The sequence below is a fragment of the Candidatus Abyssobacteria bacterium SURF_5 genome, assembly GCA_003598085.1.
GTDB lineage: Bacteria > Abyssobacteria > SURF-5 > SURF-5 > SURF-5 > SURF-5.
Map to the genome: position 1 here is coordinate 1 of QZKU01000038.1, position 45789 is coordinate 45789.

The following is a 45789-nucleotide window of genomic DNA, read 5'->3' on the forward strand; positions in this document are numbered from 1 at the left end:
GGTTCAACCGCGCTATGGTAGGTGCGAATTTATTCGCACATTCAAGACTGGCCGAATGAATTCGGCCCTACCAAAGGGGGGTTCTGCAGCGGAATCCATATTTATAATTTGTGTTGATTACGTATGAATCCTTCATTACAACAACGCCTGGAACAGCTTGAAGAGGTGCATGCCCGGGTGCGCGTGTGCCGGTTGTGTTACCTCTGGAAAACCAGGCAGAATGCGGTTCCCGGAGAAGGCCCGCTTGACCCGAAGGTGATGTTCATCGGGGAAGGTCCGGGAAAAAAAGAAGACGCGACCGGCCGCCCGTTCATCGGCTATTCGGGCCAGTTTTTAAATGAAGCGCTCGAGCGGATCGGCCTGCGGCGAGATGATGTCTTTATCACGTCGAGCGTCAAATGCCTTCCGGTGAATGGGAGGAAGCCGAAGCCGGTCAGCATCGAGGCCTGTAATCCATATCTCCAATCCCAGTTGCAGTTGGTGCGGCCGCGCCTGATTTGCCTGCTTGGCGGAGTCGCCGCTGAAACGGTGCTGGGGGAGAAATCGATTTCGGGAATCAGGGGAAAGATGATCGAGCGCGATCAATACCGCATCCTCGCCACGTTCCACCCGGCGGCCGCCCGTCGATTCAAGAAACGGAGGGACGATTTCCTGAAGGATTTCGAGCTTCTGGCCCGTCAGGTGTGAACCGCGCAGCTCCTTTGAGATTCTACCGCCCGGCTTATTTCCTCGACGCTCTCTTCGCTTTGGAACGATGGGTTTTAGCCGGTTTGGCGCCTTTGGGCCGCGCCGCCCGTCGCTTGGCTGTTTTGCCCTCCAGGTCCGATTCCCTGCGAAAGAGGGCCATCGAGAGAGCTTCCAATTGATACGGGGTAAAACCGGGCGCCTCGAAGGATTTTCCCGGCATCTCCCGGGTATCAAGCACCAATTCCCAATTGATGTCTTCGCGGCACGCGGGAAGGATAAACGAGATTGGCGAGTGGTCCGCGTTCAGAAGCCAGAGAAAGGTGTGGTCGATAATCCGGTTTCCCTGCTCATCCGTTTCCTCGATGGCGTCTCCGGAAAGGCGAATCCCCAAACACCGGCAGTTCGGATTACTCCAATCCTGCTCGTTCATCTCTGTGCCATCGGGCTTGAACCACGTCAGGTCGTTTACTTCGGAGCCCCTGATCTGGCGCCCCTGGAAGAAATGACGACGCCTGAAGACCGGATGCTCGTGGAAAAGACGGGTCAGCAGGCGCGTGAAATCCAGCAGTTCCCGCTGGGCCGCGGTCAATTCCCAGTTGATCCAAGACAACTCATTATCCTGGCAGTATGTGTTATTGTTGCCCATTTGCGTTCGGCTGATTTCATTGCCCGCAAGCAGCATCGGCACCCCTTGTGAGAGCATCAGCGTCGCCATGAAATTGCGCTTTTGGCGCTCTCGCAAAGCGACGATACCCTGATTCTCGGTCAGCCCCTCCTCGCCGCAGTTCCAACTCAGGTTCTCGTTGGTTCCGTCCCGATTGTCTTCCTTGTTCGCCTCGTTGTGCTTTTCGTTGTAACTGACAAGATCGTTCAGCGTGAAGCCGTCATGTGCGGTTATGAAGTTGATGCTCGCATATGGGCGCCGCCCGCCGTGCTCATACAGATCGCTGCTGCCGGTCAGCCGGTAGGCCAATTCCTGCACCTGCCCCGGATCGCTGCGCCAGAACCGCCGGACATTATCCCGATATTTTCCGTTCCATTCAACCCAGAGCACCGGAAAGTTGCCGACCTGATACCCGCCGGGCCCGAGGTCCCACGGCTCGGCTATCAGTTTCACCTGTGAGAGGATCGGGTCCTGATGAATGATGTCGAAGAAGGCGCCCAGTCGATCCACCTCATGCAGTTCGCGCGCCAGGACCGAAGCCAGATCGAACCTGAATCCGTCCACGTGCATCTCGGTCACCCAATAGCGGAGGCTGTCCATGATGAGCCGCAGTACTTCCGAATTCATCATGTTGGGCGAATTGCCGCATCCGCTGAAATCCATGTAGTAGCGCCTGTCATTAGCGACCAGATTGTAATAACTGCTGTTGTCGATTCCCCGAAACGACAGCGTCGGCCCGAGATGGTTCCCCTCGCCCGTGTGGTTGTAGACAACATCGAGGATCACCTCGATCCCGCCGCGATGCAGCATCTTGACCATGTTTTTGAATTCAGTTACTTGCTGGCCGAGGTTCCCCGCGCTCGAATAGCAGGCGTCCGGTGCGAAGAAACCGATCGAATTGTAGCCCCAGTAGTTGGTCAGCCCCTTGTCCACCAGATGCTTGTCGGCAATGAACTGGTGAACCGGCAATAACTCGATCGCCGTTATCCCCAGGCCACGGAGATATTCCACGATCGCCGGATGCGCCAAACCGGCGTATGTCCCACGCATTTCAGCCGGAACGTCCGGATGCCGCATCGTAAAGCCCCTCACGTGCGCTTCATAAATGATCGTCCGGTGCCAAGGTATCCGGGGCTGCACATCTCCCTCCCAGTCGAACTCGGGATCGACCACAACACATTTGGGAAGGAACGGCGCGCTGTCTCCATCGGCTTTCGCAAAATCTTCCGACTCGTGCCCTAAGTGATAGCCGAACAAGGAATCGTCCCAATTTATCCTTCCGGCGATGGCCCGCGCATACGGATCGAGCAGAAGTTTCGCCGGGTTGAATCGGTTTCCCTCTGCCGGATTGTAAGCGCCATGCACGCGGTATCCATAAAGCTGTCCCGGTTTTATGCCGGGAATATAGCCATGCCAAATGCGGTCGGTATAGCCTGTCAGTTGTACGCGCTCTGACTCGCTCGCCTCGAATGCCTTATCAAAGAGGCATAAATCCACCCTCTCGGCATTAGTGGAGAAAAGCGCAAAGTTGGTACCACTCTCGTCAACGGTGGCGCCAAGCGGATATGGTTTTCCGGGCCATAACTCCATTTTCCGGCTCCTCTCTTTTCTACAAATATGACCTATTGGTTTTCAGTTGCCATAAGCTATAACCCGAAGTTTCAAAAGCGAGCGAAAGAAGACTGCAAGTGTCTTAATTTCAATCAGTCGGTGCCGGGCCGGGCCACTGCGTCATCGTCCTCGTTCTCCCATCTATCTCGTATGTCCTTGGAAAACAAGAGAATACAGCAGGTCCTGTATGGACCTGAAAGTTGGCACTCCTTATGCACAACGAGAAGGCAAGGAACGAAAGGAAGGTGGGTTAGATGGCTCTTAACAGATATTCAGGAAGGACCCAAAGATGGAACCCAGTTGCTGATTTGCTGGAGCTTGCCGACCTCTACGGCGGAAGAATGCTGGATGTGCCGGATTTCTTCCAGAACGGCGGAGCGTGGCATCCGGCAGTCGACATGCTCGAAGACAATGATACCGTCTTCGTAAAGATGGATTTGCCCGGCTTGAGCAAAGATGACATAAACATCTCGTTCGACGGCCATATCCTCTCAATCACAGGAGTTCGGAAAGAAGAGGAAATGAAGGAGGGCGCGAGCTACCGGTCGAGGGAACGATTCACCGGCGAATTCCACCGGTACATTCACATTCCGGCGGAAATCTCCTCGGATAAACTGGCTGCCACATTCAAAGACGGCGTCCTGGAGGTTTCACTGCCGAAATCCGAAAAAAATAAACTGAGAAAGATTGCCATTCAATCGGGAGAAGCGACTAAGTAGAGACTGTCTACAGTTGATTCGCGCGCTTCGTTGCGATGGGGACAGTGAATCTGTCCGACGATTGATTGAGTGGTTGTTGCTTCGGGGACAGGCACCAGGGTCGCAGACCCGTATCTACGAATTCAAAAAGGCATGAATTCCGTAAATGGAGCCAGTCCCCTTCGCTTCGGCCAGTCCCCATCGCTATCGGCGGACAGATTGACAGTCCCGCATCTATCCCGCGGGGACGCGGGATCACGCGAGACGTGACTTCCCAAGCGAGGCGCGCGGTCAGCTTGGGCGCTTCGCTCAGCGAGCAGGCGAATTTTATCCTGGGACAGTCCCCATCGCTCAAGAGCCCGATTCAGAGAAAGCGCCGGCGTTTCTCGCGCCGGCGCCTTATTTTCTCAAAACAGGAGGCGCCCACCGATTATAACCCTAAGGCAAACGGGATCTTCTACTAAATATAGGCCTAAAATTGTCTTCAATACTATATATTGTATTTTTTGCTTGACAAAATAAGCAACTGAGGTTATACTATCCCTAAAATTCCATCGGTCCCAAGTCTCTTGCGGCGCTTCCGTCATTCTGGAGACGTAACTTATGTACTTTAAACAGCTTGAACTATTTGGGTTCAAGTCTTTCGCGCAGAAAACCACTCTGCAACTCGAACCTGGAGTCTCGGCGGTGGTTGGCCCGAACGGGTGCGGCAAAAGCAATATCGGCGACGCCGTCCGCTGGGTCCTCGGCGAGCAGAAGATGCGCATCCTCCGCGGGCAGCACATGGAGGATGTCATTTTCAACGGGAGCGACGACCGGCATCCGCTCGGGATGGCCGAGGTGTCGCTCATTATCGATAATTCCGACGGGAAACTGCCGCTGGATTATACGGAAGTCAGCGTCACCCGGCGCTTGTTCCGCTCGGGAGAGAGCGAATATTACATCAACAAGTTGCCCTGCCGGAGAAAAGACGTTGTCGAATTGTTCATGGGAACCGGCATCGGCGCCGATTCCTATTCTCTTATTGAACAGGGTCGGATCGATCTTGTTCTCAGCTCCAAACCCGAGGAACGCCGATACATCTTCGAGGACGCGGCCGGAATTATCAAGTATAAGAGCCGCAAGGACACCGCCCTGCGGAAACTGGAACGGGCGGATGCTAATCTTTTGCGCCTGCAGGACACCATCATCGAGGTGCGCCGCCAGATCAATTCGCTGAAACGACAGGCCAACGCCGCACAGCGATATCGCCAGTCGCGCGACGAACTGCGCGCACTCGAATTGCGACTGGCTCTTGTCAAATACCGACAGCTTGACCATGAACGAAGCGAGCTGTTGAATAAAGCGAATAATCTGAACGAGCAACTCTCGGAAATTGCCAGCAAGCAAGCCGCCGAAGAGGCAAAAATCGAAGCGACCCGGTTGAAATTGCACGAGATCGAGAAAACGTTTTCATCCAAGCAGGGGCAAGCGCGCGAACATCAGAGCGCAATCGATCGCCTGGAAAATCAGGTTGCCCTCTTGCGCGAGAAGATCTCCGCTCTTGCAGATTTGGAAAAACGAAGCGTGCTCGAAATAGAAGAACTCGAGGCCTTGAAAGTTGCTCATGCCGATTCCTCCCGCGTCGCAAGCGAACAAGAATCCGCAGTGCTGCAGGAGGCGGCGAACGCGAAGGATCTTCTTGATGAAAAAGAGACACAGCTCGCCGCGTTGAATGAACAACTTGCCGACTGCGAGCGCCGCCTCGAAAAGATGCGCTCGCTCTCCGTCGAAAAACTCAATCGCAAGGTGAACCTGCAAAACGAACTGCGAGGCGCCGAGAGCAACCTTCAAGAACTCGAAAAGAGAAAGAGCAGGACGAACGAACAGAAAAGCCAGGTCGAACAGAACCTGCACCAGTGTCGCCTTCGACTGAGCGAGACCAGGAACCTTTCCAACTCCCTCCGCGCCGCCCTGGCCTCGCTCAGCTCGAATATAGACTCTCTGACCGGCGAAATCGCCTCGAAGGAACAAGAACTGGAACAATCCATCCTCTCGCACGATCTCGTCCGCGATTCTCTGAGCGCCGCGCGCTCGAAGCTGGCTTCCATCGAGGAATTGCGCGACAGGTTCGAGGGGTACGAAGACGGCGTGCGCGCCGTCATGCGCGCCAAACAGCAGGCGGAACCTCGCGCAGAAGGCGTTCTCGGAACGGTTGCCGAGCTGTTTCACAGCCAGCGCGAACATGAAGCGGCTTTGGAGGCCGCCCTTGGACACAGGCTTCAGCACATCGTGGTGGAAGATGTCCAGGCCGCGCGTCGATGCGCCGAACTCCTCGATGAGACCAAGTCCGGCCGCGCGAGCTTCATCCCGTTGTCGCTCTTCAAAACAAATGGCCACGTGCGGGAACCGCTGGCTGAGGACGATGAAATCATCGATTGGGCGGCGAATCTGGTGACGTGCCAGGAGCGACTGCGCCCGTTGGCCGAGATACTCCTGCGCCGAACACTCGTTCTTACCTCGATCGAGCGCGCGCTCGCGGTAGCCTCATCTCGCGAACCCGCACATAAGCCGGGGAACGGCTCTTCCAAAAACGGCGAATTTCATAATATGAACCTGGTGACGATCGAGGGTGATGCGGTTTCGCGTCTTGGTATCATCAGTTCGGGCGCTCACGGCCAGGGGCGGGGACTCCTGGGAAGAAAAAATGAAATCGATGAATTGAATGAATCGATTGCGCGCCTGACGGCCGAAGCCGAGGCCGGCATCCAAAAGATTTCCCGCCTGAAACAGGAACTGGAAAATCAGCGCAAGCTTCTGCAGGATCTGCATTCGACGACCAACTCACGCGGAATCGAACTTGCCAAAGCCGAGGGCGACGAGCAGCAAGTAACCGAAACACTTACCCGCATGGAGCGGGAGCGCGACGTGCTGGATAAGGAGCACGCGTATGCGGCGGAAGAGTTGGTGGTTATTGAACAGCGGCGCCGGGAGACTCTGCAACAGATCGAGCAAGCTCATCTTGCGGAGGCCCAGCTCAACGAAACACTCAGCAGTACCGGTTCCTTGCTTGCCGAATTGAAAGTACAAAAAGAACAGCTAACCGCCGGAATAACCGATTTCAAGGTGTCCGTCTCGGAGCTGAACCTGAAATGCCAGGCGCTGCGACAGGAACTCGCCCGGCTCAAAAACGAGATCGCGGAGGCCGACCGAAAGATAGAGGAGAAACGGAATCAGCTCGATCGGGCCCGCGAAGCGAGCAGGCGGCACAGCGAAGAGATCGATCTGGTTCGCTCGGAAATCCAGCGCGTATTCGAGCAGAAGCGCCTGCTGGATGCGGAAGTGGTTCAGCTCGAGGAACAGAAGACCCAGGTCCAAAATGAACTGGGTGAACTGGAGAATATGCTCCGCCACACCCGGCACGTATCCCAGGAACTCGGAGATCAGCACCATCAGGCCGAAATCAATCTCGCTCAGATCGGCGAAAAGATTTCGCACGTGAAAGAAAAAACGATCAATGATTACCGCCTCTCGATCTCCGAAGTCGCACAGGAGATACAGGTCGAAGAAGGATTCGACGAGCAGGCCGCCTCGGAGGAGGCCCTGCGGCTGCGGACAAAAATCGAATCGATGGGGCCGGTCAATCTGATAGCGATCGAGGAGTTCGAAGAATTTCAGCACCGGTACGATTTTCTCATTCAACAGGAAACGGACCTGCGCAAGGCCAAGGAGTCGCTCCTCGGTATCATCAAGAAGATCAACGAAACGACACAGGAAATGTTCGTTCAGACCTTCGAGCAGATTCAGGTGCATTTCTATGATATCTTCCGCCACCTCTTCGGCGGAGGCCGCGCCAGCGTCTCGCTCCTCGATCCATCGGCTCCGCTCGAGAGCGGCATCGAGATCAGCGTGCACCCGCCGGGGAAAAAACCGCAAAACATCTCTGTTCTCTCCGGCGGCGAAAAAGCGCTTACCGCGATCGCCCTTCTTTTCGCCATCTTCAGGACCAAGCCGAGCCCGTTCTGCCTTCTTGATGAAGTGGATGCCCCGCTCGATGACAGCAACATCCTGCGCTTCGCGCGCCTGGTGAAGCTGTTCTCCGAAAATGTTCAGTTCATTCTGGTCACCCACAATAAGCGCTCGATGGAACTGGCCGACGTGCTCTACGGAATAACCATGGAAGAGCGCGGCGTCAGCCAGATCGTCTCGGTCAAACTGAAGAAGCCCCAACCCGCAGCCTTCGAGTTCCTTGAGCCGACCGCCGCCACGTGATATAATACGGTTGTTCCCACCAGCGGGATGTTAACGTCCCGCTCTTTTTTTCAAAATCTCTTTGTTGGGGAACAAGTGTGCAGGCGAACACGAGGAGACTGTCCGGCCTTTGAGCGGCTCGTTCTTGCTCTGGGGACAGACACCATTCTACGAATTCAAAAAAGACGTGAATTCCGTAAACGGAGTCAGTCCCCGTCGCAGGGAAACAGTCCCCATCGCGACCGCTGGACAGATTGATGACGCCCCGTTTTCGGCGAAGGATTTCATCATGTTTGGAATTGGCGAAAAAAGTAAAGATAAATCGAACGAAAAAAGCAGCGAAAAAAATAAGATCGGAATCATTGCCCGGCTGCGCGAGCGCCTGACGAAGACGCGCGAAGATTTTGCGGTGCGCGTGCGCACCGTCTTTCGCAGTGGAAAGATCAGCGAAGAACTCTTCGAGGAACTCGAGGCGACTCTCATCCAGGCGGACATGGGAATGAAAACTACGGAACAACTGCTGGAAAAACTGCGGGAGCGCGTGAAAAGGAATAAATTGGCTGATTCGCAGCAACTTTATTCCGTTCTCGAGGAGGAATTGATTGCGCTCATGGTCCGTCCGGAAGAGCCGCCTGCCATCGAACCGGAGACGGCGGGCCCGAGAGCCGTCCTCATGATCGGCGTGAACGGCGTCGGCAAGACCACCACGATCGGGAAACTGGCGTACCAGTATTCCCAACGAAATAAGAAAGTCATGGTTGCCGCGTCCGATACGTTCCGCGCCGCCGCCATCGAGCAACTCGAGATCTGGGCGCAGCGGGCCAACGCCGACATCGTCAAACATAAATCGGGCGCCGATCCGGCCGCCGTCGCATACGATGCTCTCTCCGCCGCGAAAGCGCGGAAGATCGATTATCTGATTATTGATACCGCGGGCCGTCTCCACACGAAGGTCAACCTGATGGAGGAGTTGAAAAAGATCAAGCGGGTGCTGGGGAAGCTCGACCCAACCGCTCCGCATGAGGTACTGATGGTGCTGGATGCCACCACCGGGCAAAACGCCCTGTCGCAGGCTCGCCTGTTCACCCAGGCGCTCGGGGTGACCGGCATTGTATTGACAAAGCTGGACGGCACCGCGAAGGGAGGCATTGTCGTCGCGATCCACCAGGAGTTCGGAATCCCCGTCAAATATATTGGCGTCGGCGAGTCGCTTGACGATCTCAAGCCCTTCCACCCTGATGAGTTTGTGCGGGCACTATTCGAGGATTGAGCGGCGTGCGCCTTCTTGCGCCGTGTCTTTCAATGCCGGCGCCGCCTTCTGCCCGGATGAGTTGGCCTCTCTGGAGCTGATTCCGTGAAAATCATCATCATGGGCTCGGGCACTTCTCTTGGGGTGCCGGTGATCGGATGCACGTGCAAAGTGTGCACCTCGTCCGATCCCCGCAATCAACGCACGCGAGCCTCGATCTGCGTTCAGTCGGCTTCCGGAAGAAATATTCTGGTTGACACCGCAACCGAATTGCGCCTTCAGGCAGTGCGCAATAAAATCAAATCGGTGGAAATGATCCTGTTCACCCATTATCATGCCGATCACATCCACGGACTGGACGATGTGAGAGTGTTCAATTGGGTGGCGCAGGGTTCGATAACATGTTATGCGAACGATCCAACCATCGAGCGTCTCAAGCGCGTCTTCTTTTATGCGTTCGAGCACGAGTACGGCTGGGGCTCGATCCCGCACGTCACCCTCAAGCGCATGCCGGAAACGCTCCAGATGGACGAAATCCGGGTGACGCCGATCCCGCTCATGCATGGCCGCTCGCCGGTGCTCGGATTCAGATTCAATGACGCCGCTTATCTGACCGACTGCAACTTCATTCCCCCGGAATCGCTGGAGCGCCTGCATGGATTGCGCCTGCTCATTATGGATGCGCTCCGCAGGGCTCCGCACCCAACCCACTTCAGCCTCGAGGAAGCCGTCGGCGCGATTGAGAAGCTGGCCCCCGAGCGCGCGCTCCTGACTCACCTCAGCCACGATCTCGATCATGGGGAGATCGAGGCCGCGCTGCCTGCTCACATCAGGCTCTCCTACGATGGACAGGTCGTGGAGCTCGACCAGACATGATGAAGCTCTACCATATGTGGTTGTGCCCCTATTGCTTTAAAGTGAGAAGGAAGTTGAAGCAACTGGATATCCCGTGCGAAAAGGTCTGGGTCGGCTTTCATCCATCGCGCTGGGCCGAGGTCGAGCGGCTCACCGGCAAAGCCGTTGTCCCGGTCATTGTAGATGGGGACAGAGTAATAGCGGAATCCGCCGTTATCTGCGACTACCTCGGTTCCATCAGCCGCCATTGAATTTCTCATTTACGGTCCCGCTTGATCGAAAACATTTCATTCAAGTAGCATGCAGACCCAGGTGATGCTATAGTTTTTTCGATTTATCCGGGCAATTCTCATCGTATTTTCCCTCGCATCGAGTGAGGGGCGGGGTGAGAGGGCATCAGGCCGGTGACTCGGCGACCTGCCTTACCCTCGGATTATCTCATCATCGGCGCTCGGCAACACTCATTTCCCGAGAGAACATTCGGGTCACGGTAGACACAGTTAAACAAATACGGTCAAGAAAGGAGGTTCCCGTTTTTTGCGATATCCTGAAATGGGGGATGTTACTCCGATCCGGATGCCGCCCTCAGAGAAAAACGATGTGTCATCCTCCATGCCCTTTTTGCTTTACTGCCACGATTCTTTGTATAATGGAATTGTTTGCAGGCTCATTGAAAGGAGCATGAAAAGTGGACGTGCCAAGTGATGAGAAGATCCCTGAGACCCGCTTTGCGGAACCCGAAGCAACGGTCTGCTGCTTCTATAATTCCATATTCGGCCATCTCCGGAACTGGCCACAGGCGTTCTCCTGCCTTACTCGGGCCGAGCGTGAAAGATTTGAAGCCCGCGGGGGAATATTCGCGTTTGCGGATTATTGGGAAGATAAGCTTTCCTTTCTCGAAGACCTGGTGAAGAAGCGCCATAGGGAGTATCCGTACCGGCACCGCAGCTGCTTTTCGATGGACAATGTGTGTTATGAATCGCTTTCGGGCGATCATGCCGTCGTACTCCTCGAACTGCTTGAGAACCATCTCTCGCGGGAACGCCTTGTGGTGGTTCAACGGAAAGCCCTGTTTCGAGAAGGAGCCGATTGGCTGTTAACGAACGGCGAGCTTGAGGGAAAGCTGAATGAGGTTATCACGGTGCATACGCTGCAGCGCCCGCGCTACGCACCGGTCTAGAGCCTCTTCGCACCCCGCGAGTCACCCCATAAAGGACGCCGGCACGGGGCCCCGACGGCTTTGCTGTGCTTACTACATTGCCCGTTCTGTCTGCTCTATAGGAGGATATTCGTGACGGACGTACTAGGCTTGGCTGCCAGTCCGCGCACGGGCGGAAATTCCGAGATTCTTCTCGACGCATGCCTCAAGGGAACGGCACAGGCGGGACTGTCCGCTGAAAAAATCAGGATATGCGACCTTAATATATCGCCATGCCTCAACTGCGGCGGGTGCGCAAAGACCGGCACATGCGTGGTCAAAGACGATATGCAAATGCTGCATGAAAAATTTCGTGATATGAAGCTTCTTGTCGTATCATCTCCGGTTTTCTTTATGGGGCTTCCCGCGCAGTTGAAGGCGGTCGTCGATAGATGCCAGGCGATCTGGGCCCGAAAGTACATCCTTCATCGGCGTATGCCCAAACCGGAGACGCGGCGAGCGGCCTTCATCCAGGTCGGCGGGATGAAGAAGGAGAAGATATTTGACTGCGGCCTCATCACCATCGGCGCATTCTTTGCCACGCTCGATTACACTTTTTTCGGGGAATTGCTGCTGAATAATATCGATGAGAAAGGCGCCGTGCTGGCACACCCCGAGGCGCTTCGACAGGCGCGCGAACTCGGTGAGGCGCTTGCGCTCGGAAAAGCCGCCCATATCGGCCCAAAAGCGACAACCAACGACGATAGGAAGCGAAGCTGAACGAAAAATGGAAAAAAGGAAACTGCGCGCGACCGCGAAAAAGGTCGATCGGCTGCTGAAGCTGCTTTCGGATAAGAAGAACATTCTTATCATGACGCATGATAATCCCGATCCGGACACGCTCGCGAGCGCGTTGGCGCTGCGCGATCTTATTCAGAAGAAACTGAAAACCACCGTCACGATCGGGTTCACCGGCATCGTCGGCCGGGCCGAGAACAAAGCGATGATCCGACATCTGAATATTCCACTCAAGAGGCTTGACGAGATCGAGGTCTCCAGGTATGATACGACCGTCCTTGTAGACAGCCAGCCGCACACGGGGCTCCTCGGGTTGCCGATCGAACCCGACGTGGTAATTGACCACCACCCGGTTCGCCCAGAATCGCGAAGGGCAATCTATCACGATATCCAGACCAGCATCGGCTCGACGTCCACCATTCTCACCCAATATTATATTGCCGAAAATATCGATATGGATGCCCGCCTGGCGACGGCGTTGCTGTACGGAGTCAAATCGGATACGCGCGACCTCGGCCGCGAGACCAGCAAGTATGATCTGGAAGCCTACCTTTATCTGTACCCTCGCGCAAACCTGAAAATCCTGTCTCAGATCGAAAACGCCGAGGTCCCCGCGGAGTATTTCCGGGTATATGAAAAGGCGATCGAGAATGCGATCGTTATGAACGGCGCAGTCGTCAGTTTCCTCGACGATATCAATAATCCCGATATGGTGGCAGAAATGACCGATATGCTCGTCCGCCTCGAGGGTACCTGCTGCGCACTTGTCGGCGGCTATTATCAGGAGCAAATCTTCATTTCCATCCGCACGCGAGACTGCGATGTCAACGCCGGTAAGCTGGTCCAGCGCATCGTGGGAAAACTCGGCCGCGCCGGCGGTCACGGCAGCATGTCGGCTGGACGGATCAAGTTGGAAACCATGTCGGATAAAGAGAAATCCAACATCGAGAAAGTCATCATCCGCCGCCTGCGCCGATGCTTGCGTATCAAACAAGCCCGCGGGAAAAAACTGGTTTGAATTTGCCGAAGACCCACTTTCTCGATGCCCGCCAAACGTTGGGTCGCGCCCTGCCGGTCAACCTCTTGACACCGCAATCCCCTATCTGTTATGTTGCTGTACCAGCATAAGCGATGAGGGCTGACTCCGTTTGCGATTCCCTTCTTTGGATGGTCTGTCCCCGGAGAGGACAAAATGAGCGAAAATCACGACGCCGGCACAAAAAAATCCATCATAGACGCATCTCTCAGCCTCTTCGCGCGACGCGGATACCACGGCACCTCAATTGCCCAAATCGCAGAAGCGACCGGCCTCACGAAGGGCGCGCTCTACTGGTATTTCAAGGGAGGAAAAGAGGAACTGTTCCTTACCGTTCTCGACACGATCAAGGAGAAATGGCACGGGGCGGTAATGGACAAGATGGAATCAGTTGGGGGAGCGGCAGAAAAGCTTGCACAGTTCTTCGATGCCACGGCGGAGATGGTCGCCGCGGATAGCAACCCCTACTCGATGCACCTCTTTCTCATTTCGGCCGGCGCCCAGCCGGAAATGAAGGAATTCGAGGAAGCGATCCGCGCTGCCTACGCAGGATACGTAAAAATGATTGCCGACACCATAAGAAGCGGACAGGAGGATGGGGAGATAGCCCGGGATCTCGATGCCGAAGCGATCGCGGTCGGACTCATCGGATGCCTCGAAGGCATCGTGCTTCAGGCGCGCCTCCATTCGCCGGCCACCGTCGCCGCCGCAACCGCGGAAATGAAACGCCAGTTCTTCCGCTCTCTCTGCATGACGCCGGTCCGTCCGCAAAAAAAAGAAAAAATTCACACGCTCAGCGCCGATCAGCTTCATCTCTTTTAATGAGCCCAGCCGCCGGATGCATCGCTATCAGATATATCAACTTCTTATGTTTAAGGCTGGCCTGCTCAACTTGTCGTAACATTCTTATCCCGCCGCTTCTTTTGCGCCTCTTCGACATAGCACCGTAGCGGCTGCGAAAAGACGTTCTCCGCGCACTTGCTGCAGGAGATGCACGACGCCTTGCTCAGGTCGCCGTTCTTCCATCGCTTTATCAGATGAGGCTCGCGAATGAGAGGCCGGCAAAACGCGGCCAGATCGGCGATTCCGTCGGTAAGCGCCCTCTCCACGACGCGCGGAGTCTTCAAGCCGCCGACCAGAATCAAGGGAATATCGACCGCTTGTCTCAATGTTTCCGCGTGCGGCCGAAAATACGCCTCGTCGGACTCTTTCTTGATGCCCTTGCGGCTGGTCGAGTCGGGCGCCTCATATATTCCGCCGGTAATCTCGATGCAGTCGATGCCTCCTGCGGCGATATGCGCCGCCACGCGCGCCGCCTCCTCTTTCTCCAGGCCGCCCGGGACCGAATCCTCGCAATTCATCTTGATCATGACCGGATATTCGTCGCCCACAAGCTCGCGAGCGCGCCGCACGATATCGACGATGATTCTCGCCCTGCGCGCCGAGTCGCCGCCGTAATCATCGGTTCGGCGGTTGGTGTACGGCGAAATGAAGTTGCTGAGGAGGTAGCCGTGCCCGCCGTGGAGTTGGACCGCGTCAAAGCCGGCCTCTTTCACTCTTCGGCATGCCTGCGCGAATTTCTCGACGACGTCGTCGATGTCGGTCTTAGTCATCTCGCGCGGCATGTTGCCGAACGCCTTCTCTTCCACCGCCGACGGAGCGATTGCCGGCTCTCCTCGCAACATTGGATTCTCCTGGCGCCCGGGGTGAACGACCTGCATCGCGATGCGCGCCCCGCGCCTGTGAACATCGTCGACTATCGGCCGCCATTTGGCTATGACCGCGTCGTTGTCGATAAAGGTGGGGTAGGGGAGGCCGTCGCCATCGGGGAGCGGCAGCTTGAATCGCTCGATGAGAGACGCGCTTGTGATAATCAAGCCGACCTCGCCGTCGGCAAGATCAGAATACAGCCTGGCCAGCGCCGCGCTCGGCTCGCCCGACGGCGTTCCCAAACCCTCGTACGTGGCGGACCTGACCGTCCTGTTGCGGATTTTCATTCCCTTGATTTGCACCGGCTCAAACATCTTTGGCATGGTTCATTCCTTTTCTTCTTCTTTCAGCAACGCCTCATACACGTCCCTGCGCGACAGATTCAGTCGCCGCGCAACTTCACGCATCGCCTCTTTCCTCGAAAGCCTTTTCTCCTGCATCAGCCGATGGACTAACGCCGCCGGATTGGGAGGGGGGCCTTCCTCGAAAACCGCCGCAGGTTCCATCGAGCCCTCCAGGATGACGACGCATTCGCCGCGAGGCTCGCGCTCGGCGAAATGAGCAAGAAGCTGCGCCGCGTCTCCGCGGATGACCTCCTCGAATTTTTTCGTCAATTCGCGCGCAATCGCGATCCTGCGGCCGGGCGCCATCCGCTCGATCAGTTCGAGCGCATTCACCAGCCGCTTCGGCGACTCGAAGAAGACCGTCGTCGAGCCGGAAGCAAGCGCGCGCCGCATGAAATCGGCTCGCTCGCCGGCCTTGCGCGGGGGGAAACCCGAAAACGTGAACGCGTTTGTAGGCAAACCCGAAACGACCAGCGCGCTGATCAGCGCGCTCGCGCCCGGAACCACAGTCACCTCGATATCGCCCTCGAGCGCCGCCACGATCAATTCGTGGCCGGGATCGGAAATGCCCGGCATGCCGGCATCGCTCACCAGCGCGATCCGTTCGCCTGCTCCGAGCCGCGAGATGAGCAGCGGGATTCTGCTGCGCTTGTTGTGCTCGTGATAGGAGACCAGCGGCGTGTGAATATCGTAGTGCGACAGCAGCTTTCGCGTGTGCCGAGTATCTTCGGCGGCGATTACATTCACATCTTTGAGGATGCGGAGGGCGCGAAGCGTTATGTCTTCCAGATTCCCAATCGGGGTCCCGACAACGAATAGTATTCCGCCGTCTGCGGAATAATGTCTCGGGTTCTCATTCACTGTCATTGGAATGGCGGATCAGACTCCCCAGTCGCGCGGATAGCGGAAATCCCTGTCGATCGTGCGGTGGGACAGCTTTGCAATAATCGGGAGCCGGCGCTTGTATTGGGTTCGCTGCATTGTCTCGAACACCCTGTGAATGAAATCCTCCTCGTAGCCCATCTCGAGAAGTTCCGCCACGGCGAAACGCTTGTCGACCAGCAGGTAGAGCAGCTTGTCCACCTCGGCATACGTGAAACCGAGTTCGGCTTCGTCCGTCTGGCCGGCCCACAGGTCGGCGCTCGGCGGTTTCCCGATGATCTCGTCCGGCACCCCCAGATATTTCGCCAATTGGCGCACCTGGGTCTTATACAGGTCCCCGATCGGATTGAGAGCGGACGCCATATCGCCCCACAATGTTGTGTAACCGAGAAGGAACTCGCTTTTGTTGCTCGTCCCAAGCACGAGCGCATCGTGCTCGGCCGATTTATCGTACAGGATGATCATGCGCTGGCGCGCCATGACGTTTCCCTTGCGCCTGTTGTCGGCGTTCGGAATATATTTGAAGTAGGCATCGACCATGGGAGTGATTTCAACCTGCTCGATGTGTATGCCGCTCATTTCTGCAACTTCTTTCGCGTGGCGCGTGCTGTCGGGACTGCTCGTTTTGTACGGCATGATGATGCCCCACACGTTTTCCTTGCCCAGCGCGCGCGCCGCCAGAAACGCCGACGTCGAAGAGTCCACTCCGCCGGATATGCCCACTACCGCGTGTTTGTACCCTATTTTTGTCACTTCCTCTTTGATGAAACGGGTGAGAATATCGGTCACGATTTCCGGGTCGATTGCAAGTTGATTACTCATTCACGATTCCCCCGCTCGGTCGCTATCCGCTGAAGCTCGCGCAGCGTCAGCAGGAGCTTTTCATCCCGGCGGACCGGCGTGTACATCTGCGCCCGCCGTATCTTCTCAGGGTCGATATCTACTACGAGCAGTTCTTCGTCGAGGTACTTCGCCTTTCCCGCCAGTTCCCCGTCGGGATCGATCACCTCGGAGCCGCCCCAGAAGGTGACTCCATCCTCGCAGCCCACGCGGTTCGCAAAGACAACGTAACAGCAGAAGGCGCTTGCATAGGTGCGGTTCAGGTTCTCCCATATGTCATAGATGTCGAGGCGCGAACCTGCTTTCATTCCCCGCGCCGGACTGGTCGCGAGGTGAAGCATGATGTTCGCGCCGTCTGCGCTCAGAATACAGCCGGTCGAGAGGTGCCAGACATCCTCGCAGATCAGGATGCCCGTGCGTCCGAATTTCGTATCGAAAGCGGAGATAGAATCGCCGGATGCAAAGTAGCGAAGCTCGTCAAACATTCCATATGTCGGCAGATATACCTTCCGGTGCCGATGAACAATCTTCCCATCCTCCAGGTACAGGGCGGAGTTGTAGAACTTGTGGTCGGCGCTCTCTTCGGCATAACCGAAAGCGATTGTTATCCCGCGACTGTGTTTCAGCATCTTTTGAATCACCCGATGCTGATCGTGCATCGCGACCACGGGAACCATGTCGCGCAGATGATAGCCGGTCAAACCAAGCTCCGGCAGCACAAGCATCTGAACTCCCTTTTCCTTTGCCCTGCCGATGTACTCCTCGACAATAGCAAGGTTTCTCTCGATGTTGCCCAGTGTCGGCTTGATTTGTCCTACGCCTATCCTGATCTTTGCCATAATTCCACAAATGCACAAGCAGTAATGACATTGTAGAAAGGGAAGGCCGAATATTTCGATTGCCGGACGCAGATTCCCCCGAAATCATCCGTTAGAATCTAGCATAAGCCGGCGTGAGTGTCAATTTTCTGAGGTTATTTAATAATTCTGAGGATGAAGCCCCACGCGTTCAGCCAGAAAAAGGCGGGCGTGAAATATTCCTGCTGAATGCCGGAAAAGCCGATCTCGTTCACGACGCCAACGAGTTCTTGTGGTGAATAACACTTCGGATCGCCAAACGGGCGAAACAGGAAATTATTGAGCGCGGTCTTCCTCGACATGAAAACGTACATGCGGCCGCCGCTCTTTAACGTGCGCCCCAGCGACACAAACCCATCTTTGATGTTCGGCACATACTCGAGCATGGCCGCCGTCAGGATCAGATCGAAATATTCGTCCGGATACGACAGATGCCGGACGTCACCCTGCCTCATATCGACTGGAAAAGAACAGCGGCTGCGGAATAACGACAGCATCTGCGGAGATATGTCGAACGCATGCTGCTTTATCTCCGAGCTGCCTTCACGCGCTGCTTTGTCGGCGATCGCTTTGCTCAGAAGGCCGAATCCACATCCCGCATCCAATATCTTTTCGCCATCACGCACATCGATCTTTCGGAAAACGAAGCTCCTCATTCCCTGCGGATACAGAAAACAATTCACGAAGATCCTGTACCGAAGACTGGTCGATTCGTCATAGACAATTTCGGCCATGTTCATCTCGGGAAAAAACTCCGGGACACAACCAATTTTGGATTTTGGATTCTGGATTGAAGGCTTAATAAGTAACTGGCTCTTCCCCCATGATCATTGGGCTTAAGTTGTGACATCTGCAAAAAAAGGGGACATAAATTCAAGATTTCGAAAGTGAATAGTACGGGGAACCATAATAGTCAAAGCGGTCCCGCTTACGGCTTCTCAGCCCGAACCTTTACGCTGACCACTGCACTGGCGACTTTCTGGACGTCCTCGAATGAGGCGCCCAGCGCATCGACCATGGCCTTTACAGTGGGGTCTCCAAGAAGGAGGTCGGCTCCGAAACCCGCCTCGCCCACAACCGAAACGTCCTTGAATCCGGCATCCCGTATCGCCTGCAGATAGTCCTCCTTCAACGAGGCGCCCGCCACACACCCGACGTACGCGTCGATCGATTCCTTCACAAAATCCGGAAGCTCCTCGAGCAGAACGATGTCCGATACCATCAGGCGGCCGCCGGGCTTGAGCACCCTGAAGGTCTCGCTGAACACCTGCGGCTTGTTCGGGGAAAGGTTGATGACGCAATTGGAGATAATCACGTCCACCGCGTTGTCCGCCACCGGCAGGTGCTCGATCTCGCCCAACCTGAACTCGACGTTGCCGAAGTTGTCTTCTGCTGCGTTCTTTCGCGCCTTGTCGAGCATCTCCGGAGTCATGTCCACTCCAATGACCTTTCCGGCGGAACCGACCTTTTTCGCTGCGAGAAAGCAGTCGAATCCCGCGCCCGAACCGAGATCAAGGACAACGTCCCCCTCCTTGAGAGAGGCCAGCGCAACCGGATTCCCGCAGCCGAGACCCAAATTTGCCCCTTCAGGGACCGACGAAAGGTCCTCGTCTGTATACCCGATCGCCTTGCTCACAACTTCGGCCTTGCTCGCGCTTCCGCAGCACGAGGCGGCGGGCGCACAGCAGGAACCGGAACTTTCTTTCACTCTTCCTGCATAGCGATCCCGCACCGTTTTTCGAATTTCTTCTTCTTTCATTTTGCGCTCCTCTCATTCCTGCATGATTTCGTTCATCATCGGGCCGAGCATACCTTTCACCGTATCCGCGAATGAGTCGGCCTTCACCAAAGCAATACAGCAGACAGAGCCTTCATTTTCGAAAGCGACCACAGCCAACTTGTCGCCGGGGTGTATGTGGGCCCGCTCGCGCAAGTCTTTCGGAAGCACGATCTGGCCGCGCGCATCGATCGGGATGAGCGCCTCGACTTTGCAGCACGCGGCGTTTCGTTCTGCCGCCTGGGGTCCGCAGCATCCTTGCGCCAGTTTCCGTTTCACCTGACCACCTCCCGTTTTAGCTAAATCAGTGCAATCAGTACATTCTGATTAATCAGAATTATACCACCCCCACCGCCGCCTGTCAAGAGGGCGTTCGCTTTTTTCCCAAACTTCGGCGTTTTATCCTGCATACGGGTGGGGCTTTTTCGGTCTGGGCACCCCCCAAGGCACGCGTCCCTTGCTCTCGCCGGCCATCCTGCATCTGGTTTACGGCCTCGGATTAGGTATCTTTCTGAATATTCTCTCAAAATTCTGAAGCGTCTGAGATCAGCGAGGGGGAGAAGAGGAGGGGCATGCGCCCACGTACTATGTCCCCAATTGAAGTCTTTTGCTGCAGCTGATACCATAGCATTATGTCCGCGGAAACAAGAAAAGCTGGCAGTCGAAAAGTTGATGCTGTGATCTTCGATTTGGATGGCCTTATTCTCGACACCGAGCGAATCGCGAAGCGGTTTTGGTTGATGGCTTTCAAGGAGTTCGGCGTCGTTCTGACTGATGAGCAATATCTTGGAATAGTCGGACGAAATGTGCGGGATTCAAATATGGTCCTTAGAAATCTGCTCGGAGATGATTTTCCAGTAGAAGAATGCAGGGCCCGAATGAGGGAGACCTATTATGAGGATATCGCTCGAAATGGATTGCCTGTGAAGCCGGGAGTTCATGAGTTGGTGGATTTTCTGAAAATGAAGTCGTTAAGATATGCAGTTGCGACCTCAACCGCGCGTGATATCACCATGAGAAAACTGGAGCTGACTAACCTTGTTTCGAGCTTCGAGACAGTCGTTGCCGGAGACGAAGTCTCACATGGAAAACCTCATCCCGAAATTTTCCTGAAAGCAGCAGCATTGCTCGATGCTCAGCCGCGAGCAGTCGTCGTCCTGGAGGATTCCTTTTCCGGCATCCGCGCCGCTAAAGCGGCGGGAATGATACCGATCATGGTACCGGACCTCGCCCAACCGACCGAGGAGATACAGTCGCTTGCATATGCGGTAGTCTCTACACTTAGCGAGGCCAAAGAGATAATTGAAGAGATCCTCGGCCGCACCACCAAAGACTATTCTCATGGCCCCAATACCTGATATCCTGATATCCTGATATTCGGCATATAATCCCTTGGAATCGGGAAATTCGAAATGTCAATCTATCTTGATTTTTCCGCAGTGCTGGGATAGGCTGAGATACATTCGATGGAAATCTCAGCAAATCCTTTGCATCAATAGCGGAGCAGGAGAAAGCGATATGGGCACCCGGTCAAAATCTGAACCGAATGGGAATATAGCTCAAATCATCGCCAGTGTACAGGAATGGGTACGGCATCATCCTGCCGGAGAGGGAGCCGCAAGGCTCGAGCAGTGGCTGGCCCAAAGGGAAAGGAAAGAAGAAGCAGAGCCGCTGATTGACGTCTTTGCCTGGATCGGCCAAACTCCCGCCTTGCGCCCGCTTGGACTTTCCCTATTGGACACTTTTCATCGGATGACTCTCTGCGAGATCATGCAGATTGCCGGGCGCCGCATGGTTTTCCCCTTGATAGGAGTGGTGGCGGCGCGGCTGAATAATACCAGGCTCAAAGATAATCTTCTCAATGCCGATGTCGCCCTGCAGTCGCTTTCATATGCCACCAAACTGCTCGAGACGGAATTCGCTTTCTGCAGTATGCCCGACACCTCGGCTTTTGCCGAAAGCTACGGGTGCACAGTGAAGATGCCCGAGGATGGATCGGCCCTGATCACCAAACACGTGATCGACAATCTTGAAGATTTAAAGCGGATTGAGAAATCCGGACCCGTTCAACTCGGCCGGATGGGCAGCACCTTTCATCTCATCACGGAAATGGTAAGCCGGTTTACGCTGATCCGCGGAGCTCTCGATGGCGGACCTTTTTCACTTGCGGCGATACTGGGCGGAGTCGAATCAGTCTCGCGGAAAATCATTCGTGAACCCGCCTTTGTCGAAAGGCTCGTGCAATTCTGCACAAATGTCTCCATCATGTTTGCGCAATCGATGGTTTCTGCGGGAGTGGACGCCATAATCCTCGGGGACCCGACAGCCGGGCTTCTCTCGCCGAAACAGTACGAAAAATTTGCCGGCCCGTATGTGAAGCAGGTGGTTGACTCGGTTGAGGTGCCCGTCATCCTTCACGTCTGTGGAAAGACGTCGCACATCATCGAGCAGATGTGCGCGACCGGCGTGCAGGGCATCAGCCTGGACACGCCTGTGGATTTTCCTGCCATTGTCTCCCGCGTGCCAAAGGATGTCGCTATCATCGGCAACCTGGATCCGGTGGGAACAGTGCTTAATGGGACTCCGGAACAGGCGGCAGCCGCCACGAAGCAACTGCTGGATTCGATGCGCGATGTTCCCAATTACATGTTTTCCACCGGATGCGAACTGCCGCTGGAAACGCCGCTCGAAAATATTCAGGCAATGATTGCAGCGGTTAAAGCTGAACGCAGATAAATCGCTCAATGTCGATTCCAATGCCTTTGTGCTGTCACCACTTGAGCCAAAGCTGGAAAGAAGCAGAGCTTATATCGATTACAGAGGATCTGAGCCGCGACTCCGCTTCGAGACAGAGATCACTGTAATTCAAAACCGCCGCGCCCTTCTGTAACCCCGAGGCGACTGAGTTCTCCAAGCACAGACGCAGCTGGTCCAACCGGCTCACCGCCGGGCGAGCCCTTTCGAGGAGATGAGGACGATGAATGAGACAAACGTGTATCAGGAACTTGCCGAAAGAATCATGATGGGTCATTCCGACGACGTCAAGCAACTGTTCAGGATGGTCGCCGACGAAGAGGAGGCAAGACTGCTGCTGGCGTTGCCGGCGACGCCGTCCGAACTAGCCGAGGCCACAGGCCGGCCACAGGATGAAGTGCAGAAGTCTCTGGACGCGCTGTTTCAGCGGGGACTGGCGATCGTGTCGAGCGGCTCGGGCAAATATCGGATGTGCAGGGACGTAATCCAATTTCATGATGCCACCGCGCTGTGGCCGAAAGCGTCGAAGGAATTTCTCGACTTATGGAAAAAGTGGACGGAAAAGGAATGGGCGTCGACCGCCAAGATGTTCGAAGGATTTCTTTCGCATCCTCCGCAGAGGATCGTGCCCGTTGACGCCGCAATCGAAGACAGGACCGCGATTCTGCATTATGAGAATGTTAAGGAGATCATCGAGGCGGCCCGAAGAATCGCGGTGACCAGGTGCGCGTGCCGCGTGGTCGACGGCAAATGCCGGAAGCCGCTCGAGGTGTGCGTTCAGATAAACCGGGGCGCCGACTACGCGATTGCCCGGGGAACGGGAAGAGAGATCGAAAAGGCCGAGGCTTTGGAGATCATGCGAACGGCCGAGGAGGCCGGCCTCGTCCATGTGACGATGAACAGCGAGCACACCGACCACTATATATGCAATTGCTGTCCGGACTGCTGCATCGGACTGCAGGCGCTCCTCTCGAAAGAGGGCGCGAAATTCGTCTCGCCGTCAAGATTCCAGGCGGTCGTCGATGAGGAATCGTGTATCGGCTGCGAATCCTGCATCGACCGCTGTTATTTCGGCGCCCTCACGCTGGAGGAGAAGGGGGGCGAGACAAAGGCGGCCGTGGACAGCGAGAAATGCGCGGGCTGCGGCCTCTGCGCGGTCGTGTGCCCCTCCGACGCAATACGGTTTCACGAGGTCCGCCCGCCCGATTTCATCCCGGCATCTTGAGTCCGGGCTGGTGATGCGGGCTACTCTTTTGTTCCACCGCGAATTTTCGCGAGAAAATCGAGCACTATCCGGTTAAATTGCGTCGGCGCCTCGATTGCGGCCGCGTGGCCGGTGGGCAACAGATGCAGTTCCGCTTTCTCGATGGCTTTGTTCATCGATTCCGCAACACTCACGTCCATCAATCCGTCATGCTCGCCCGCGATAATCAGCACCGGACACCTGAGCCGGTTCAATTCGACGGGGCTGTCAATCGCGCCGACAATCGCCTGCATGATCGCGTAATATTCCGATGGATTGTTCTGCAGTTTTACGCTCTTGTATCTCTGAAACGCCGGCGGGTTCCTCTGTCCAAAATCCGGCGAGAAAGAGGCGCTTGTCATGATCTCGGAAATGAGATCGTTGTCGCCCTGCTGGAGAATCCCGGCCATCATGCTTCGCCGTTCTTCCATGTCGGGACTCGGCGCCGCGCCAATGCCGCTGTTGGCGAATATCAGGCCCTCGGTCATCTCCGGGTGCTTCAGCGCGAATTCCAGCGCGATGCGCCCGCCCATCGAATACCCCAGCACGCACGCGGATTCGATCTGAAGGGCGCGGAGCAACTCATACAGATCGTCCGCAAAGAGACTCATCGAGTACGGCTGCTTCCCTGCTTCAGTTCGGCCGAATCCCCTGACATCGTACGTGAGAACGCGGTATCGCTTCGAGAATTCCGGCGCCTGGTTGTACCACATGTTAAGATTGTCGCTGAACCCGTGAATCAGGACGATCCAACCGCCTGAACCGGACAACTCGTAATTCATTTTGATTCCATTGGCGGATATCCTCATCGCGACCTCCTTGCAGACTGACATAACGACATTATATCATTTTGATCCGCCGGAATCGTACGGGAAATCACGAGCTGACGCCGGATTGATTTTCTGGAAAATTGTCGTCGATGGTTTCTTCATCACCTCCAGTCAATACGTCTGCCTCGACGCCTAGGCGGCTTTCTGCCTTCTGCGAAAAATTATCTTTTCGCCCGGTCCTCTTGTTCTTCCCACCACTCCTCCGAATCCCGCAGCGGCGCCGGTGAGAACGAGCATTATGAACGACGCTAATGCGGCTCTGCTGATCCCGCCGGCTACATTTTCGGCTGCCTGACGCATCTGGGGCTCCGCTTCCTGAAGCGTAGTTTCAGTACGCCTGACAAAGTCTTCGGCTTCCTGTCTGGACATACCGGTGTTTTGCTCAAGAAGAGCGACCACTCTTTCGCGCTCCTGCTGCGTTGCGCCGCCTCGCGCCATATCTCCAACTGCCGAATACAGATTTCTCGCGAATTGCTGGTTCTCCTGGGCTCCCACGATTTCCTGAATCTCCCCGGAAACGTCCGCCGGCAGCAATGCGGTAACAGCCTGACCAGAACCGGAGAGCACGCTTCCGATCATGCCGAATCCGCCCCCGATAATGGCGCCTACCGCGCTGGTGATGAAGTACGCCGAGAGCAGTATCACCAATCCCCAGGTGATAATGCCATGAAGCGCGGCGTCAAAAATGCGCTGGAGACCCGCCAACCTGCCGGCAACCCAGCCGCCGGCAAAGAGCGCTATGATACTACTGACGATCCACCAGATAGCGCTGCCAATGCCCAGGCCGCCGAATGGATTCTGCTCTGATGCGGGATCAATTGTCGCAAAGCCTATCGCCAGCCCCAGCGTAATCAGCGTCAACTGGACAACCACGGCGACTACGGCGCCCGCAAATATGGCTCCCCACGAAATGCGACTCAGTATACCAACGGGTACGCCTCGAATGTCCTCTTTCATGAAAAACGACCTCCTTCTTGGACATCTACACAGCCTGTTCGGCTGCAGTAAGACCAGTATAAAACTAGTTACCTCACAATAAAAATGTAACACCCTTTTCGATTGTTTGCAAACGGCAGCAAGGGCGCATGACCGGGAAAGACAGGTCGCGCTCGGGATTGTCCCCCGTGCGGAAGGGACTGGCTCCATTTACGGAATTCACGCTTTTGTGAATTCGTGGAATGGCCCCTTTCCCCGGAGCAGGAGCCAGTCGCTCAACCGTCGGGCATTCTCTTCCCCTCTTTGTGGTATAATTTTTATTCACTACCGAGTCAAGATGAAAAGACGAACGTTCTTCATGAACCACAGGACATGTATCGTTGCAGAAGGAGGAGGGCTGCGGTCGAGTTACGTGGTTGGAGTGATCAAAGCGCTCATAGAAAACTTTCACATAACGTCCGTCGACATAGCCGTAGCCACCTCGGGCAGCGCCGGAACGCTCACCTACTATGTCACGCGACAGTTCGACTCTATCATAAACATTTGGACGAATTTACTCTCCACGTGGAAATTCCTGAGCTTCAGAAATATCTTTCTCGGGAACCCTCTCTTGAACATCGATTACCTGATCGACGTCGTTTTCAAGCAGCAGGATAGATTGAATGTCGAAGCGTTAAAATCCCAGGTGACCGAACTATTCATCCCGGTCACAAATTACCGAACAGGCGAGGCGGAATACTTCTCGAACCATGACGATGTGGATTTTTTCGAAGTCTTGAGAGCCACCAAAGCAGCAGAGATTTCCTATGGAAGACCGGTGAGGATCGCCGGACAGGATTACGTCGACGGCGCTCTCTCAGTACCTATAGGAATCAAAAAAGCCCTTGATGCGGGAGCCACCGACATGATCGTGATCTCACCGAACCCCAAGGGATTCATACGATCGCGCTCTTTCCTGGAGCGTTTAGCGACAGGGTTGTTTGCCCGAAACTTCCCGAAGGGTTTAAGGCAGACGATTGAAAGGCTGCCTGAGACATATAATGGCATCCTGGACATTATCAAGCGAGAAATGAAGATACAAGAGCGGAATATTGTCCTTATCCAACCTGAATCCAGGATATCAGCGGGCACACTCGACAATTCGAGAGAAAACTTGATGATCACTATCAGCCAAGGTTATTGCGACGCGTGCCATTGTGAGGAATTGAATTCATTCGGCAGATGATCTGCGGACGACGAGCTTTTTTTCTCTGCCGAAAAATCAGCCAAGACCAGCAGACACCTGGCCTGCGGTTTCCAAATTAATCTGCGGATCAAGCTCCTTCATATCGTCCCCGCAGAACCCCCACTTCTCAGTCCCTGCGCGATTGCCCGGCAAACGGCCGCAGTTTCTTCATCATGCTCATAGTTGTTGTCGGCGAAGTGGGGGTCCACGCTGGTCTTGACAATGACGAGATTATCTTTTGGCGATACATAGATATATTGACCCCACACGCCGATCGCCATGAATTCGCCGTCCGAATGCTCCGGAATCCACCACTGGTATTGATAGCCGAAATTGCCGAAGGAAATCTCGTAACTTTCCGGCTTCGGCCCCGGCTGCAGGTTCGGGTCATCCGGCGTGACCGACTCCCGCACCCACTTCTCGGAAACGATCTGGCTCCCATTCCAGTTTCCGTTATGCAAATAGAGACGCCCGAATCTGGCATAATCCCGCACCGTTGCGTTCAGGAAGGCGAACGAAAGCTCGGTCCCGCTCAGGTCGGTGCACCAGAAGGCGTCATGTTCCATGCCGATCTTGCTCCAGATTTTTTCTTCGAGGTATGTCGATACTGATTTGCCGGTCACCGCCGAAATCAGCATCCCCAGCGCTTGCGTGTCGCAGCTTCGGTAGTAGCTGGTCGTCCCTGAGGGAAACTCGGGCCTGATCTTCGCCATGTAATCGTCTATCGGCTGTCCCAGCCCGAAGATTTTGAGGAACATGGTGTTGATATCGGAAGATTGATTATCGTACTCCTCGTTGAATTTTACGCCGGACGACATCTGCAGGACGTGCTTGATCGGCACTCCCTCATAACCGGAACCTTTCAGCTTCGGAACATAATCCGTTATCGCCTTCTCGACGCCGGCTATCAAGCCATCATCAATGGCGATCCCCACCAGTGCGGAGACAAAAGATTTCGCCACCGACATCGACGTACACAGCGAGTCTTTGGAAACACCATGGAAATATCGTTCTGTAACGATGATGTCGTCCTTCACCACCAGGAGTCCCGTCGTGATGGTTTCCGCCAGGAAATCATCAACCTTTTTGGACTCGCCATTGAATATATAGAACGGATTCAGCTCCGTTTCGTTCCGCTGAAACTGGAATGCCGGCCCCGCATGATGAATCGTTCGGGCGGGCATGATCCGATCCATGCGGTGGAAGTTTTCGATGCGCTTGTCCTCGTCAAAGAATGTGTAGACATTCCACATGCGCTGAAGGTTTTCGCGTTTGGAGACGCCGAAGCCAATGAGGCCAAGCATCAGGATCGCAGCGATGAGAAGAATTTTCGGCAAAGCGGAGAGATTCTTCTTTTCGTTCAAGTTCCTGCGCCTCCCCTTTTTTGTAACATTCCAAAGAAAATCCGGCGACAAGTATATCATTATTGGCAGTTGCAAAGATATCGGGGGGAACAATCGGGGGAATAAGACGGAAGAGTGCACGGGCTGCCGGCAGGCAACCACGGCGGGGATCAGCTTTTCAAAAATCAGTGTGTATACTATCAGGCATCGGGCGAGGCGAGGCCGGTTATCTTCCAGCCGTGCGTCCGCTTCTCCAAAACGAGGCGCTTGTACAGCTTGTTGCCGCACTGGATCCAGGGACGGATCATGATGACGGCCGAAGTTTCCTTGATATCCTTCCCGATAATCTCATAGGATTTGCCGGTATTTTCGCCGACAAAGATATCCTCGGACAGTAACTGGGCGTGGACCGATTCAAGTTCCCTCTTCCGGCGCCAGTTGGCTTGCGCATAATCCCTTCGGGTGACGCCGGTCGAGTCCATCTGCGACACAAACGTCCTGATGTCGACGTGTCTCAGAAAATCATCTTTGATACCGGCCGAAAGAGCCCCCAGCGCCGCCGCTGCAACCTCGTCAGGCGGACGATTCGATGAGAGCGGTTTCAGCCTCAGAAAGACGATGGCGACAGCCATCAGCACCAGAAAAGCCGCGCCCAAAAGGACAGGAAACTTTACTGCAGACACCTTGGCGGGTTTTTTGGCCTTCTTCGAAGGCGGTTTTCTCGCCTCCTTTTTCTCAGGCCATTTCACTTCAATACCCATCCTGCACCCTTTCCCCATTCGTTGCAGATGGCTTTAAAGTGACGTTACTCTATCCTGAAAAAGAGAGGAATGTCAAGTCAAGCTGTCGCTCTGCAAAGATTTTCCCTGCACAAGATAATTGCGCATAATGGAAGGTGAACGAAGGGGATGTCGCCCATGAAAAAGGTTCCTCCCCCCGTGTTCCAGTGCCGGGAAGCGTGGGGGGGCAATAAAAAAATAGAACAGGATATCGAAATCGGCGACCTGAGGGGTTTTCTCCTGAGCAGGCCATATAACGCCTCCGAGGGGGGAGACCTCCATTTCCTCTCTTTCTGCGAGGAAGAGAACATTTCGAAAATAGTCATAGCGGACGTCTCCGGACATGGAGATATCGTATCGCGCGCGGCATCGGCGATAAAGGGACTGCTCCAGAAATACATTGACGAACTTGATAACAGCAGGCTCCTGGAATCCATCAATCGATCGGTCCGCCGCAGGCTTTTCAACGGAAAATTCGTTACGATGGTCGCCGCCACCTATCGCGGAATCAATAAGGAACTCATTTATGCATATGCAGGACATCCCACCCTCCTCCAGTACCAGAAGGCAGAGCGGAATTGGCAAGTGCTGCATGCCCCCGAAAACGGGGGGATGCCTCTCGGGATCATCGGCAACGCTGGATACTTTCAGATCGAAACCCGGCTGAATTCGGGCGACCTTCTCCTTTTTTACACGGATGGGCTTCTGAACGTCAAAATCAACTCCACCATCCAGATCTCGATCGAGGAGCTGCTCTCCTTCTGCCGAAGCCTGAACGCCGACCGTCTCCGGCCTCGGGAAATCTCCGAATCGCTCATCAAACAGATAACCCGCTCTTCCTCGGCCGGATTCACCGACGACGTAACGCTTCTTGTTCTCGAAGCGGCCTGATCCGCCAATTCGCCGAGGGTTCTTCCCGGCCCCGGGATTGCCCCAGCACCCTTCGCCCTCCCTTGACCAGTTTCGGTCTCTATGGTACGCTGAATTTGAAAATCCATTATGGAACTGGATGAGTGAATGCATTAAAGAATGAAGCTTCCTCTTCTCAAAAAGAAATTGGATGGCTTGCAGAGCACCTATAATAAGGAATATCTTTCCTCCGATCCGATCTGGTTCGTTCATCGGTACCGCGATCCTGTCGATCGGGAAGTGGTTGGCCTGATCTGCAGTTCATTGGCCTATGGGAACGTGAAGATGATTCAACGCAATCTCGAGCGCCTTCTGGCAATACTTGGGACGAGGCCCGCCCGCTATGTGCGCGGCTTCAGCCCCATTGACCGCTCCAGCTTCTCCGGTTTTACTCACAGATTTAATACGGCGGATGACATCGTTCTTCTTCTGTGGTATATCCAGCAAATGCTCGAGATCGGTGGCTCGATCGGCGGGTTCTTCAATGCCGGCTGTCGAAACGGCCAAGACATCCGGCAGTCGCTTTCACATTTTGTCGAGCGGGTGCTCACGCTCGATTGTTCGCCGGTTCATCCCGACGGTATCTTGCCCGACGGTGCGGGAGTCCGCTTCTTTTTTCCTTCGCCTGCCGGCGGCAGCGCCTGCAAACGGCTGAACCTGTACCTTCGCTGGATGGTCCGGCGGGATGACGGCATCGACTTCGGCTTGTGGCAATTCATTTCGCCCGCAAACCTCATCATTCCGCTCGACACGCACGTCGCCCGAATCTGCAGGTTGATCGGACTGACCAGGCGCACGTGCGCCGGCTGGCCGATGGCGGCAGAGATAACGGAAAATCTGAAGCGACTCGATCCGCACGATCCGGTTAAATACGACTTCGCCATCAGTCGGTTGGGCATCCTCGCCGAATGCCCGAAAAACCCGGTAGCGGAAAAATGCTTTACCTGCAAAATCAAGAGCGTGTGCACGAACAACGGCGTCGTCACTTGATTCCGGTGCTCGACTGAAAAAACATTCTCATTTTTCAAAGCAGCTCACAGGCGCGAGGCAACCTCTCTTGGGAAAGCGATCTACAAAGGGAAAATCCATGACGATATCATCGACGTCCGTGCGGGAAGCGCTTCAACGCATCCAGAGTACCATCTACCGAACGCCTCTGATGGAAACAAGCTCGATCAGCTCGATGACCGGACTGCATGTGCGCCTCAAACCGGAGAACCTCCAGAAGACCGGCTCGTTCAAAATCCGGGGCGCAAGCAATAAGATGTTGCTGCTCGACGGCGAGCAGAAACGCAAAGGAGTCATCGCCGCCTCAGCGGGCAATCATGCGCAAGGCGTCGCGTATGCAGCCCAGCAGGCCGGTATCGACGCCACAATTGTCATGCCGAAAGCGACTTCGCTCGCCAAAGTCGAAGGGATGCGCCGCTATCCGGCCACCCTGATTCTTGAAGGGCAAGGTTTTTATGAAGCCGCCGAGTATGCGAAATCGGTTCAGCATGAAACCGGCGCCACGTTCATTCCTGCGTTCGACGATCACGATGTGATGGCAGGGCAGGGAACCATCGGCCTCGAAATCATCGAGGAATGGCCGGACGTGGACACCGTAATAGTGGCAATCGGCGGCGGCGGCCTCATATCCGGCATCGCCACCGCCATAAAAGAGAAGAAGCCATCGGTAAAGATTGTCGGTGTCCAGGCTGCCGGCGCCGCCTCGGTGAAAGCGGCTCTTGAGCAGGGGAAGCCGGTAAAGATCTCCTCCTGCCGCACTCTTGCAGACGGCATCGCCGTAAAACAGATCGGCGAGTTGACGTTTCCGATTATCCAGCGCCTAGTCGATGAGGTAGTTACCGTCGAAGAAGACGAGATCGCCGCCGCTGTCCTTCACCTCCTGGAACGCTGCAAGATGGTCGTCGAGGGCGCAGGCGCCGTGCCGGTGGCGGCCCTCCTTTTTCATTCCGGCATCGCGAAAGGCCGGAATGTGGTTCCCGTTCTCAGCGGGGGCAACATCGATGTGAATATGCTCGGCAAGATAATAGATGGCGGGCTTGCCAAGGCGGGCCGCTTCATGACGATCGAGGTCAGTCTCGACGATGTCCCCGGCGCTCTTCACGCGCTGCTGAGCCACGTCGCCAGGCTCGAGGCGAACGTATTGACGATCGAGCATGATCGCACGTCTTCAAAGGCTCCATTCGGGAAAACGGGAGTCACGCTGCATCTCGAGACCCGCGGACTCGAGCATATTGAAGAGATCACGCGAGAGCTAAAGAATCATTACCCGATCGAAACACGCCGGTAACGCTTGCTTTTCGCTCCGTGACTGGGTTAAAATTGCGCTAGCGTCTGCATAAACTTCTCTGTCTCTTCAGCCGAAAAAGGTGCGGGTCAAAGATCCCGCTTCGACACGACGAGGAGGACACCGTGACCACTACATTCAGAAGAAAAGAAGCCGATGTCGTTGTCATTGGTTCCGGACCGGGCGGAGCGACCGTCGCCCGCCAGCTTGCTCGCGCGGGAAAAAAGGTAGTCCTGCTCGAACGCGGCAAGGATGAACGCGGCAAATTCTATTACGGGACACATTTTGGATGCCTCCTCTACTGCGACAAGATGGGCATGCTGATGACGAAGGAGGGGCTCAACATCATCCGCCCGCTGCTTGTCGGCGGAGCAACGAACCTTTTCTGCGGTTGCGCATCGCGCCCGCCTGCATGGCTGAAGGAGAAGTATAAGGTCGACATCGACGACCAGGTCAGCGAGACGATTGAAGAATTGAAGATCGCTCCGCTGCCCGACCACCTGATGGGTTCCGCCTCGAAACGCGTCATGGAAGCCGCCAATGAAATCGGGTATAACTTCGAGCCGCAAGACAAGTTCATGGACCCGGGACGAACTCAATACGACTGCGGCGCCAAGTGCATGCTTGGCTGTCGCTGCGGCGCCAAGTGGTCGGCCGCCGAGTTCGTCGACGATGCCGTAGCCGCCGGCTGCGAACTGATCACGCAAGCGAAAGTGACCGACGTCATGATCGACCACGGACAGGCAATCGGCGTGCGCGGAAAACTCAAGGGGAACCCGTTTGAGATTTTGGCCGACACCGTCGTCATTTCCGCGGGCGGAATCGGCTCTCCGATCATCCTGCAGCACTCCGGCCTGTTTGACGCCGGGAAGGGGATGACCATGGACCCGACCGTCATGGTTTACGGCGTGGCCAACTTCCGCGGCAACTCCTGCGATCCTCCCATGAGCATCTCCTGGTGCGACGACGACAATGGCTACATGCTGAGTACGCTCATCGATCCGTGGCTGCTGTACCCGATGATCATGGCGCTCAAGGGTCCCAAATATCCCCTCACCGCCGTTCATTACCGCAACACGATCGGCATGATGATCAAAGTGAAAGATGAGATCGCCGGCGGCATCACGATGGAAGGCAAAATCAGCAAGCCGATGACCGCGCGCGACCAGGAACGCCTCAATCATGCCTCGATCGTCTGCCGGAAAATCCTGATAAAGGCAGGCTGCGATTCGGATTCCATCTTTGTTTCCCCTCTCCGCGGAACGCATCCGAGCGGCACCGTCCGTATCGGCGATATGCTCGATACGAACCTGAAAACCGAGGTCGAGGGGCTCTACGTGTGCGATGCAAGTACTTTCCCGGAGGCGCTCGACCGGCCGACTGTCCTCACGATCATCGGCCTCGGCAAGCGCCTCTCGGAACATATCCTGAAGAAGAAGTCCCCCACAAAACAAAAGGCGAAACAAGCTTAGTATCTGGCAGAACCGGGAGAAGTTACTCAAGAGCCGCTGGGTGGGCGCTTCGTGTCCCGGTTTGCTTGCGGTGACAGACGCCTTCTCTCCCTCTTGAGAAGATTTTTTCGTTGACGATATCCTATTACTGGAGTACAATCAGAACAAAACCACAACATAAAGCGGTCATCACCTGTCCGCTCCATCTAAAAGAATATTTATGAACCTCGAGCAGGTCCTTGATACTTTGAAAGACTCGCCCCGGTTCATGCAGTGCGTGACCGAATGGCGCGAGATTCCGCCGCGGGAAGCGGTCCTCGAAGATTTCCCGTCGCGGATCGACGACCGCCTGCAAAAAGTCCTGCGTACCCGCGGAATCGAAAAACTGTATTCCCATCAGCGAACCGCGCTCGATCGTCTCGAGGACGGCCAAGACATCGTCATCATAACTCCGACCGCCTCAGGCAAGACACTTTGCTACAATTTGCCGGTGCTCAACACCTTGCTCTCGGATCGCGATGCGCGCGCCCTCTACCTGTTTCCGACGAAGGCGCTCTCACAGGACCAGGTTGCGGAATTGCACGGCCTCATCACGGCGCTCGGCGAGGACATCCGCACCTATACCTACGATGGCGATACTCCGTCTTCGGCTCGCAAGGCGATTCGCCACTCCGGCCATATTGTTGTGACCAATCCCGACATGCTGCATACCGGCATCCTGCCGCACCACACGAAATGGATCAAGCTGTTCGAGAAGCTGCGGTATATCGTCATTGACGAGCTTCATCATTATCGCGGCGTCTTCGGCAGCCACGTCGCCAATGTCTTCCGGCGCCTGCAGCGGCTGTGCGAGTTCTATAACTCATCGCCCCAGTTCATCTGTTGTTCCGCCACGATCGCGAATCCGGAGGAACTGGCCGAAAAGATCATCGGGAAACCGGTCTCGCTCGTCTCTAATAACGGAGCGCCCGCGGGGAAAAAGCATTTTGTTCTGTATAATCCGCCGGTCGTTAACCGCGAGCTCGGCATTCGACGGTCGGTTGTCTCGGAATCCAGCCGGCTGGCGCAAAAATTTCTCGATCGCGACATCCAGACCATTGTCTTCGGGCGCAGCAGGCTTCGGGTCGAAATCCTGGTTACCTATCTGAAGGAAGCCGTTCGCAAAATGCACAAGTCCGACCGCCTCATCCGCGGGTATCGCGGCGGATACTTGCCGAACGAGCGTCGCGAGATCGAGCACGGCCTGCGCGACGGCGAGATCATGGCAGTCGTGAGCACGAACGCGCTCGAGCTGGGGATCGACATCGGAGAGCTCGACGTGAGCGTAATGGCCGGATATCCGGGAACGGTGGCAAGCAGTTGGCAGCAGGCAGGCCGCGCAGGCAGGCGCAACAAGGTCTCCGCCGCCTTCCTGCTGGCGAGCAGCGCGCCAATAGATCAATATCTGATTAACCATACCGACTACTTCTTCGCGCAGCCGCCAGAGAACGGCGTGATCGACCCGAACAACCTGATTATCCTGATGAGCCACATCAAGTGCGCCGCCTTCGAACTGCCGTTCCGCGACGGTGAGAGCTTCGGCGTCGATACGATTGCGGACCTGCTCGCGTACCTCGAGGAACACCGCGTCCTCAGGCACGCCGACGGGCGCTGGTATTATACGGCCGATACGTATCCGGCCGAGGAGGTGAGCCTGCGGAGCGCATCTCCCGAGAATGTTGTCATCATCGATGTGACCAAGAATGCAAGCGTCATTGGCGAGATCGACCTCCAGGCCGCCCCGCTCACCGTATATGAAGGCGCCATCTATATCCATGAGAGCCGCCAGTATGAGATCGAGCGGTTCGATTTCGAACATCAAAAGGCGTACGGCCGACAGGTCGACGTCGATTATTACACCGACGCCGAATCGAAAACGGAGATCAAGGTTCTGGACGTGGCGGCGCATTCCAATCTCGCGCACGGCGCCAAGGCGCACGGCGAGGTCAGCGTCACAACCCTGCCGGTCATGTACAAGAAAATAAAGTTCCACACTCATGAAAACATCGGGTCCGGCCGGATTCACCTGCCCGAACAGGAGATGCACACAACGTCCTACTGGATCGATTTCCGGCCCGACTCCCTCGAGAATGCGGGCCTCACCGAGGGCGACCTCGGCGGCGGACTCAAGGCACTCTCGAACGTGCTGGTCAACGTTGTGCCGATCTACATCATGTGCGACCCGAACGATATCCGTTCCGTGAGCATGGTGCGCTGCCCCTTCAGCCAGTTGCCGACCATCTTCATTTACGATAACTATCCGGGCGGCGTCGGCTACAGCCAGAAAATCTTTCGGATGCACGATATGCTCCTCGAAATCGCGCGCGAGCTGCTCACCGGCTGCGCCTGCGAAAGCGGGTGCCCCTCCTGCGCGGGCCCCGCGCTCGAAATCGGGGAAACGGGAAAAAAGAGCGCTCTGAAGCTGCTGGACATATTAATGGCGGAAGCGGCTCTATGAATCTGCGGGACAAGCTCGACAGGTACACCAGGCCGGCGAAACCGGAAACCATTCCGGCTCCTGCCTCTTCCCTCTCTTCTTCCTCTCTATGCGAGCACTCTGTCCATACCTTTCCGGCCGACTACCGGCACGGGACCTACAACTTTCAGCCAACACAAAAAGATTTTCCGCACGCGCTCGAATTCCTGTTTCCAAATCTTGGGAACTTGCCTCTTTCTTTCGATCAAATTGCATTTTTCGATACGGAAACGACAGGCCTGTCCGGCGGCATCGGCGTTTGCGCGTTCCTTGTCGGCATCGCCTATCTCTCGCCGAATGGATTCGTTGTCGAACAATATCTGTTGAACGATTTCCCGTCTGAATGCGACCTGCTTCAGAAAGTCTGCGCGAAATTGGACCAGTTTCGATATCTCGCCAGCTTTAACGGTCGTTCGTTTGACGTGCCCGTCATCGAGGGAAGGTTTGTCTTAAATGGCGTCCCTCAAACGATTTCCAAAAAACTGCACCTCGATATGCTCCATCCCGCGCGTCGCCTCTGGAAACACCGCCTGAAAGATTGTTCGCTAAAAACCGTCGAGGCCGATATCCTTAAGTTCCAACGTCTTAATGATATCGACGGATGGATGATACCCCAGGCATTTTTTTCCTATCTCAGATCGGCAGATAGAAACGTTATGGAACGAATTTTGCTCCATAACCGGTTGGACCTGCTGACGCTGGCTTGCATTACGCATTTGATATTGAAAGCCGTCGAGAATCCGCGCGAGGCGGATTTCGAGCACGGCGAGGATTGGTACGGGCTTGGCACGCTCTTCGAGCGCAGGCGCCAGGTCGAACTGGCTGCATCCTGTTTCGAGCGGGCGCTGGAGGCGGGTTTGCCCGACCCGCTGGGCCGAAACTGCCGCAAGCTGCTCTCGCTCACGCACAAGAGAGCCGGGAATTGGGACGGCGCCGTAAGGCTATGGAAGGAGGACTTGAGCAAATCTGGAGCTTCGGCGATATTCGAACTGGAGGAACTGGCAAAGTATTACGAACATCGGCGGCGTGATTTTGCCTCAGCATGCGAGGCCTGCCGACGCGCGATCACAGCGCTTGAAATCAGAGAGGCGACATCGGGCGCGGGCGCGGCCGCTCTGATTTTCCAGTTCGAACAGAGGTTACAAAGGTTAAGGCGTAAAATGCAGAGAGAGAAGGTATGCGAAAAACAGGAATCAATGTCTTCATACTTTTCTTCTTACTCATTCTGACTGCTTCATCCGGCATCGCCGCAGAAACATCCTCATTTGAAACTCTGGCGGCCCGAATAGATTCCATCCTGGGCGAAGTCGCCGAAAATTGCACAATAGCGGTCAAAGTTGTATCGCTCGATTCCGGCGAAACCGTATACGAGCGAAACGCCCGGCGCCTCATGGTGCCGGCCTCGAATACAAAACTCTTTACCACCGCCGCCGCGTTGAATTACCTCGGGCCCGATTTCACGGTGAATACATCATTCTATTTGAGGGGCGACATTGACGAACGAGGGAACCTGGACGGCGACCTCATCATCTACGGGCGCGGCGACCCGAACATCTCAGGCAGATTCACCGAGCATCCGACCGAGATCTTCGATCAGGTGGTCGACGACCTGAAGTCGCTCGGCCTGCGAGAGATCAAGGGCGACATCATCGGCGACGACAGTTATTTCGATTCCTGCTACTACGGGCCCTGGCCGGCCGCCGATTCTCAGAAGTGGTATGCGGCCCGCGTGAGTGCGCTTTCTTTCAACGACAACTGCATTGATATCTGCGTTGTTCCGGGGAATGCGCCAGGCCAAAAGCCCAGGATCAAGGAATCGCCCGAGAGCAGCTACGCCCGCATCATAAATCAGGCAAACACCACGAGCCGCCGCAACAACTCCGTGTGGGCGGCGTCGGGCGGCGGAAGTTCCGACGTTCAATTACGCGGCAGAATCTGGATGGGAAAGAAAGAGGAATTGCTGAATGTTCCCGTCGAGACGCCCGCGCTTTTTACCGCCACCGTCTTCAAGGAGAGTCTGCAGAGAAAAGGCATCAAGGTTCATGGGCGCGCGCGCGAGTTGGAGGAAGAACTCGGTTCGGCGGTCCCGCCGGGACTTGATCCCATTATCAATTGGCGCTCGCTTCCGTTTTCCGAAATGATCAAGGTGGTCAACAAGCGCAGTCAGAACCTGCACGCCGAACTGCTGCTCAAGCAGATCGGGCTCCGCACCGGGCGAGGCGCCTCGTTTGAAGGCGGCACGCGCGCAATTCACGAGTTCACCCAAAAGATCGGGTTGCCCGTCGAGGACATCGATCTGCATGACGGCTCCGGCCTGTGCAGGACGAATCAAGTCACCGTCCACTCAGTCACCGGACTGCTCGAATATATGGACAAGAGCCCTTGGCGCAGTGTCTATCGGGAGTCGCTTGCAACCGTCGGCTCCGATGAGTCGCTGCAATCGATGGTTACCATGGTGCCTCCCGGTCGGGTGATGGGGAAGACCGGCTCGCTGAAAGGCGTGTTCGCCTTCTCCGGTTATGCTGACGGCGAAACCGAAAATTTCGCGTTCTCCATCGTCGCGAACGGCCTCAAGAACGGCTCCTATTCCCTCAAGCGGGCGCGCGACCGCATCTGCAGAGAACTCGTGCGCTACTAGAACAGGCTGCCGGCGCATTTTGAGATAGACTCACTGTGAGGTAAGCCGCTCTCCTTTTTTTCATTCCTGCACGTAGCGCAGGCATCCTGCCTGCAATCTTTCTTTACCCCTTTGGTTCTATACTTTCCGATATCCTTCCAATCATTCGCGCATCAGTCGGCAGCCATTATTGACATAACTTCTTTCATTAGCTAGACTAACAATGTATGGCTTTTTGATTGCATCGGGGGAGGTTTTCTCGTGTACGAATATCTTGTTGTCGTATTCAAGATCGTGCTGTCGATCGCTCTCGCAGGACTGATCGGGCTCGAGCGCGAGCGGCACAACCAGCCGGCGGGCCTGAAGACGCACATTATTCTTTGCGTCGGCTCGACGCTCATCACTGTTGTCTCAATTGCGATGGCCCATGATGCCACAGGCGCAGTCGTCAGCGATCCGACTCGTATCGCCGCCAACATCGTTACCGGTATCGGTTTCCTCGGCGGCGGCGCAATCTTGCGGCTCGGCGCAACCGTGCGCGGACTGACGACCGCAGCGAGCCTGTGGGCAGTCGCCGGCGTCGGCATGGCTGTCGGAGGCGGTTACTACTTTGCTGCCGCGCTTACGATCGCGGCGATCCTGCTCACCCTTCATTTCCTCGGCCGGTTCGAGCATGTTTATCTGAAGCGCCAGAAATTCAAGACCATGACGTTATATGCCCGCAGCGCGCCCGATCTGCTGGGGAATGTTGAGAAAGTATTGGCCGCTCATGAAGTCACCATCCGAAACATCGAGGTTCAGCGCGACTTGACTGAGCCTTTCATGGAAGTGCGGGCACTGGTTATCGCGCCTGCTCTTCTGAACGTCAACAAGCTTTCCGACGAGATGTTCCAGGTTTCCGGAATGGTCCGATTCGAAGTGGATTGATAGGCAAATGTGAAGCCTTGATGGCGCGGGCGTTCTGCCTGCGGTTGTAGGGACGGCCCCATGTAGCCGCCCGCCTATTACCCGCCGTCATTGACCGTCGTACGGGCGGCCCTTTGTGGTTTGTATTTCTCTCAATTGACCTTGAACTTTGAACTAATCTTCCGGAAACACCACTTCCGTCCGGCACACCGCCAACTCTCTTCCGTCCTGGTTTTCCGCCTTGAGGTCCACAATGACGTAGTTTTTTCCCGGACTGATCAGATGCTTTTCCGAAACGGTCCCGGTGCATTTCACGGTCCAGCCGGCGAGCACCGGCCAGATGAACTTCGATGTCATTCTCCTGATATGGAGCCCCGCGGGATATGCCCAGTTCGAGACGACCGACAGCATGAACGTCATCGTCATCATCCCGTGGCCGACGGTCTGCGGAATCCCGAATGGCTGAGCCGTCGATACCCACTCGGGATCGCAATGGACCGGGTTGTAATCGAGCGAAGCGACTGCAAATTTCCAGAACGTTTCCTGCGTTACCGATTGGATGAATGGCGGCAGTTCCTCGCCCACCTGAACCGAGTCGAAAGTCAATGTCTTCATGGGCTCCTCCATCACACGTCCACCCCTCGCCGGCCTTCGAGAAACTTCTTTATGTCTGCTCGCGTCTTCGGAAGAATCAGCGTCGCGATCCACGAGGCCTTCTTGACATCGTGCTGATTGTAGAAATCCGCCTTGTACTGCAGATAATACTTTCCTCTCTTGATGTAGCGGTCATATGGTCGCGCCTTGATATGGATCGTTTCGCCGACACGAAACGGCTCGAATATCTCGATATCCTGTCCGGGATTGCGCGCGCCCGGCGTTCTCACCCAATTGCCGCGCCCCTTCGCGCCGATGCACCAGAATGCAATCTGCGTGATGAACAGCGGATGCGGCATCAGTTGCGCGTATGCCGACTTTTTCGCCAGATCCTCGTCATGCATCAGAGGATTATCGTCGAGTGCGGCCTCGGCATAGAATTTCATGTCGTCCGCCGTGATCGTAAACGTGCGCTCGCCCGGAATCTCGTCCTGCGACTCAAAATCTATCTCGTCCCACGCCTCGTAGTTCTCGGCGCCCTTGAAGAAGTCGGTGTCGAACTGCCGGTGTTTCTCCGTCTTGAAGTACTTCTCGAAATGCCGCGGAACCATTCGCACTCACCCCTTTTGATCCGGAACTTTGGAGAACTTCGTTCGTTGCATTTGCCCATCACACGGAGGCGCTCGATTCATCGCGCCCGCTTTTTAATCGCACTTGAAACTTGAAACCTTGAACCTTGAACTTTGAACTACTTGTTGGGCCTCAGCGCTTTCTTATCCACCTTGCCGACCGCCGTCAGCGGCAGGCTCTCGACGAACTCGATCGATTTCGGCCGCTTGTACGGCGCCATGTTCTCGTGGCAATACTGCATCAACTCCCGCTCGATCGCGTCGCGGTCTTTATCCTTAAAATTGGCGGAAAGCTGGACGACCGCCTTCACCACTTCGCTGCCGGGGCGCTCAGGATTCGGGAGGCCGATCACCGCGCAGAACTGAATTGCCGGATGCTCGTACAGCGTTTCCTCGACTTCCTTCGAGAACACCTTGAATCCACCCACGTTCAACATGTCCTTCGCGCGATCGACAATGGTGAAATAACCGTCGGCGTCCATCTTGGCTACGTCGCCCGTATACAGCCATGTTTCGCCCCTGATCGAGCGCATCGCGTGCGCCGTCTCCTCCGGCTTTTTCCAGTAACCTTTCATTATCTGCGGGCCGCGCGCGATGATTTCCCCCTCTTCGCCGACCGCCACCTCGCGCTCGCCGGTCTCCAGGTCCATCAGCTTCATGTGCGTGCTCTGGATCGGAATGCCGACCGTCCCGATCTTCTTCAGGCCCCTGAACGGATTCATCGTCAGGAGAGGACTCGCCTCGGTCATTCCGTATACCTCGATTACCTTGCCTTCGCCCACCAGCGCCTCGAGCGCACTGAACGAGTCCACCGGAAACGGTGCGGCGCCCGAAAGGCACGCCTTCACCTGCGTGAAATTCAACGTCTTGAACATCGGCTCGGCCAAAAGCATCTGGTAAAGCGACGGCACGTTCGCCATCGCCGTCGGAAGATACCTTGCGAACTCGTCACAGATGTGTTTCGTGTTGCGCGGGTCCGGAATCAGAATCTGCGTGTTGCCGAGCCCCATTCCGCTCATGCCGTACATCAGGCCCGCCAAATGAAAGAACGGAAAGCCGGATATGTAGATTTCGCCGCCCCGCTTGGTATCCAGCCATTGCTTGCTCTGAAGAAGGTTCGACACCATGTTCCCATGCGTCAGCTCCGCCCCCTTCGGCATGCCGGTCGTACCACCGGTGTATTGGATCAGGCAGATGTTCTCGGGCTTGATATCGATCTTCGGCGCTTTCGGTGGATACGACTCAAGCAGCCTCCGAAAATGAATCACCGTTTTCCCCGGCAGCGGCGATATCTTGCCTGTCGGAATCTTCTTGAGGAGCCTGCCGAGCGTGCGTTTCGGCCAGGGCAGGAAATCGGCTATGCCGGTGGGAACAATATGTGAAAGCTTCGCGACCTTCTCATGTATCTTCGTCACCCGCTGCTCGAAAATGGCGTCGAGCGTCACCAGCACACGCGCGCCGCAGTCATTGAGTTGATACGCCATTTCCTTCGGCGTCAGCAGCGGAGAGACGCCGGTCGCGGCGCATCCGGCCCGCAGGGCGCCCGCATGCGCGATCAGGTACTGGGGCGTATTCGGAAGATTAATGCCTACGACGTCGCCCGGCCCACACCCGATCTCACCGAGGAATGCGGCGAACCGGCGCGACAGCAGGTCAAGCTCGCGGAACTTCTGCGTGACACCCATGAAGTGCAGCGCCGCGCGGTCCGCAAAATCCGAAAAGCTCTCCTCGAGCATGTGAGCGTAAGTTGTGTCCGCCGCAGGTACATCGGGTGCGACTCCAGCATCATAATGCTTCAGCCACGGTTTCTCATCGTGCATCACGTCGATTGTCCCCCCAGTAAAAAACCCGGTCTACCTAACAGCTATTATTCCGCTCATGCATCGAACCAGTAAAACCGCGTCACTCAGACTATAACAAACCCCGCGGCATGTCAATATTGGGAGAGGCAGGCTTTAGGCTTCTGACTTCAGGTTATAGGGAAAACTTTGTCCCCGTTTTCCAACGGGGGGAAATCCGAAAGAGCGGCAGCATGCAGTCCGTACAAAAAGCAGTCGGAGTCGCTTAAGCGAATGGCATGAGCCTGAGGTCTGCCTTTCATCACTTCAGCGGCAGAACGCCGAAGAACATCAACACCGCGCAGAAAATGAAAATGATGCCGGCTGCCTCGTAGATTTTGAGGAAAGTTTGTTCCGAGGTTTCGCTTCCGGTGCGCAGATTGATCTGCCAGGAAGCCCTCGCGATTGGACCGGAAAACCCGTACGAGCAGATTCCGAGGATTAATACCAAAATGCCGTCAGTCGTCAGCTGCATGGATCACTACCTTCTCCCTTTGCTACTAATGTCCCGCGCGCCACAACCGGGATCAATTATATTCTGAAACGGCAGGCGGGTTCAACAGGAAGATCACGAAGAAAAAGACGAACCACCAAGGCGCCAGGACACCAACAAAACGACGACTGACAGCAAAACACCTTCCACTAAGAATTCCGCGAATGTTTAGTACGAAGCAATAATGACGTGGATGTATTGCTTGAAAACGTATTCCTTTGAAACCTGTATTCCCGCTTCGCTCAGTGATGCCGATAAAGGTTTGAACAAACTGTTGCGGCTCCACGAGTGAGAAAGAAATTTGAGAACGATCAGCGAGAACGGAATCCATCCCCACAGATGAGCCGGGGGTCCGAAATCGGCAATAATAAGCCTGCCGCCTTTTCTCAAAACCCTTCGCATTTCATGGAAGGCGCGTCTTTTGACATCCAGAGGGACATGATATTGAAGCGTCATCGTGCAGAAAACGACGTCAAACGAGGCATCCGGAAACGGGAGATCATCAATGGAACCCTTGTAATATCCAACTTCCAATCCCGCCTTCTGCGTCTTCCTCCGGGCCATTTGAAGCTGATCGCACGAGAGGTCTAACCCAGAGACGCGTCCTTTCTCCCCAACGATCTGTTTGGCCATAATGGCTAATGCGCCGGTTCCGCAGCCGCAATCCAGCACCTCTTCCCCGTTCCGAAGCGATGCTTCATCGACCATTTTTCGGGTGAACGCCTCTCCGTAACCGAACATTGCGGTGAGCCGGTCATAGAATCGTGAGAAAAGGCCTTGAATGGGAATCCCTTTAGATTCAGTCATTGCTCTACACTGCCGTTCGCGAAACTGAGCCCGAATTGCCAAAGTATACCATGAAACGATGGCGTTCGCACATCTGAAGGCCCTCTCTTTCAACCACTGAGTTTCACGAATAATCACGGATTAGAGATTCAATCCCCAGTCAACAGACCACAGGAAGAGCAGGAAATCGCACTCATTTTCCAACCGCCGATGAACGCAGATGGATGCCGATAGAAACATCTCTCCGCGGAGAGCGGAGATTTCATCCGAATGGTTTTTTATCCGCTGATCCTTCAGGCTCTGGACAAGTTTCATGAAGCAGAGAGACCGAAGCGGAACGGATTGGCAATCCGCAGATTGCGCAGATTATCTCAGATTGGAAAGGCGGGCTTTGGGCTGTAGTCTTTAGATGCGAGGAGAGGAAGCGAATCCAGTCGTAGGAGTTGTGGGAATCTGGCTAACTCAGAGTTATCCAATCAGCGCGGGCAGACGTGGAAGACGCGACGCGTTTTTCAATAGCCGTCAAACACGCGTCATTTCCAGGACTGTAACGTCTTATGTTTTGTAAAATGTGCAGGCGACCCCATTTTTTTCCCAAGGCCCCGCAAAGGCTCCCGGATGTCCAAGGTCCAAAATGCAAAATTCTGAAGAAAAAGAGGATGTATCGGTCAAGGTGTGGGAGAAGGCAGCAAACGGGCAGGATGCTTGGCCGCATGGTCAGCAAAGAGAGCTGCTTCGCTTTCGCTCAGCATGACAACTGACGGGAGCGTTGAAGGGAGGAAGCGGGTTCCTCCGTTGCCTCCCGTTATCTCCGTTATCTCCGTTATCTCCTGTAGAAATCTTTGCAGTTCGAAATCCGGGGACACGATACCAGAAGACTATCATGTCTTCGATGCCGATGGCGCAGACATATGTCCGCAATTTTTTTGCTCTCTTTGCGCTGTTGCCGGCCTTGCGCGAGCGCGGGGTCTTCGTCTTGGTTGAGGCGCGGCCGCGCTCTGTTGACTCCGTTATCTCCGATAATTGTCCTTTTTCGAAATTGGTTTCCGGAGGCCGACTTGCGAGACCCGGGACAGCCATATCCGCGAGAATAAAAAAACAGCAACAAATTAATGGGGTTTCATCGAGACGCTCCATTTTTCCTGTTTCTTTTGCGACGTCTGCGCCTTTGCGGTTTAAAAAGGGTTTTAGCGTTCTTGAAACCCAAAAAGTTCGCTCTGGATGGCTTTGGTGACGAAGACGGCCTGTTCGGGCTTGAAGTACACGCCGGGGACGCGGTGCTTGCGCCTGCGATACTCGCGCGCATGTTCCTCTGACCAGAGGAACACACTCTCGCTTCAGAATGCGTTGATGATGCATTTGTCTTCGATGGCCGAAAAATCCACGTGCGGCACGAAGACAATAGGCTCGCAGCCGTCCTCCTCGGCTCGGTAATTCAGGTCGCTGTCTATGGTGATACGCAACGGTTTTGAGCAGTGCGCGCAATCGGAATCGATGGTCACCGACAGAAATTCTCTTCGTAAGCGCCCTTGCACGAAGGGCGTCGCAAACGCGTCGATCGCTCAGGCGGCGTAGATGCGCTCGCCCGTGCTGAAGGTGAGGCGATGCGGCGTTTTTTGGACCGTTACCGGATACGCCCAAACGGCCATGGCTTCCTCGTTTCTGCAAATGAAGGTCATGTGCTGTTCGAGGTCGTCGAATACCTGCTGCGCGCGCTCTACCGGCATCGACAGCTTCTGCGCGGCGAGTTCCGGCGAGATTGGCTCGGCGAGTTTCGGAAGCTCGCGAACGATGAAGTGGTGAACCGCTCGATGCTCCTCGGTCATGAAGCCGAGTTCACGCCGAATTTTCCTTTTCTGCTTGCCGATTTGTTTCTCCCACAGCGAGGGCGGTATTGAGAGCATGCAGCGCCAGAACCCGGCCATCAATTTTGCGGCCATAGGTATATTTTCCTTTCCGGTTTCACCTTTTGTGCACGGCGCGCCGTGCCCCCACCGACTGGGGGGTTGACCGTTGAACCATCGAACTCCGGATCGAAAGCCCGGGGCCGGAACATCACAGGCTGGAAGCCTGTGCTCCCATTGCATGATTCATGTCCCCGTTCAAGCGCCGGCATAAAAAAAGCGCGGGCTTTGCACCCTAAGGATGCAAAGCCCGCGAAAAGATACTCCCGGCAGCGTGCTACTCTCCCACGCAGCTACCCACGCAGTACCATCGCCGCTGAAGGGCTTAACTTCTGTGTTCGAAATGGGAACAGGTGTGGCCCCTTCGC

The 45789-nt window shown here is 55.4% G+C and carries 41 protein-coding genes and 1 rRNA gene; 22 read left to right on the forward strand and 20 right to left on the reverse strand.

The genetic code is table 11. The annotated features are described in order from the left end of the window. The first annotated feature begins 123 nt into the window (after positions 1 to 123). Entirely contained in the window at positions 124 to 687 is a 564-nt protein-coding gene (locus C4520_04295) for a uracil-DNA glycosylase (protein RJP24229.1), read from the forward strand. Positions 688 to 721: 34 nt separating this feature from the next. Here C4520_04295 and glgX read toward each other — a convergent pair whose 3' ends face one another. Continuing rightward, positions 722 to 2941 (reverse strand): glycogen debranching enzyme GlgX, encoded by a 2220-nt coding sequence (gene glgX, locus C4520_04300; protein ID RJP24230.1) that lies wholly within the window; start codon positions 2939 to 2941, stop codon positions 722 to 724. 275 nt (positions 2942 to 3216) lie between these two features. On the opposite strand from glgX, the gene C4520_04305 reads away from it, so the two are divergent. The 9 genes from C4520_04305 to C4520_04345 all read left to right on the forward strand — a co-directional run bounded on the left by C4520_04305 (position 3217) and on the right by C4520_04345 (position 13788). Continuing rightward, positions 3217 to 3681 carry an Hsp20/alpha crystallin family protein gene (locus tag C4520_04305; GenBank protein RJP24231.1) on the forward strand — a complete coding sequence of 155 codons (465 nt, stop codon included), beginning with the start codon at positions 3217 to 3219 and terminating at the stop codon, positions 3679 to 3681. 582 nt (positions 3682 to 4263) lie between these two features. Beyond that, positions 4264 to 7911: a chromosome segregation protein SMC gene (gene smc / locus C4520_04310; protein ID RJP24232.1), complete on the forward strand. Its 3648-nt coding sequence runs from the start codon at positions 4264 to 4266 to the stop codon at positions 7909 to 7911. A gap of 268 nt (positions 7912 to 8179) precedes the next feature. Continuing rightward, positions 8180 to 9160 (forward strand): signal recognition particle-docking protein FtsY, encoded by a 981-nt coding sequence (gene ftsY / locus C4520_04315; protein RJP24268.1) that lies wholly within the window; start codon positions 8180 to 8182, stop codon positions 9158 to 9160. 84 nt (positions 9161 to 9244) lie between these two features. Continuing rightward, on the forward strand, positions 9245 to 10015 hold the full coding sequence (locus C4520_04320; GenBank protein ID RJP24233.1) for an MBL fold metallo-hydrolase: 771 nt from the start codon (positions 9245 to 9247) through the stop codon (positions 10013 to 10015). Continuing rightward, a complete protein-coding gene (locus C4520_04325; protein ID RJP24234.1) occupies positions 10012 to 10245 on the forward strand; it encodes a hypothetical protein in 234 nt (77 codons plus the stop codon). The genes C4520_04320 and C4520_04325 overlap by 4 nt, the downstream gene beginning before the upstream one ends. 437 nt (positions 10246 to 10682) lie before the next feature. Continuing rightward, positions 10683 to 11174 (forward strand): hypothetical protein, encoded by a 492-nt coding sequence (locus tag C4520_04330; protein ID RJP24235.1) that lies wholly within the window; start codon positions 10683 to 10685, stop codon positions 11172 to 11174. A gap of 60 nt (positions 11175 to 11234) precedes the next feature. Further along, complete coding sequence (locus tag C4520_04335; GenBank protein ID RJP24236.1) at positions 11235 to 11912, forward strand: flavodoxin family protein; 678 nt, start codon at positions 11235 to 11237, stop codon at positions 11910 to 11912. Then, on the forward strand, positions 11779 to 12948 hold the full coding sequence (locus C4520_04340) for a hypothetical protein (GenBank protein RJP24237.1): 1170 nt from the start codon (positions 11779 to 11781) through the stop codon (positions 12946 to 12948). The genes C4520_04335 and C4520_04340 overlap by 134 nt, the downstream gene beginning before the upstream one ends. Positions 12949 to 13122: 174 nt before the next feature. Next, positions 13123 to 13788, forward strand: coding sequence for a TetR/AcrR family transcriptional regulator (locus tag C4520_04345; GenBank protein ID RJP24238.1), 666 nt, complete (start codon positions 13123 to 13125; stop codon positions 13786 to 13788). Positions 13789 to 13853: 65 nt separating this feature from the next. On the opposite strand, the gene C4520_04350 is transcribed toward C4520_04345, so the two are convergent. From C4520_04350 to C4520_04380, 7 genes are all read right to left on the reverse strand, one after another. Then, positions 13854 to 14999, reverse strand: coding sequence for an NADH:flavin oxidoreductase (locus C4520_04350; GenBank protein ID RJP24239.1), 1146 nt, complete (start codon positions 14997 to 14999; stop codon positions 13854 to 13856). Between the two features lie 3 nt (positions 15000 to 15002). Further along, a complete protein-coding gene (rsmI, locus tag C4520_04355) occupies positions 15003 to 15887 on the reverse strand; it encodes a 16S rRNA (cytidine(1402)-2'-O)-methyltransferase (GenBank protein RJP24240.1) in 885 nt (294 codons plus the stop codon). Between the two features lie 12 nt (positions 15888 to 15899). Then, positions 15900 to 16724: an NAD+ synthase gene (locus tag C4520_04360; protein RJP24241.1), complete on the reverse strand. Its 825-nt coding sequence runs from the start codon at positions 16722 to 16724 to the stop codon at positions 15900 to 15902. Next, complete coding sequence (locus C4520_04365) at positions 16721 to 17581, reverse strand: hypothetical protein (protein ID RJP24242.1); 861 nt, start codon at positions 17579 to 17581, stop codon at positions 16721 to 16723. The genes C4520_04360 and C4520_04365 overlap by 4 nt, the downstream gene beginning before the upstream one ends. Before the next feature lie 134 nt (positions 17582 to 17715). After that, positions 17716 to 18339 carry a methyltransferase domain-containing protein gene (locus tag C4520_04370; GenBank protein RJP24243.1) on the reverse strand — a complete coding sequence of 208 codons (624 nt, stop codon included), beginning with the start codon at positions 18337 to 18339 and terminating at the stop codon, positions 17716 to 17718. A gap of 188 nt (positions 18340 to 18527) precedes the next feature. After that, positions 18528 to 19358, reverse strand: coding sequence for a methyltransferase domain-containing protein (locus tag C4520_04375; protein RJP24244.1), 831 nt, complete (start codon positions 19356 to 19358; stop codon positions 18528 to 18530). Between the two features lie 12 nt (positions 19359 to 19370). Beyond that, complete coding sequence (locus C4520_04380) at positions 19371 to 19643, reverse strand: AbrB/MazE/SpoVT family DNA-binding domain-containing protein (GenBank protein RJP24269.1); 273 nt, start codon at positions 19641 to 19643, stop codon at positions 19371 to 19373. A gap of 365 nt (positions 19644 to 20008) precedes the next feature. On the opposite strand from C4520_04380, the gene C4520_04385 reads away from it, so the two are divergent. The 3 genes from C4520_04385 to C4520_04395 all read left to right on the forward strand — a co-directional run bounded on the left by C4520_04385 (position 20009) and on the right by C4520_04395 (position 23355). Then, positions 20009 to 20734, forward strand: a complete 726-nt coding sequence (locus C4520_04385) for an HAD family phosphatase (GenBank protein RJP24245.1) — start codon at positions 20009 to 20011, stop codon at positions 20732 to 20734. Positions 20735 to 20894: 160 nt separating this feature from the next. After that, positions 20895 to 22112: a hypothetical protein gene (locus C4520_04390; protein RJP24246.1), complete on the forward strand. Its 1218-nt coding sequence runs from the start codon at positions 20895 to 20897 to the stop codon at positions 22110 to 22112. Positions 22113 to 22344: 232 nt separating this feature from the next. Further along, the gene (locus tag C4520_04395) at positions 22345 to 23355 is read left to right on the forward strand and encodes a 4Fe-4S dicluster domain-containing protein (GenBank protein RJP24247.1); all 1011 of its coding nucleotides are present in this window, start codon (positions 22345 to 22347) and stop codon (positions 23353 to 23355) included. Positions 23356 to 23375: 20 nt separating this feature from the next. Here C4520_04395 and C4520_04400 read toward each other — a convergent pair whose 3' ends face one another. Then, complete coding sequence (locus tag C4520_04400) at positions 23376 to 24206, reverse strand: alpha/beta hydrolase (protein ID RJP24248.1); 831 nt, start codon at positions 24204 to 24206, stop codon at positions 23376 to 23378. 129 nt (positions 24207 to 24335) lie between these two features. Further along, complete coding sequence (locus tag C4520_04405; protein ID RJP24249.1) at positions 24336 to 25160, reverse strand: hypothetical protein; 825 nt, start codon at positions 25158 to 25160, stop codon at positions 24336 to 24338. A 316-nt stretch (positions 25161 to 25476) separates the two neighbouring features. Here C4520_04405 and C4520_04410 point away from each other — a divergent pair, with 316 nt between their 5' ends. Beyond that, complete coding sequence (locus tag C4520_04410) at positions 25477 to 26364, forward strand: hypothetical protein (protein ID RJP24250.1); 888 nt, start codon at positions 25477 to 25479, stop codon at positions 26362 to 26364. Between the two features lie 98 nt (positions 26365 to 26462). Here the strand turns inward: C4520_04410 and C4520_04415 are convergent, their stop codons facing one another. Together C4520_04415 and C4520_04420 are read right to left on the reverse strand one after the other, a co-directional pair. Then, entirely contained in the window at positions 26463 to 27788 is a 1326-nt protein-coding gene (locus tag C4520_04415) for a class C beta-lactamase-related serine hydrolase (GenBank protein ID RJP24251.1), read from the reverse strand. Positions 27789 to 27907: 119 nt separating this feature from the next. Beyond that, the gene (locus C4520_04420; protein RJP24252.1) at positions 27908 to 28468 is read right to left on the reverse strand and encodes a hypothetical protein; all 561 of its coding nucleotides are present in this window, start codon (positions 28466 to 28468) and stop codon (positions 27908 to 27910) included. Positions 28469 to 28615: 147 nt separating this feature from the next. On the opposite strand from C4520_04420, the gene C4520_04425 reads away from it, so the two are divergent. The 8 genes from C4520_04425 to C4520_04460 all read left to right on the forward strand — a co-directional run bounded on the left by C4520_04425 (position 28616) and on the right by C4520_04460 (position 39198). Further along, positions 28616 to 29377 carry a serine/threonine-protein phosphatase gene (locus tag C4520_04425; GenBank protein ID RJP24253.1) on the forward strand — a complete coding sequence of 254 codons (762 nt, stop codon included), beginning with the start codon at positions 28616 to 28618 and terminating at the stop codon, positions 29375 to 29377. Between the two features lie 138 nt (positions 29378 to 29515). Then, a complete protein-coding gene (locus C4520_04430; protein ID RJP24254.1) occupies positions 29516 to 30385 on the forward strand; it encodes a TIGR02757 family protein in 870 nt (289 codons plus the stop codon). A 97-nt stretch (positions 30386 to 30482) separates the two neighbouring features. Then, the gene (locus C4520_04435; GenBank protein ID RJP24255.1) at positions 30483 to 31691 is read left to right on the forward strand and encodes a threonine ammonia-lyase; all 1209 of its coding nucleotides are present in this window, start codon (positions 30483 to 30485) and stop codon (positions 31689 to 31691) included. A gap of 122 nt (positions 31692 to 31813) precedes the next feature. Further along, positions 31814 to 33160 (forward strand): GMC family oxidoreductase, encoded by a 1347-nt coding sequence (locus C4520_04440; GenBank protein RJP24256.1) that lies wholly within the window; start codon positions 31814 to 31816, stop codon positions 33158 to 33160. Positions 33161 to 33359: 199 nt separating this feature from the next. After that, positions 33360 to 35636, forward strand: coding sequence for a DEAD/DEAH box helicase (locus tag C4520_04445; protein RJP24257.1), 2277 nt, complete (start codon positions 33360 to 33362; stop codon positions 35634 to 35636). Beyond that, positions 35633 to 36883, forward strand: a complete 1251-nt coding sequence (locus tag C4520_04450; GenBank protein ID RJP24258.1) for a hypothetical protein — start codon at positions 35633 to 35635, stop codon at positions 36881 to 36883. Before C4520_04445 ends, C4520_04450 begins: the two co-directional genes overlap by 4 nt. Then, complete coding sequence (gene dacB, locus C4520_04455; protein RJP24259.1) at positions 36832 to 38292, forward strand: D-alanyl-D-alanine carboxypeptidase/D-alanyl-D-alanine-endopeptidase; 1461 nt, start codon at positions 36832 to 36834, stop codon at positions 38290 to 38292. Before C4520_04450 ends, dacB begins: the two co-directional genes overlap by 52 nt. 222 nt (positions 38293 to 38514) lie before the next feature. After that, a complete protein-coding gene (locus tag C4520_04460) occupies positions 38515 to 39198 on the forward strand; it encodes an MgtC/SapB family protein (protein ID RJP24260.1) in 684 nt (227 codons plus the stop codon). A gap of 153 nt (positions 39199 to 39351) precedes the next feature. Here C4520_04460 and C4520_04465 read toward each other — a convergent pair whose 3' ends face one another. The 8 genes from C4520_04465 to rrf all read right to left on the reverse strand — a co-directional run. Then, positions 39352 to 39804 carry a MaoC family dehydratase gene (locus C4520_04465; GenBank protein ID RJP24261.1) on the reverse strand — a complete coding sequence of 151 codons (453 nt, stop codon included), beginning with the start codon at positions 39802 to 39804 and terminating at the stop codon, positions 39352 to 39354. Continuing rightward, positions 39804 to 40382, reverse strand: coding sequence for a hypothetical protein (locus C4520_04470; protein ID RJP24262.1), 579 nt, complete (start codon positions 40380 to 40382; stop codon positions 39804 to 39806). The genes C4520_04465 and C4520_04470 overlap by 1 nt, the downstream gene beginning before the upstream one ends. Positions 40383 to 40519: 137 nt before the next feature. Beyond that, the gene (locus tag C4520_04475; GenBank protein ID RJP24263.1) at positions 40520 to 42220 is read right to left on the reverse strand and encodes an AMP-dependent synthetase; all 1701 of its coding nucleotides are present in this window, start codon (positions 42218 to 42220) and stop codon (positions 40520 to 40522) included. Between the two features lie 280 nt (positions 42221 to 42500). Next, positions 42501 to 42713 (reverse strand): hypothetical protein, encoded by a 213-nt coding sequence (locus C4520_04480; protein RJP24264.1) that lies wholly within the window; start codon positions 42711 to 42713, stop codon positions 42501 to 42503. A 186-nt stretch (positions 42714 to 42899) separates the two neighbouring features. Beyond that, entirely contained in the window at positions 42900 to 43538 is a 639-nt protein-coding gene (locus tag C4520_04485; GenBank protein ID RJP24265.1) for a class I SAM-dependent methyltransferase, read from the reverse strand. Between the two features lie 696 nt (positions 43539 to 44234). Then, entirely contained in the window at positions 44235 to 44654 is a 420-nt protein-coding gene (locus C4520_04490; GenBank protein ID RJP24266.1) for a hypothetical protein, read from the reverse strand. A 425-nt stretch (positions 44655 to 45079) separates the two neighbouring features. After that, positions 45080 to 45457 carry a hypothetical protein gene (locus C4520_04495; protein ID RJP24267.1) on the reverse strand — a complete coding sequence of 126 codons (378 nt, stop codon included), beginning with the start codon at positions 45455 to 45457 and terminating at the stop codon, positions 45080 to 45082. A gap of 228 nt (positions 45458 to 45685) precedes the next feature. Continuing rightward, positions 45686 to 45789, reverse strand: a 5S ribosomal RNA gene (gene rrf, locus C4520_04500); the annotation flags it as partial.

What these genes read in the sequence shown, in the direction of transcription:
- C4520_04295 (RJP24229.1), top strand. Translation starts at nt 124, where the DNA reads ATGAATCCTTCATTACAACAACGCCTGGAACAGCTTGAAGAGGTGCAT.
- glgX (RJP24230.1), bottom strand. Translation starts at nt 2,941, where the DNA reads ATGGAGTTATGGCCCGGAAAACCATATCCGCTTGGCGCCACCGTTGAC.
- C4520_04305 (RJP24231.1), top strand. Translation starts at nt 3,217, where the DNA reads ATGGCTCTTAACAGATATTCAGGAAGGACCCAAAGATGGAACCCAGTT.
- smc (RJP24232.1), top strand. Translation starts at nt 4,264, where the DNA reads ATGTACTTTAAACAGCTTGAACTATTTGGGTTCAAGTCTTTCGCGCAG.
- ftsY (RJP24268.1), top strand. Translation starts at nt 8,180, where the DNA reads ATGTTTGGAATTGGCGAAAAAAGTAAAGATAAATCGAACGAAAAAAGC.
- C4520_04325 (RJP24234.1), top strand. Translation starts at nt 10,012, where the DNA reads ATGATGAAGCTCTACCATATGTGGTTGTGCCCCTATTGCTTTAAAGTG.
- C4520_04340 (RJP24237.1), top strand. Translation starts at nt 11,779, where the DNA reads ATGAGAAAGGCGCCGTGCTGGCACACCCCGAGGCGCTTCGACAGGCGC.
- C4520_04345 (RJP24238.1), top strand. Translation starts at nt 13,123, where the DNA reads ATGAGCGAAAATCACGACGCCGGCACAAAAAAATCCATCATAGACGCA.
- C4520_04350 (RJP24239.1), bottom strand. Translation starts at nt 14,999, where the DNA reads ATGCCAAAGATGTTTGAGCCGGTGCAAATCAAGGGAATGAAAATCCGC.
- rsmI (RJP24240.1), bottom strand. Translation starts at nt 15,887, where the DNA reads ATGACAGTGAATGAGAACCCGAGACATTATTCCGCAGACGGCGGAATA.
- C4520_04360 (RJP24241.1), bottom strand. Translation starts at nt 16,724, where the DNA reads ATGAGTAATCAACTTGCAATCGACCCGGAAATCGTGACCGATATTCTC.
- C4520_04365 (RJP24242.1), bottom strand. Translation starts at nt 17,581, where the DNA reads ATGGCAAAGATCAGGATAGGCGTAGGACAAATCAAGCCGACACTGGGC.
- C4520_04370 (RJP24243.1), bottom strand. Translation starts at nt 18,339, where the DNA reads ATGAACATGGCCGAAATTGTCTATGACGAATCGACCAGTCTTCGGTAC.
- C4520_04375 (RJP24244.1), bottom strand. Translation starts at nt 19,358, where the DNA reads ATGAAAGAAGAAGAAATTCGAAAAACGGTGCGGGATCGCTATGCAGGA.
- C4520_04385 (RJP24245.1), top strand. Translation starts at nt 20,009, where the DNA reads ATGTCCGCGGAAACAAGAAAAGCTGGCAGTCGAAAAGTTGATGCTGTG.
- C4520_04390 (RJP24246.1), top strand. Translation starts at nt 20,895, where the DNA reads ATGGGCACCCGGTCAAAATCTGAACCGAATGGGAATATAGCTCAAATC.
- C4520_04395 (RJP24247.1), top strand. Translation starts at nt 22,345, where the DNA reads ATGAGGACGATGAATGAGACAAACGTGTATCAGGAACTTGCCGAAAGA.
- C4520_04400 (RJP24248.1), bottom strand. Translation starts at nt 24,206, where the DNA reads ATGTCAGTCTGCAAGGAGGTCGCGATGAGGATATCCGCCAATGGAATC.
- C4520_04405 (RJP24249.1), bottom strand. Translation starts at nt 25,160, where the DNA reads ATGAAAGAGGACATTCGAGGCGTACCCGTTGGTATACTGAGTCGCATT.
- C4520_04410 (RJP24250.1), top strand. Translation starts at nt 25,477, where the DNA reads ATGAAAAGACGAACGTTCTTCATGAACCACAGGACATGTATCGTTGCA.
- C4520_04415 (RJP24251.1), bottom strand. Translation starts at nt 27,788, where the DNA reads ATGATATACTTGTCGCCGGATTTTCTTTGGAATGTTACAAAAAAGGGG.
- C4520_04420 (RJP24252.1), bottom strand. Translation starts at nt 28,468, where the DNA reads ATGGGTATTGAAGTGAAATGGCCTGAGAAAAAGGAGGCGAGAAAACCG.
- C4520_04425 (RJP24253.1), top strand. Translation starts at nt 28,616, where the DNA reads ATGTCGCCCATGAAAAAGGTTCCTCCCCCCGTGTTCCAGTGCCGGGAA.
- C4520_04430 (RJP24254.1), top strand. Translation starts at nt 29,516, where the DNA reads ATGAAGCTTCCTCTTCTCAAAAAGAAATTGGATGGCTTGCAGAGCACC.
- C4520_04435 (RJP24255.1), top strand. Translation starts at nt 30,483, where the DNA reads ATGACGATATCATCGACGTCCGTGCGGGAAGCGCTTCAACGCATCCAG.
- C4520_04445 (RJP24257.1), top strand. Translation starts at nt 33,360, where the DNA reads ATGAACCTCGAGCAGGTCCTTGATACTTTGAAAGACTCGCCCCGGTTC.
- C4520_04450 (RJP24258.1), top strand. Translation starts at nt 35,633, where the DNA reads ATGAATCTGCGGGACAAGCTCGACAGGTACACCAGGCCGGCGAAACCG.
- dacB (RJP24259.1), top strand. Translation starts at nt 36,832, where the DNA reads ATGCGAAAAACAGGAATCAATGTCTTCATACTTTTCTTCTTACTCATT.
- C4520_04465 (RJP24261.1), bottom strand. Translation starts at nt 39,804, where the DNA reads ATGGAGGAGCCCATGAAGACATTGACTTTCGACTCGGTTCAGGTGGGC.
- C4520_04470 (RJP24262.1), bottom strand. Translation starts at nt 40,382, where the DNA reads ATGGTTCCGCGGCATTTCGAGAAGTACTTCAAGACGGAGAAACACCGG.
- C4520_04475 (RJP24263.1), bottom strand. Translation starts at nt 42,220, where the DNA reads ATGCACGATGAGAAACCGTGGCTGAAGCATTATGATGCTGGAGTCGCA.
- C4520_04480 (RJP24264.1), bottom strand. Translation starts at nt 42,713, where the DNA reads ATGCAGCTGACGACTGACGGCATTTTGGTATTAATCCTCGGAATCTGC.
- C4520_04485 (RJP24265.1), bottom strand. Translation starts at nt 43,538, where the DNA reads ATGACTGAATCTAAAGGGATTCCCATTCAAGGCCTTTTCTCACGATTC.
- C4520_04490 (RJP24266.1), bottom strand. Translation starts at nt 44,654, where the DNA reads ATGGAGCGTCTCGATGAAACCCCATTAATTTGTTGCTGTTTTTTTATT.
- C4520_04495 (RJP24267.1), bottom strand. Translation starts at nt 45,457, where the DNA reads ATGGCCGCAAAATTGATGGCCGGGTTCTGGCGCTGCATGCTCTCAATA.